The sequence below is a fragment of the Meishania litoralis genome (assembly GCF_042611095.1).
GTDB classification, from domain to species: Bacteria; Bacteroidota; Bacteroidia; order Flavobacteriales; family Flavobacteriaceae; genus Meishania; species Meishania litoralis.
In genome coordinates, this window is sequence record NZ_JBHFPV010000005.1 from 57,672 (window position 1) to 115,342 (window position 57,671).

The 57,671-nt window shown below is 43.3% G+C and carries 50 protein-coding genes (2 of these 50 cut by a window edge); 22 read left to right on the top strand and 28 right to left on the bottom strand.

Annotated features, from left to right (window positions below):
- The 3 genes from ACEZ3G_RS15450 to ACEZ3G_RS15460 all read right to left on the bottom strand — a co-directional run.
- Window positions 1–2,362, bottom strand: partial view of a penicillin acylase family protein gene (locus tag ACEZ3G_RS15450; protein WP_432426419.1) — the 5' portion only. 50 nt of this gene lie to the left of the window's left edge; only the first 2,362 of its 2,412 coding nucleotides appear in the window; it begins with the start codon at window positions 2,360–2,362; its stop codon lies beyond the left edge, outside the window.
- Window positions 2,363–2,463: 101 nt separating this feature from the next.
- On the bottom strand, window positions 2,464–3,843 hold the full coding sequence (locus ACEZ3G_RS15455) for a sulfatase family protein (protein ID WP_432426420.1): 1,380 nt from the start codon (window positions 3,841–3,843) through the stop codon (window positions 2,464–2,466).
- A gap of 124 nt (window positions 3,844–3,967) precedes the next feature.
- Complete coding sequence (locus ACEZ3G_RS15460) at window positions 3,968–6,421, bottom strand: M14 family zinc carboxypeptidase (RefSeq protein ID WP_432426421.1); 2,454 nt, start codon at window positions 6,419–6,421, stop codon at window positions 3,968–3,970.
- A 171-nt stretch (window positions 6,422–6,592) separates the two neighbouring features.
- Here ACEZ3G_RS15460 and bshC point away from each other — a divergent pair, with 171 nt between their 5' ends.
- Window positions 6,593–8,200 carry a bacillithiol biosynthesis cysteine-adding enzyme BshC gene (gene bshC / locus ACEZ3G_RS15465; RefSeq protein ID WP_432426422.1) on the top strand — a complete coding sequence of 536 codons (1,608 nt, stop codon included), beginning with the start codon at window positions 6,593–6,595 and terminating at the stop codon, window positions 8,198–8,200.
- 44 nt (window positions 8,201–8,244) lie between these two features.
- Here the strand turns inward: bshC and ACEZ3G_RS15470 are convergent, their stop codons facing one another.
- A complete protein-coding gene (locus ACEZ3G_RS15470; protein WP_432426423.1) occupies window positions 8,245–8,790 on the bottom strand; it encodes a pyridoxamine 5'-phosphate oxidase family protein in 546 nt (181 codons plus the stop codon).
- Between the two features lie 725 nt (window positions 8,791–9,515).
- Here ACEZ3G_RS15470 and guaA point away from each other — a divergent pair.
- Genes guaA through ACEZ3G_RS15490 form a run of 4 tightly spaced genes read left to right on the top strand, consistent with a single transcriptional unit; the run spans window position 9,516 to window position 14,157 of the window.
- Window positions 9,516–11,048, top strand: a complete 1,533-nt coding sequence (gene guaA, locus ACEZ3G_RS15475) for a glutamine-hydrolyzing GMP synthase (protein WP_432426424.1) — start codon at window positions 9,516–9,518, stop codon at window positions 11,046–11,048.
- A 2-nt stretch (window positions 11,049–11,050) separates the two neighbouring features.
- Window positions 11,051–13,222, top strand: a complete 2,172-nt coding sequence (locus tag ACEZ3G_RS15480; protein ID WP_432426425.1) for an amino acid ABC transporter substrate-binding protein — start codon at window positions 11,051–11,053, stop codon at window positions 13,220–13,222.
- 6 nt (window positions 13,223–13,228) lie between these two features.
- Window positions 13,229–13,633: an OsmC family protein gene (locus tag ACEZ3G_RS15485; RefSeq protein ID WP_432426426.1), complete on the top strand. Its 405-nt coding sequence runs from the start codon at window positions 13,229–13,231 to the stop codon at window positions 13,631–13,633.
- Entirely contained in the window at window positions 13,621–14,157 is a 537-nt protein-coding gene (locus tag ACEZ3G_RS15490; RefSeq protein WP_432426427.1) for a DUF922 domain-containing protein, read from the top strand. The genes ACEZ3G_RS15485 and ACEZ3G_RS15490 overlap by 13 nt, the downstream gene beginning before the upstream one ends.
- A 35-nt stretch (window positions 14,158–14,192) precedes the next feature.
- Here ACEZ3G_RS15490 and ACEZ3G_RS15495 read toward each other — a convergent pair whose 3' ends face one another.
- The gene (locus tag ACEZ3G_RS15495) at window positions 14,193–14,717 is read right to left on the bottom strand and encodes a hypothetical protein (RefSeq protein ID WP_432426428.1); all 525 of its coding nucleotides are present in this window, start codon (window positions 14,715–14,717) and stop codon (window positions 14,193–14,195) included.
- A gap of 135 nt (window positions 14,718–14,852) precedes the next feature.
- Complete coding sequence (locus ACEZ3G_RS15500) at window positions 14,853–15,722, bottom strand: hydroxypyruvate isomerase family protein (protein ID WP_432426429.1); 870 nt, start codon at window positions 15,720–15,722, stop codon at window positions 14,853–14,855.
- Window positions 15,723–15,770: 48 nt separating this feature from the next.
- Here ACEZ3G_RS15500 and ACEZ3G_RS15505 point away from each other — a divergent pair, with 48 nt between their 5' ends.
- The 6 genes from ACEZ3G_RS15505 (at window position 15,771) to ACEZ3G_RS15530 (ending at window position 26,909) form a co-directional block, all read left to right on the top strand.
- The gene (locus ACEZ3G_RS15505) at window positions 15,771–16,013 is read left to right on the top strand and encodes a DUF3820 family protein (protein ID WP_432426430.1); all 243 of its coding nucleotides are present in this window, start codon (window positions 15,771–15,773) and stop codon (window positions 16,011–16,013) included.
- Window positions 16,014–16,062: 49 nt separating this feature from the next.
- The gene (locus ACEZ3G_RS15510) at window positions 16,063–17,700 is read left to right on the top strand and encodes a CTP synthase (RefSeq protein WP_432426431.1); all 1,638 of its coding nucleotides are present in this window, start codon (window positions 16,063–16,065) and stop codon (window positions 17,698–17,700) included.
- A gap of 71 nt (window positions 17,701–17,771) precedes the next feature.
- On the top strand, window positions 17,772–19,625 hold the full coding sequence (gene yidC / locus ACEZ3G_RS15515; RefSeq protein WP_432426432.1) for a membrane protein insertase YidC: 1,854 nt from the start codon (window positions 17,772–17,774) through the stop codon (window positions 19,623–19,625).
- A 349-nt stretch (window positions 19,626–19,974) separates the two neighbouring features.
- A complete protein-coding gene (locus ACEZ3G_RS15520; RefSeq protein WP_432426433.1) occupies window positions 19,975–24,393 on the top strand; it encodes a T9SS type A sorting domain-containing protein in 4,419 nt (1,472 codons plus the stop codon).
- 301 nt (window positions 24,394–24,694) lie between these two features.
- The gene (gene mnmA, locus ACEZ3G_RS15525) at window positions 24,695–25,885 is read left to right on the top strand and encodes a tRNA 2-thiouridine(34) synthase MnmA (protein WP_432426434.1); all 1,191 of its coding nucleotides are present in this window, start codon (window positions 24,695–24,697) and stop codon (window positions 25,883–25,885) included.
- A gap of 82 nt (window positions 25,886–25,967) precedes the next feature.
- A complete protein-coding gene (locus ACEZ3G_RS15530; protein ID WP_432426435.1) occupies window positions 25,968–26,909 on the top strand; it encodes an NAD(P)H-dependent flavin oxidoreductase in 942 nt (313 codons plus the stop codon).
- Window positions 26,910–26,918: 9 nt separating this feature from the next.
- Here ACEZ3G_RS15530 and ACEZ3G_RS15535 read toward each other — a convergent pair whose 3' ends face one another.
- From ACEZ3G_RS15535 to ACEZ3G_RS15595, 13 genes are all read right to left on the bottom strand, one after another.
- Window positions 26,919–27,143: a putative signal transducing protein gene (locus tag ACEZ3G_RS15535; RefSeq protein ID WP_432426436.1), complete on the bottom strand. Its 225-nt coding sequence runs from the start codon at window positions 27,141–27,143 to the stop codon at window positions 26,919–26,921.
- A 9-nt stretch (window positions 27,144–27,152) separates the two neighbouring features.
- Entirely contained in the window at window positions 27,153–29,351 is a 2,199-nt protein-coding gene (locus tag ACEZ3G_RS15540) for a transferrin receptor-like dimerization domain-containing protein (RefSeq protein ID WP_432426437.1), read from the bottom strand.
- 76 nt (window positions 29,352–29,427) lie between these two features.
- Window positions 29,428–30,141, bottom strand: a complete 714-nt coding sequence (locus ACEZ3G_RS15545; protein WP_432426438.1) for a helix-turn-helix transcriptional regulator — start codon at window positions 30,139–30,141, stop codon at window positions 29,428–29,430.
- Window positions 30,142–30,198: 57 nt separating this feature from the next.
- Complete coding sequence (locus ACEZ3G_RS15550) at window positions 30,199–30,570, bottom strand: VOC family protein (protein ID WP_432426439.1); 372 nt, start codon at window positions 30,568–30,570, stop codon at window positions 30,199–30,201.
- A 78-nt stretch (window positions 30,571–30,648) separates the two neighbouring features.
- Entirely contained in the window at window positions 30,649–30,945 is a 297-nt protein-coding gene (locus tag ACEZ3G_RS15555) for a putative quinol monooxygenase (protein WP_432426440.1), read from the bottom strand.
- Window positions 30,946–31,974, bottom strand: coding sequence for a 3-keto-disaccharide hydrolase (locus tag ACEZ3G_RS15560; protein WP_432426441.1), 1,029 nt, complete (start codon window positions 31,972–31,974; stop codon window positions 30,946–30,948). It lies immediately after the preceding gene.
- 209 nt (window positions 31,975–32,183) lie between these two features.
- The gene (gene ggt / locus ACEZ3G_RS15565; RefSeq protein WP_432426442.1) at window positions 32,184–33,872 is read right to left on the bottom strand and encodes a gamma-glutamyltransferase; all 1,689 of its coding nucleotides are present in this window, start codon (window positions 33,870–33,872) and stop codon (window positions 32,184–32,186) included.
- A gap of 82 nt (window positions 33,873–33,954) precedes the next feature.
- Window positions 33,955–35,283, bottom strand: a complete 1,329-nt coding sequence (locus ACEZ3G_RS15570; RefSeq protein ID WP_432426476.1) for a DUF58 domain-containing protein — start codon at window positions 35,281–35,283, stop codon at window positions 33,955–33,957.
- 4 nt (window positions 35,284–35,287) lie between these two features.
- A complete protein-coding gene (locus ACEZ3G_RS15575) occupies window positions 35,288–36,286 on the bottom strand; it encodes an AAA family ATPase (RefSeq protein WP_432426443.1) in 999 nt (332 codons plus the stop codon).
- Window positions 36,276–37,493: a DUF4350 domain-containing protein gene (locus tag ACEZ3G_RS15580; RefSeq protein WP_432426444.1), complete on the bottom strand. Its 1,218-nt coding sequence runs from the start codon at window positions 37,491–37,493 to the stop codon at window positions 36,276–36,278. The genes ACEZ3G_RS15575 and ACEZ3G_RS15580 overlap by 11 nt, the downstream gene beginning before the upstream one ends.
- Window positions 37,486–38,226, bottom strand: a complete 741-nt coding sequence (locus ACEZ3G_RS15585; RefSeq protein WP_432426445.1) for a DUF4129 domain-containing protein — start codon at window positions 38,224–38,226, stop codon at window positions 37,486–37,488. The genes ACEZ3G_RS15580 and ACEZ3G_RS15585 overlap by 8 nt, the downstream gene beginning before the upstream one ends.
- A gap of 2 nt (window positions 38,227–38,228) precedes the next feature.
- Window positions 38,229–39,110 (bottom strand): hypothetical protein, encoded by an 882-nt coding sequence (locus ACEZ3G_RS15590; protein ID WP_432426446.1) that lies wholly within the window; start codon window positions 39,108–39,110, stop codon window positions 38,229–38,231.
- Complete coding sequence (locus ACEZ3G_RS15595) at window positions 39,107–40,066, bottom strand: stage II sporulation protein M (RefSeq protein ID WP_432426447.1); 960 nt, start codon at window positions 40,064–40,066, stop codon at window positions 39,107–39,109. Before ACEZ3G_RS15595 ends, ACEZ3G_RS15590 begins: the two co-directional genes overlap by 4 nt.
- Window positions 40,067–40,239: 173 nt before the next feature.
- Between ACEZ3G_RS15595 and ACEZ3G_RS15600 the strand changes: the two genes are divergently transcribed.
- Window positions 40,240–40,956 (top strand): RDD family protein, encoded by a 717-nt coding sequence (locus ACEZ3G_RS15600; RefSeq protein WP_432426448.1) that lies wholly within the window; start codon window positions 40,240–40,242, stop codon window positions 40,954–40,956.
- A 76-nt stretch (window positions 40,957–41,032) separates the two neighbouring features.
- Window positions 41,033–41,644, top strand: a complete 612-nt coding sequence (locus ACEZ3G_RS15605; RefSeq protein WP_432426449.1) for a trimeric intracellular cation channel family protein — start codon at window positions 41,033–41,035, stop codon at window positions 41,642–41,644.
- Between the two features lie 215 nt (window positions 41,645–41,859).
- Here ACEZ3G_RS15605 and ACEZ3G_RS15610 read toward each other — a convergent pair whose 3' ends face one another.
- Window positions 41,860–42,576 (bottom strand): peptidylprolyl isomerase, encoded by a 717-nt coding sequence (locus tag ACEZ3G_RS15610; RefSeq protein WP_432426450.1) that lies wholly within the window; start codon window positions 42,574–42,576, stop codon window positions 41,860–41,862.
- On the opposite strand from ACEZ3G_RS15610, the gene ACEZ3G_RS15615 reads away from it, so the two are divergent.
- Window positions 42,575–43,216 carry an NUDIX hydrolase gene (locus tag ACEZ3G_RS15615; RefSeq protein WP_432426451.1) on the top strand — a complete coding sequence of 214 codons (642 nt, stop codon included), beginning with the start codon at window positions 42,575–42,577 and terminating at the stop codon, window positions 43,214–43,216. The genes ACEZ3G_RS15610 and ACEZ3G_RS15615 overlap by 2 nt on opposite strands.
- Window positions 43,217–43,241: 25 nt before the next feature.
- Window positions 43,242–44,057, top strand: a complete 816-nt coding sequence (locus ACEZ3G_RS15620; protein WP_432426452.1) for a lysophospholipid acyltransferase family protein — start codon at window positions 43,242–43,244, stop codon at window positions 44,055–44,057.
- Here the strand turns inward: ACEZ3G_RS15620 and ACEZ3G_RS15625 are convergent.
- The 3 genes from ACEZ3G_RS15625 to ACEZ3G_RS15635 form a co-directional block, all read right to left on the bottom strand.
- On the bottom strand, window positions 44,054–44,707 hold the full coding sequence (locus tag ACEZ3G_RS15625) for a hypothetical protein (protein ID WP_432426453.1): 654 nt from the start codon (window positions 44,705–44,707) through the stop codon (window positions 44,054–44,056). The two genes, ACEZ3G_RS15620 and ACEZ3G_RS15625, sit on opposite strands and share 4 nt — an antisense overlap.
- A gap of 4 nt (window positions 44,708–44,711) precedes the next feature.
- Complete coding sequence (locus tag ACEZ3G_RS15630; protein ID WP_432426454.1) at window positions 44,712–45,206, bottom strand: RNA polymerase sigma factor; 495 nt, start codon at window positions 45,204–45,206, stop codon at window positions 44,712–44,714.
- A 161-nt stretch (window positions 45,207–45,367) separates the two neighbouring features.
- Window positions 45,368–46,795 carry an amidohydrolase gene (locus ACEZ3G_RS15635; RefSeq protein WP_432426455.1) on the bottom strand — a complete coding sequence of 476 codons (1,428 nt, stop codon included), beginning with the start codon at window positions 46,793–46,795 and terminating at the stop codon, window positions 45,368–45,370.
- Between the two features lie 100 nt (window positions 46,796–46,895).
- Between ACEZ3G_RS15635 and ACEZ3G_RS15640 the strand changes: the two genes are divergently transcribed.
- Window positions 46,896–48,191, top strand: coding sequence for an NAD(P)/FAD-dependent oxidoreductase (locus tag ACEZ3G_RS15640; protein WP_432426456.1), 1,296 nt, complete (start codon window positions 46,896–46,898; stop codon window positions 48,189–48,191).
- Window positions 48,192–48,208: 17 nt separating this feature from the next.
- Here ACEZ3G_RS15640 and xerD read toward each other — a convergent pair whose 3' ends face one another.
- Window positions 48,209–49,105 (bottom strand): site-specific tyrosine recombinase XerD, encoded by an 897-nt coding sequence (xerD, locus tag ACEZ3G_RS15645; RefSeq protein WP_432426457.1) that lies wholly within the window; start codon window positions 49,103–49,105, stop codon window positions 48,209–48,211.
- Between the two features lie 173 nt (window positions 49,106–49,278).
- Between xerD and ACEZ3G_RS15650 the strand changes: the two genes are divergently transcribed.
- The 5 genes from ACEZ3G_RS15650 to ACEZ3G_RS15670 all read left to right on the top strand — a co-directional run bounded on the left by ACEZ3G_RS15650 (window position 49,279) and on the right by ACEZ3G_RS15670 (window position 53,219).
- On the top strand, window positions 49,279–49,845 hold the full coding sequence (locus ACEZ3G_RS15650; protein ID WP_432426458.1) for a porin family protein: 567 nt from the start codon (window positions 49,279–49,281) through the stop codon (window positions 49,843–49,845).
- 176 nt (window positions 49,846–50,021) lie between these two features.
- Complete coding sequence (locus ACEZ3G_RS15655; RefSeq protein WP_432426459.1) at window positions 50,022–50,600, top strand: porin family protein; 579 nt, start codon at window positions 50,022–50,024, stop codon at window positions 50,598–50,600.
- A gap of 187 nt (window positions 50,601–50,787) precedes the next feature.
- On the top strand, window positions 50,788–51,303 hold the full coding sequence (locus ACEZ3G_RS15660) for a hypothetical protein (protein WP_432426460.1): 516 nt from the start codon (window positions 50,788–50,790) through the stop codon (window positions 51,301–51,303).
- 88 nt (window positions 51,304–51,391) lie between these two features.
- The gene (gene aroQ, locus ACEZ3G_RS15665; protein WP_432426477.1) at window positions 51,392–51,817 is read left to right on the top strand and encodes a type II 3-dehydroquinate dehydratase; all 426 of its coding nucleotides are present in this window, start codon (window positions 51,392–51,394) and stop codon (window positions 51,815–51,817) included.
- A gap of 211 nt (window positions 51,818–52,028) precedes the next feature.
- The gene (locus tag ACEZ3G_RS15670; RefSeq protein ID WP_432426461.1) at window positions 52,029–53,219 is read left to right on the top strand and encodes a tRNA modification GTPase; all 1,191 of its coding nucleotides are present in this window, start codon (window positions 52,029–52,031) and stop codon (window positions 53,217–53,219) included.
- 137 nt (window positions 53,220–53,356) lie between these two features.
- On the opposite strand, the gene ACEZ3G_RS15675 is transcribed toward ACEZ3G_RS15670, so the two are convergent.
- The 4 genes from ACEZ3G_RS15675 to ACEZ3G_RS15690 all read right to left on the bottom strand — a co-directional run bounded on the left by ACEZ3G_RS15675 (window position 53,357) and on the right by ACEZ3G_RS15690 (window position 56,514).
- Window positions 53,357–53,641: a DUF3817 domain-containing protein gene (locus ACEZ3G_RS15675; protein ID WP_432426462.1), complete on the bottom strand. Its 285-nt coding sequence runs from the start codon at window positions 53,639–53,641 to the stop codon at window positions 53,357–53,359.
- A 92-nt stretch (window positions 53,642–53,733) separates the two neighbouring features.
- Window positions 53,734–55,125: a dihydrolipoyl dehydrogenase gene (gene lpdA / locus ACEZ3G_RS15680; RefSeq protein WP_432426463.1), complete on the bottom strand. Its 1,392-nt coding sequence runs from the start codon at window positions 55,123–55,125 to the stop codon at window positions 53,734–53,736.
- A 153-nt stretch (window positions 55,126–55,278) separates the two neighbouring features.
- Window positions 55,279–55,779 (bottom strand): peptide-methionine (R)-S-oxide reductase MsrB, encoded by a 501-nt coding sequence (gene msrB, locus ACEZ3G_RS15685; RefSeq protein ID WP_432426478.1) that lies wholly within the window; start codon window positions 55,777–55,779, stop codon window positions 55,279–55,281.
- A 165-nt stretch (window positions 55,780–55,944) separates the two neighbouring features.
- Window positions 55,945–56,514, bottom strand: coding sequence for a collagen-like protein (locus ACEZ3G_RS15690; RefSeq protein WP_432426464.1), 570 nt, complete (start codon window positions 56,512–56,514; stop codon window positions 55,945–55,947).
- Window positions 56,515–56,704: 190 nt separating this feature from the next.
- On the opposite strand from ACEZ3G_RS15690, the gene ACEZ3G_RS15695 reads away from it, so the two are divergent.
- Window positions 56,705–57,671, top strand: the start of a protein-coding gene (locus tag ACEZ3G_RS15695; RefSeq protein WP_432426465.1) for an alpha-1,4-glucan--maltose-1-phosphate maltosyltransferase. The gene runs 971 nt beyond the window's last position; only the first 967 of its 1,938 coding nucleotides appear in the window; the start codon lies at window positions 56,705–56,707; the stop codon falls past the right edge of the window.

Here is a 57,671-nt window from a genome sequence, read left to right on the forward strand (position 1 = left end):
CCCTTGAGAAATAAACGGGAAAATATCCATCCTCGCTCCATTGATCGTACAAGTTTTTGTAAAATGGGTCTTCAGGATTCCCTGATTGCCCGGGAGGATTTGAACCAACTGTTTTGTCCCAATCATTGACATCGACTATGATCCGGAAGGTGGCACCGTATAGTTGACTGTTCGCAATTCCGGTTGAACCGGGGGTGTGTTGGTTGCCTCCCCTAGGTTTGAGTTCGGTGTTGAGCTTTGCCTCTAACTCGGCATTGACCACCTCGCCCAAAGGATGTTTTATCTGAACGTGCTTGTAATCGGGCTGCCCATAGACCCATTTTGAAATATCATCCCCAAATTTTTCGGTCATTCCTTGAACAGCGGATTGAAAAGTACCTATGAGGTATTCGTTTCTTTTTTGCAACGAACCCATTTTGATTTCAGGATTTTCTATCCACTCGAGAAGTTTGGCCATTTGCATATACTGCATAAGGATTTCAGCTTCCGGATCGGGAAAATAATCCAATAACCTGTCCATCAGTTCCTTCTCCCACGCGACGTAAATACCCGCTGCAATAGAGGTTTTATCCAATCGAAAATCCCAATTGGCTAATTTATCCCTGACACTCGCCATTAATGGGCCTTCGGTTTCGAAGTTTTTTATTAGAGGAACCAGAGTTCTAGCCGGGATCGAGAAATAATCGGTCTGTAGTTCTTGCATTCTTTCAAGGTTCAATTTGGTCTGTGAACCTAAAACTTCGTTGATGCGCTGTCCGCGATAGGGGTCTGACCAAGTGAATCCGATAGCATCCCATTTTGTGTACGAATCAGGGGTTACATTTTGGTTGGCCGTGGCGATAAATCCTTCGGAAGGATTATAAACGTGCGGTTTTTCAATAATGGGGAGGTATCCGTCCCATTCATAACGGCCATCACCGGGTACGGGCACGAGGCCACTATGGTTTTTCCGGATCGGGGCAATACCTACCGCCTGCCAACCGATATTTCCATCGGTGTCGGCCCAAATCATGTTTTCTCCGGGTATATGACTGTAGTTGCAGGCGTCTCGAAATTCTTCCCAACTTTTGGCTTGATCCATGCGTAGCGAGGCCAAATACGGCGAACCGCCCGGTTCGAGCCACGCGCAGCGAACGGCATACGCCTTATGGTTGATCGAGTCGATATAGGTGACGGGTCCATGACGGGTATATTGCAGGTCTACTTGTCGATCATCACCGTTCTTAACCTTTATGGTTTCGGAAATCGTCTCCATGTCTTCCCAATTTCCTTGATAACGATATTGATTATGATTTTCAGGGTTGATATCATACACATACAGATCTTCACCGTCGGTTTCATAGACGGTCAGGCCCCAGGCACCATATTCGTTATGCCCAATGGAAACCCCTGGAATTTCGGGTTCTCCGCCGCCGATGACGTTCCAACCGGGTGCCGACAGATGTACATAATACCGTAACGATGGAATGGCCAATCTTCGATGCGGGTCATTGGCCATGTATGCATGGCCGTTTTCTGAGAGGGCAGGGGAGGTCACCCAATTATTGCTTCCCAAAAAAACGTCATTGCTTTTCGGTTCGCCGATTGAAGATGGGTTTCCGGTATTTGAAACCGTACCTTCTTTGACCCGATATTCGGCAAGCAAATCCTCAGGTTCGAACTTGATAGGTTTGCGATAGGCATTGTACAGGTCTAAAATATCATCAGATAAAAGTGAACCATCGATCGCAGGATCTAATTCAATATCGGGGTCTTTGGGATGGAACCAAAGATATTCCTTTATTTTTTCCGAACCCACTTCTGCAGCGGCACGGCCAAAATCGAGCTCTTCGGTAATATTGCCCAAAAGTCCTTGGTGTCTTGAAATAATGACCTCGGGCGTCCATTTTTGAGGAAGGATATCCAACATCATAAAGGTAACCGGAAGCAGTTCCCGATTTTGCAAAACCTCTTCGATATACGCATTGACCCCATTGGTATAGGCGGTCAGAATCTCGACCCCGTCGGGGTGGTAATGCTCCATTTCGGTGGTCATATCGCCGCGAAACTTAAAAAGGCGCGTGCCGATATCGCGTTTCAATTCGCGTTCACCCAAAATTTCAGCTACTGTTCCAGTGGCCTGACGTCGCCATATCTCGAATTGAAACAGACGGTCTTTTGCCGCGCAATAACCTTGGGCGAAAAAAAGATCATGTTGGTTTTTGGCGTAGATATGGTTGATTCCCGCTTCATCACGAACGACCTCTACAGATGCTTTGAGTCCTTCAATTTTGGTTTCATTGATGTTAGGCTTCCATTTACATCCTTGGAAAATAAAGGATAGTAACGAAATACATAAAACAAGGACTCTTAATTTACGCATGGCTTAAATTTTTGGTCGATAACCGATTATCGAAAGATACTAAATTCAAGAATTTAACAGCGCAGTAATCGTAAATTCGGCAATTTGCCTCATGAAATGAGTTATTTAGACACCTTTTTTATCAAGGTATCGCACTTTTGCCTTAGCTCTTGCAGAACCTTGCGGTAATCTTTGGAATTGACGAGATTATGCATCTCGTTCGGGTCATTTTCTAGGTCATAAAGTTCTTCCCAATTTGGGTCGTCTCGGTATCGGAAATACTTATATTTATCGGTACGAACTCCTTCACTGGCAGGTATAGGTTCAAAATTCCAGAGGTGTTCGAACAGCAATTCTTTCCTTTTCTTCGGATGCCTGCCATTCGTTTTGGTGTATTCTTTTAAACTCTGTCCTTGATATGTTTTGGGAATATCGACTTTTGCAAAATCGAGGATGGTGGATGGAACATCGATGTTCAAAACCATATCATCGACGGTCATTCCTCCTTTTTCTTTCGGATTGTAGATTATCAAGGGAACGCGTAAAGAGGGTTCGTACATGAGCCATTTTCCGGCCAATTGGCGTTCGCCCATGAAGTAACCGTTATCGCCCATTAAAATGATTACCGTGTTCTTGTCGATTCCTTGGTTTTCGAGGGTCTTTCGAATCCTTCCGAGGGCGGCATCGATTCCGCTGATCATCCGATAATAACCTTTGACCATATTTTGATACTTTTCTGGCGTGTCGTAACGCCATCTCCATCGCGCACGGTTAAAACCTTCGCGGACGGCCTCCGGTAGTTTGTTGAAATCGCTTGTTCCATCCATTAAGGGGTCGGGTATCGCGATATCTTGGTAGAGCGAATCTAAAGCCACTGGCCAGAAATATTGGTATGGAGAGGAATCGACGGCATGGGGCGCATGAAAACTAAGGGAAAGCGCAAAAGGTCTGTCGTTTGGGGCATTTTTTATGAAACCTATGGCCTCATCGGCCATAACATCGGTAAGGTGCCTTTGTTGGGTGCCATTTTCATTCAACCTAAAATATCCGCCCTGTTGTTTGGGCCGGTAGACATCGAACAAGAGAGAGTCTTGTTGGTTTTCGAAATTGACCCCGAACTTGCCGAAGAAGCCATTATGATAACCGGCACTTTTTAATAATGTAAAATAGGTCTGGGCAATGAATCGCGTTTTTAATGGCGGCTGTCGAAACGTATAATCGTGCTTTCTTTCATATAGTCCGGTCATAATACTGGCCCTGCTGGCCGCACAGATCGGGGTGGTAACGAATGCATTCTTGAAATAAGTGCCATCGACCGCAAGACGATCCATATTAGGGGTCTTTATAATAGCATTGCCCGAATGACCCAGGGCATCCCAACGTTGGTCGTCGGTCAAAATAAAAATGATGTTGGGGCGATCGTTCTGTGCTTGAATTTGGCAGCAAAGTGCAAAGGGCAGAAGACTAAATCCAAATAGCAAAACTGAAATTAAGAAGCGCATGGTTCAATAGGTCTGGCATGATTCTTAAATGTACTAAATTTTTGAACCAACGTTTATTTTTGAAAAAAGCCATCCCTTAAGAGGCCCTTTTTTATACCAGCTCTATTGATAACCTTCTTCTCGGTTAATCCACCATAAAAATCGCGTTGGCAAAAAAGAGTTTGCCGTTCTCCCAAAATCCCCTGAACAGGGGGTTGTCTACCATATAAATGACCTGCCCGTTACCATGGTTTTCTGTGCCGAAAACCAAAGTTTTCGCAATTTTTTTCTGGGCCTCGCTACCCGCAAAGCCTGCCACGGGCTTCGTTTCGTTACCCATGTATACCACGGTGCCACCTTCAAGGTACTCATAGGCATCTTGCCCCAATTTTAGCGTGAAATACGTGTCTTCGTACCCATAGGCCAATGGATGGGTCTTATCTACTTTTGTCTTGAAAATAGCACCGGTAATGGCTTCTTTCATACCCTCGCGTTGACCGGCGTCATAAGACAGTACTTCGATGTCGGTCGTATCTTGTTCTTTTTTACGGGCCTTTATACCAAAACCTTTTTCGCCATCGATACCTTTAATGGCACCGCCCATGGCAATGAGCTTGCCACCGTTGCCTACCCATTCTTTCAAGGTCTCCAAATCACTGTCTTTGAAAAAACCCTGATAGCCCCATCCGCCTGGCAATATAAGTACATCGTATTCAGAGAGGTCGACTTGGGACCAATAATCGGAATCAAGAATGGTTACGGGGTAGTTCAACTGTTGCTCGAAGAAATGCCAAATTTCACCGAAGCGTAGGGTAGAAGTCGGTCCGCCCGAAAGCATTGCAATTTTTACATCATCGACCATTTGAACATAGCGTGAACCAAAATCCTTACCGCTCTCGACGAAACCGGTGGTCGTGGCTACTAGATTCTTATTGTGCTTGGTCGAAGCACTTTTCAAGATCGACGCATAGTCTTTGTTGTTCTTGTTGTCGGCTCTTGTTATGATCAAACTACCGCGCTTGAAATTGCCCTCTACCGTTTTGAAAGGCTTTTTGGCGAAACGTACGCGTATTTTTTGTTGTAGCAGATCGGCCAAAAAACGGGCATCGTCCATACTGTTCCAATCCGTAATGTAGGCATAGGCATTTTCGTCGATATTGTTATTGACCATCGGTGTAGCAGGTGTGCCTGTCGTACCGACCTCGACACTCGAGGCAATCGCCTTGAGACCATAGGCATAGGGCAACGACCAAGCGGTAATATCATAGGTCAATGAATCGCTCAGCTTGGCATTGGGTTCAAAAAGTACTTTTACCAAAGTGCCTTTGGGTTGGTTGGTGGAAATTACAAGGCTGTTCCCTTCAGACCTAAAACTTCCGTTCTTGCCGGTACTATAGTCAAAACCTTTGATCGTACCTATTTCGGCGGTTCCAAATTCGATTTTATGTTGGCGCAACAATTTCATCAGTGCATGCATATTGCCCTGATTTCCATCAAGCACATAACTCTTGTACTTGAAATTTTTTCTTTGGTAGAATTTTCTGAATTCGGCATTCAATTTTTCGGCATTGGTCGTGGCTACCTCTACGGTTGACAATCCGGTTGTATGGTGATGGGCTATTCTATCCTTTAGGGTCAAGGTATCACCGATGCTTGTAATAACCCCGATTCCTGCACGACCACTGCCACCTTGTTCAAAGGTCATTCCGATACCCCCGTTATACGTTGGGTAGGTATCGCCATAACTCGGATAGAAAAGGTCGAAAATTTCCTTGGTAAAATAGAACCATCCGTTGGCATCGAAATACTTGGCGTGATTTTTTCCTATGGTCTTTTGAAATTCCCTTTGAAAAGGAGTGATAACTTCATGAAAAGGTTCGGCAGCAGGTGCAAAGTAATAAGGACTGTTCACCCCCTGTTCATGAAAATCGACATGTACGTGCGGCAGCCACTCATTGAACATTTTAAGTCGTTGCTGGCTTTCTATCTGGGTCAACCAAGCCCAATCACGGTTCAGGTCGAACATATAATGGTTCGCCCGACCGTTCAACCAACCCTCATTGTGCTCTTTGCTATTAGGGTCTACATTGTTCGGGGTATTCTTATTTTGATTGTACCAGTTCACATAGCGATCTCGACCATCAGGGTTTATACATGGGTCGATAAGAACGACTGTATTCTCCAAATAACCGCTTTTGTTCGTCAATAAGTCGTATATGGTCTGCATAGAGGCTTCGGTGCTGACACTCTCATTGCCATGTACGTTATAGCTCATCCAGACGATGGCCTTCTCTGCATTACTTTCGCCTGTGGTGCTCTTCAAGTGTTCCAAGCGAATGTTTTCGAGGTTTGTCATATTGGTGGCTGAAGAAACGATTGCCAACAGCAGCGGTCGGCGTTCGTTCGTTTGGCCATATTCCTGTAATCTTACCCTGGCTGGATCTGCCTTGGCCAAGTATTCATAGTAATCCACTACCTGATGGTGCCGCGTGAATTGTGTGCCAAGCTCGTAGCCCAAGAATTCGGATGGCGATTTGAGGTCTTGCGAAACACAAACGAAAGAAAGTAACAATGCCAAGGGAAGTAAAAATAGCCTCATAGAAAGGATTTAAATTGTGCAAAATCAAATCTAGGGAATAATAGGGACAAATCATCCTGAATTTCTACCAGTGAATCGCTTTCTAGGATAATCTGTTAGTCTATATTAACGTATTTTTAGCAACTCAATCGACCGAGTATTTTATCTTTATGCCGCATTTTCAGCACTTCTATGGATATTGACTGTATTCCCTTTAAAAAAACCGGTTATTTTTCACAATTGATCTGCGACTACCTGGAAGAAAAGGAAACCTTGAAACCCTTTTATAATCGCTTTCCAAGACTTGAAAATTTTGAATCGCAGATCGAAGAGAAATCGCAGAATTTTCCCGAAGCAAACCGCAACGTACTTTACGATTCTTTGGTGAGGCAATATTCAAACTTCGAGTTGTCAAAAAAAACCAAGAATAACCTGGTCATGCTGAAAGAGCCTACGACCTTCACGATAGTGACCGGTCATCAGCTAAATCTGTTCACAGGTCCGTTGTATTTTTTGTACAAGATAATCTCAACCATCAATCTTACCGTTGCACTTAAGAAGCGTTATCCCAAATACAATTTTGTGCCCATTTATTGGATGGCCACCGAGGACCATGATTTCGACGAGATCAATTATTTTAATTTTAAAGGGAAAAAACTGCAATGGAATCCTGATGGTTTTCGAGATGGGGCAGTGGGCGACTTAAATACTGACGGTCTGCATGAGGTATTTGAAACTTTTGGCGAAGCCTTGGGGATCGGTCGCAATGCAGCTGCCATAAAAGACTTGTTTCGAAAGGCTTACCTTGAACATGACAACCTTGCCAAAGCTACACGCTATTTGGCCAACGAGCTTTTTGGTCACCATGGGCTCGTTATCGTAGACGGCAACGATTCGAGCCTTAAAAGGGTGTTCGTGCCCTACATCAAAAAGGATATTTTTGAGCAACTACCATTTCACGAGGTGTCAGAAACCATAGAACATTTGAAGCAATTGCCGGAAAATTATGGCATTCAGGTCAATCCTCGTGAGATCAATTATTTCTATCTTAAAGAGGGACTTCGAGAACGGATAATAAAAAAGGATGGTAATTTTTATGTCAACGATACGGAAATCAAATTTACCAAGGAAGAACTGAGGGCCGAAATCGAGACCCATCCGGAAGCATTTTCACCCAACGTTATAGCACGACCTTTGTACCAAGAAGCGATCTTGCCCAATTTGTGCTATATTGGGGGAGGGGGAGAATTGGCCTACTGGTTGCAGCTTAAATCTTATTTTGAGGCGATGCAAGTACCTTTTCCTATGCTTTTGCTTCGAAATTCGGCTTTGGTGGTGACAAAAAAGCAGTCTAAAAAGCTTTCGAAGTTGGGTATCTCGGTAGCAGAGGTGTTCTTGAGGCAAAACGACCTTATCAACAAGAAGATCAGGGAAGTCTCTAATATCGACATTGATTTCGCACCTCAGAAAATGCATCTCGAAAACCAGTTTAAGGCCTTATACGAAATTGCCGACCAAACCGACAAATCTTTTCTTGGAGCGGTAAAGGCTCAGGAAATAAAACAGAAAAAAGGACTAGAAAATCTTGAAAAAAGATTGCTAAAAGCTCAAAAAAGAAAACTCGAAGATCATGTCGTGCGCATGAGGGAGCTGCAGGATCAACTTTTTCCGGGAAAATCGTTACAGGAACGAAATCTTAATTTTTCAGAGCTTTATCTTGAGTTGGGGGAAACGTTGATACCAACCTTGTTCGAATCATTAAAACCCTTGGAGTTAGGTTTTAGAATCATAGAAGTATAGATCCTGGGCAAGCCCGTTGAATTTCCATTAATCCTTAAAAGATTCTAGGGTACCAAGAAATCGGATTCCCATGAAGTACCTTTTTTAGAATACCGCAGTCTGACATGATTCGGGCGTTTCAATCTTAGGTATTCTATCTTGAAAGGTTCTACGCTTATCAGGCAGAAATGGTTGGTGTCGTCAAGATATTCCAAGGTATCGGGATTGGTGAGGATACTTCCTGGGGCGGCCTTTGTTGTGTAATCTCTTTGACCAGCTTTGTGAACATTATGCCAATGCTTATTCAAAATGTTTTCATCATTTATAATGGTCGCAAGTCCTTCGATGCGAATTTGGAGCATTTTTTCAGGATGGTAAAACAACAAGCTTACCCTGTTATTTTCTTTGATGTGCAATACCTTTTTGGATCGCATATCGGTATAAAAATGCAGGTTGAGCAAACTATCGACTGAGCGGATTACGACGGTACGCTGCCTTGGCATTTTTTCCAGCCCCAAAGTAGCCAACACACCGTATCGAAAGGGGTGGCCCTTCGATGAAACTCCTTTTTGGAGTTCTTCCTTTAACTCGTTAAAAAAATCATCAGACATGAACCCATATTTTCTTTATTAAAGTTAAGTAAAAACTAGCATTGAAAATCATATACTTAATCAGATTACATACAAGAAAGTAAAAAAAATAAAAACGTAAGTAATTGTAAATAAATAAATTATGATTACGTGAAAAAAAATTGTCAAAAAAGGTGGATATAAGGTAGGGTTTTTAATCCCATGGGTGTTATATATAAAAATTGCTATGAATTAAGAAATACATACTTCATCCTGGTTTGCCCACAATAAATCGGGATGAAGTTTAGAAAAAAAAATTTGATTTGAGTTAGTTTAATCAAGTTCATGTGTTTAGGTTGGTTTTTTGATTTTGATTAAAAGCCGCGATGTAGGGTCGCGGCTTTTTTATTTCTATAAAACCTTCAAATCAATTGGTTATTGAATACTGTAAAGTTGTCCAGTGCCCGCCCCATTTAATTTTCCTCTAACTATATTATGTTCCTATTACTTTTTTTACCCATTGAATAGGTGGTTTAGATTAGTTGGTCTTTATAAGGTGGCACGCGATCATGTAGATCATTACCTCGAGCAGTTATAGAAGCGCGGTAATAAAAAAATAGACGAATGAATTAATTTGAATTTAAAACTTGTTCGGTGCGAGAGTACTATTATCAATTTTTATCTGTTGTTTCAAGACTTGTTGAAAAACATGGTACAAATATCGGCAAAGAAGCTTCGCCAAATTTTCGATTTTCCTATTTTTGCCCATGCAAAACAACGTCCTTATCCTTGACTTTGGCTCGCAGTATACCCAGCTTATAGCAAGAAGGGTTCGCGAACTGAATATTTTCTGCGAAATAAAACCTTACAATAAACTCCCAAAAGACCTTTCGAGCTATAAAGCGGTCATACTTTCAGGCTCGCCGTTTTCGGTACGTGCAGATGATGCGCCGCATCCCGATCTTTCCGAAATAAAGGGAAAGAAACCGTTGTTGGGCATTTGCTATGGAGCACAGTACTTGGCACATTTCAATGGTGGAAACGTAGAAAAATCGAATACGCGGGAATATGGTCGCGCCAATCTTTCGCATGTTGAGAACGCAAATCCTTTTTTCGCAAATATCAATGTCGGGAGCCAAGTTTGGATGAGCCATGCCGACACGATAAAACAGCTTCCCGAAAACACGCATCTTATTGCCAGTACGCATGATGTCGAGAATGCCGCTTTTAAGTTTGAAGGAGAGGAAACTTATGGCATTCAATTTCATCCTGAAGTCTATCATTCGACCGATGGCAAACAGCTTTTGGAGAACTTTTTGGTCAATATCGCCGGGGTGGCCCAAACATGGACGCCCGACGCCTTTGTCGAATCGACGGTAACCGAATTAAAAGCAAAGATCGGCGATGACAAAGTAATTCTTGGATTGTCAGGTGGGGTCGATTCAACGGTAGCCGCTGTATTGCTCCATAAGGCCATCGGAAAACACCTCCATTGTATTTTCGTAAATAACGGTCTGTTGCGCAAGAACGAATTTGAAGATGTACTTGAGCAATACAAGGGTATGGGACTCAATGTCAAAGGTGTTGATGCTTCGGCACGCTTTTTGGATGCTCTGGCAGGAGAGAGCGACCCCGAAACAAAACGTAAGATTATCGGAAGGGTGTTCATTGAGGTTTTTGACGACGAGGCGCATTTGGTCGAAGATGCGAAATGGCTGGCACAGGGTACGATTTATCCCGATGTTATCGAATCGGTTTCGGGTACCGGAGGTCCCTCCGCAACAATTAAAAGTCATCACAATGTGGGTGGATTACCAGATTTTATGAAATTGAAAGTCGTCGAACCCCTTAAGATGTTGTTCAAAGATGAGGTAAGAAGAGTGGGCAAGAGTATGGATGTAGGCGATGAGCGTTTGGGAAGGCACCCATTTCCCGGTCCGGGACTTGCCATTCGTATCCTGGGTGACATTACCCGTGAAAAAGTGGCCATTCTACAAGAAGTCGACCATATTTTCATCAAGGGACTGCGCGATTGGGGTCTTTACGATAGGGTCTGGCAGGCCGGGGCCATGCTTTTGCCCGTAAATAGTGTAGGCGTAATGGGTGATGAGCGCACGTATGAAAAATGCGTAGCTTTACGAGCGGTCGAAAGTACCGATGGTATGACCGCAGACTGGGTCAATTTACCCTATGAGTTTTTACAGAAAACGTCGAACGAGATAATTAATAAGGTGCCCGGAGTGAATAGAGTGGTATATGACATCAGCTCAAAACCCCCGGCGACCATAGAATGGGAATAGACATGAACCGATTTTTGAAAAATACCTTGATTTTGCTCATGTTCGTTTTCATGGGCTGTAAGGCCACCGCACAAAAGTTTACAAGTCATGCGGTAAAAAATGGTGAAACTTTAGAATCGATAGCAAAACGGTACGGGGTAAGCCAGACGACCTTGCTCACGTATAATAAAGAAATCAAGAAAGGACAAGATTTAAGGGCGAACACGATTTTGGTCATTCCTGTCACTTCCAATACGGTAAGGCCAAGCACAAACATTACGGGTAAAACGAGTGATACGATACCTGCTCATGAAGAACCTATCGGATTCACTTCTCATAAAGTGCGTAGAAAAGAGACCCTTTTCGGTATTGCAAAGCGATATAATATTACCGAAGACGATATCAAACGATACAATCGTGTGCTTTATGCCTCACAGTTGGAAAAGAAGATGGTTTTGCGCATACCTAAATTTCGTAGGGTAAAACCGGGAGAGGAAATCATTGAAGAAGATTTCGAGGTTTATACCGTTGCGCCTAAAGAAACCCGTTGGAGTGTGGCGCACAAATATGGCGTTACAATCGATAGTATGCTGGTCTTGAATCCCGATCTTTCGAAAACTTCTGATTATCTTAGGGAAGGGCAAGAACTTCGAATGCCAAGATTACCGGGAAGCACTATTCCTGATCAAGAAACCCAGCTATTTGTTTCTTATACCGTGCCCGCCAAAATGAATTTTTACCGGTTGGAACAAGAATTCGGCGTGAAATCGGAAGAGATAGTACGGTTGAATCCTGAAATAACCGAACAAGGAGGGTTAAAGGAGGGTATGGTGATACGCATTCCACAGGTGAAAAGGGATCCTGGTGAGATCAATACCGATAATTATAACTTTTATGAAGTCAAACCCAAACAAACCGTTTTTTCGCTGACCAGAAAATTGGGTGTGGATTATAAAGATCTTTTGGCGTTGAATCCAGATTTACAGGAGGGTTTGAAAGCGGGTATGGTGTTGAAATTGCCCAAGGACCAAACCGGTGATTTTGAAGTGCGAAATTCGTTGGTACTCGATAAGATAAATCTGTTGGATAGTATTGATGTCGCCAATAGGCCCAAATTGATGTTTCTTCTGCCCTTTCGTTTGGATCGTTTGAACCTTAGCGACCGCGAAGAAGTCGAGGAAGCCATTTTTAAAAGAACCGATGTGAAATTGAGTTTGGGGTTGTATTCGGGAGCATTGATCGCTTTGGATTCCATAGCGGAGCTTGGTATTTCGGTCGATGTGAAAACTTTTGACAACCAGCTTGATCTTGTCAAAACCAAAGAAATTCTGCTAAGGGAAAGTCTGACCGATGTAAATGCCGTTATCGGACCATTGGACTTGGCTTCGTTAAAAGAGGTGGCCGTTCGCGCCGCTCAATACCAAGTACCTGTTATAGCCCCCATACCTGCGAATAGCAACATTAGCCTGAACAATGTATTCTTTTCATATACTTCAGATGCTTTGCTTCGCAAAAAAATGATCGATTATGTGGCTGGCGAGAAGACCAATCAGAATATTATCATTATTGCAGATTCGGTCAATGCGGTGGTACGCGATTCACTGCTATCAAGATTTCCTGAGGCCAAGGTGGCCGAGGTAAAAGAGGAGGAAAAGAATATCGGTGTCAATATCGATAAATTAAAACTATTGTTGTCAAAGAAAACCGAGAACTGGGTATTTTTAGAGACCGACAATTTTAGGTTGGCCTCAAGTGTTAGCTCGATTTTGAATTCGTTCCAGAATGCCCTCTTGGATCCCCTTGACGAAGAGAAGATAAGTTTGCGCATGTTCACGACGAATAGAGGAAAAGCTTTCGAAAACGATGTGATTTCGAGCGCCCATCTCTCGAATCTTAATTTTACGTATCCATCGGTGTACAGAGAACCCCAGAAGAACTCCTTTACCGAAAGGTACACAAGGCGATTTGGTGAATTTCCTGATCGTTATGCCGTTCGTGGTTTTGATATGACCTTTGATCTTTTATTGAAATTGGCCTATAAAAACAATCTGATGGAGGTGTCAAAACTTATCGGGGAGACCGGTTATACGGGCAATAAATTTTCTTATGAAAAAGATTTTGCATCAGGATATTTCAACCAATCTTCATATATAATGAGCTATGATGAGATGCGATTGAAAGAGGTCGAAAACTAAAATGCCATGACATCAAAAGTAACTTATAAGGGGGGGCTTCGTACAAGTTGTGAACACTTGCGTTCCGGTGATACATTTATTACCGACGCCCCGATAGACAACAATGGAAAAGGTCAGGCTTTTTCGCCGACCGATACCGTTGCGACAGGACTTGCAAGTTGTATGCTGACCATGATGGGCATTAAGGCCAATGGCCTGAACGTAGATCTTGTGAATGCCACGGCAGAGGTTACCAAGCATATGGCGGCCGACCCGAGACGTATCGCAAAGATCGAGGTAAAATTGAGCCTGCCGAAGAATGTGTCGGAAAAGAACCGTAAGATTTTGGAACATACTGCGAATACTTGCCCGGTACTCTATAGTCTGCATCCCGATATTGAAAAAGTAATTTCCTATAATTGGGTATTTTAAAAAATATTTGCTGCCTGATTTTTTTGCTATCGTCGGGTTTTATACTCTCCCAAGAAGAGGAAACCATTCCTTGGAGTCCTGATAGAAAGTTAATGTGGGAAGATTTCAAGGGAAGACCATTTAAAACGGCATGGGCCGCTGCCGTCACTGCAAGCGGGATCTCTTATGAATTTTCTTCAACGGAAACGAACGGGGAGTTGAAACTTGATATCGAGATCAGTACGCATTTTTATCCTGATAAGTCCTGGTTTCAGCCCGACTTGGTCAACGGCGTCATTTTAAGTCATGAACAATTGCATTTTGATATTGCCGAACTTTTTGCCCGAAAGATGCGCAAGCAAGTGTCCCAGGCCAATTTGACAGGTAATGTCAAGGCCGAAATCAAAAAGATATACAGAGACATTTTGAAAGAACTCGGTGCCTTTCAAAAAAAATACGATTATGAGACCAATTTCTCGCGTAACATTCAGCAACAATTGCAATGGAACGCGAAAATCGCAGAACTCTTAAATGAAATGGAGTAGTGCATCGCTTATTTTCGTGGAAATACCCCGGTACACTAAAACCGTAAAGAAATACCGGTGGTCAAATAGGCTACACCGTAACCGGCTTCGGCAAATACGGCTATGTTCTCTGCAAAGTACCATCTGCCCCCAATAAAAGCGGTGGCCCCGGGTCTACTATTAAAATTACCATTGCCATCATAAGATAAGATGTTATATGAGGCCATTACGCCCCCATAAACATCTAGATTGTCAACATCCAAACCATTAAAGTGGTAAGCGCCCCTTACCCCGATGATGGTATAGTTCCACTTGTCATTTCCACCGACGTAATCATATTTATAGGTCTTTGTGCCAATATAGCCGCCAAGGCTTACCACACCCGGACCGGGCAATTCCCAGATCCCTCTTTCGTAACTAACGCTAAGACCGATACTTTGTGAAGAAGTCGCATAACTGCCAAAGGAACCTCCAAAACCGACGCCACCATTTATCACATTGGTTCCGACATTGAATTCTTGCGCATGTATAAGTGATACACCCAACATGGCACACGCAAAAAGTAAGATTGATTTTTTCATAAATGGAATATTATTGATTGATTTTTCACTGTTAATTTCGATTAATTTTTTAAAGAAATGACCAAGTTGCTATTCGGAAATTTGAAACCCTATATTAAAACACATTTAAACGGCCTTGGTAATTTGACCATCTAGCTAAACATCGCAGATTGAAACCCCTTCCTTTAGCGCCGCAATTTTATCGTCCCAGGTGGGAATAAACTCTTGGGCCACATAACCTTTGAACCCAGTGGCCAAGATAGCTTTCATTATGGCCGGATAAAATAACTCCTGGGTCTCATTGATTTCATTTCTACCGGGGTTGCCACCGGTATGGTAGTGCCCAAAATACTGATGATAATCTTGAATGTTGCGAATAATATCACCCTCCATGATCTGCATATGGTAGATATCATATAAGAGTTTAAAATTGTCCGAACCCAATCTCCGGCACAATTCAACACCCCAAAGCGTATTGTCGCACATGTAATCCTTGTGGTCGACCTTTGAATTCAAAAGTTCCATTTGTATTATGACACCATGCTTTTCGGCGGTCGGTATGATCTGCTTCAGTCCTGTAACACAGTTTTGCAACCCGACTAGGTCGTTCATGCCTTTTCCATTTCCGCTAAAGCAAATAAGGTTGGTGTAACCCGCTTCGGCCACCTTCGGAATCATTTCGATATAGTTTTTAACAAGTGTTTCATGGTGCTTGGGGTCGTTCCATCCTTCCGTAAGACCTATTTCCGCCCCATTGCACATTGATGAATGAACATTATATTTTTTCAACAAAGGCCAATCTTTAGGTCCCACAAGGTCCATTGCCTTGATGCCCAAATCGTTAAAAGATTTTAAAAGGTCTTCCAATTCAATTGAACTATAGCACCACCTACAGGCACTATGGTTTATATTTCCTTTTAGTTGGTTATTGGCAAGTTTACGTGAAGAGTTGGCATTGGCATTATTGTAGGCTAAAATACCCATAGAGGCAGCGGCCGAAGTCCCTATAAATTTTCTTCTTTTCATTTTATTCTTGGGTTTCTTTTTTTAAAGATATAAGTTTTACTTTTAAAAATGGAAGTATCTCCCGACAAAGAACATCTGATCGAGCTTGCCCATTATCGAATGCCGTTTGGAAAATATAAAGGCCGTTATCTTGTGGATCTTCCCGAGGCCTATTTCACATGGTTCAGGCAAAAAGGATTTCCGAAGGGCAAGCTTGGAGAATTGTTGAAGGCTATGCACGAAATAAAGATTAACGGTCTGGAATCCCTGATTTACAAGGTTCAAAAAGAATTTCCGAAAGATACCCTGTGAATTGTTCGGGCAATTTGTATCTTTATGCCCCGTAACACAGAACCCCATCATGTCGCAGACAAAGTACATCTTCGTTACGGGAGGCGTGACCTCTTCATTAGGAAAAGGAATCATTGCAGCATCTTTGGCCAAACTCCTACAGGCCAGGGGGTACAAGACCACCATTCAGAAATTAGACCCTTATATCAATGTTGATCCAGGTACTTTGAACCCGTATGAGCATGGGGAGTGTTATGTGACCGATGATGGTGCCGAAACCGATTTGGACCTTGGCCATTACGAACGCTTTTTGAACGTTCGGACTTCGCAGGCCAATAATGTCACGACCGGACGCATCTATCAAAGCGTTATCGAAAAGGAGCGTAGAGGTGAGTTTTTGGGCAAGACCGTTCAGGTAGTCCCCCATATCACGAATGAAATAAAAGAACGGGTCCAGTTGCTCGGAAACAGCGGTGAGTACGACATCGTGATAACCGAAATAGGCGGAACCGTTGGTGATATCGAATCATTGCCCTATATCGAGGCCGTGAGACAATTACTTTGGGAATTGGGCGATAATAATGCCATAGTGATCCATCTTACTTTGGTTCCCTTTCTTTCGGCAGCCGGAGAATTAAAGACAAAACCGACGCAGCACAGTGTCAAGACCCTCATGGAAAGCGGTATAAAGGCCGATATTTTGGTCTGTAGGACCGAACACGAAATATCCGATGAGATAAAGGAAAAATTGGCTCTTTTCTGCAATGTCAAGCGCGAGGCGGTGATTCAATCGATCGACGCTTCGACCATATATGACGTTCCGGTAATGATGCAGGAGGAAGGGTTGGATACGGTGGCCCTGCGTAAATTGGCATTGCCCGATGATAGGGAGACCGACCTGAATCAATGGAACGAGTTTTTAGAACGCCATAAAAATCCTAAAAACGAGGTTACCGTAGGTTTGGTCGGAAAATATGTCGAATTACAAGATTCGTACAAGTCCATTTTAGAATCCTTTATACATGCCGGAGCCGTCAACGAAGTTCGTGTAAAAGTACGTTCAGTACATTCCGAGCATCTTACTGAAAAGAACCTCGAAAAGAAGCTTGCCGGTTTGAACGGAATATTGGTCGCACCAGGATTTGGTGAAAGGGGCATCGAAGGAAAGATAAAGGCAGTGCGGTATGCCCGTGAAAATGGTATTCCATTTTTGGGAATATGTCTCGGTATGCAAATGGCAGTAATCGAGTATGCTAGAAATGTTCTTGGATTGTCGGGTGCCAACTCGACCGAGATGGATGAAAATACCCAGAACCCTGTTATCAGTTTGATGGAAGAACAGAAAACGGTTACCAATAAAGGGGGCACGATGCGTCTTGGTGCGTGGGACTGTAAACTGCTTGACGGTAGTCTGGTGCAAGAGGTCTATAACGGGGCGTCCGATATCTCTGAAAGACACCGTCATCGCTATGAATTCAACAACGAATATAAAGCGCAACTCGAAGCGGCCGGACTAAAACCTTCTGGGATAAATACAGCTACCGGGCTGGTCGAGATTGTAGAACTTCCCAAGCATCCCTGGTTTATAGGGGTACAATATCATCCAGAGTATAAGAGTACCGTCGCGAATCCGCACCCGTTGTTCGTCGGCTTTGTAAAGGCAGCCTTAAAGCGCAAAAAACAACAAACGAATGCCAGTTTGGCATAAACTCCTTAATTGGACATATATTTGCGTTCTGAAAACCGAATATTTTACTCGATATTAATTATTTCACCTAGATGGAAGAAAAGAAACTCGATATAAATTCGATAATAGGTTTTGTGCTTATTTTCGGAATTCTACTTTTTTGGATGTACCAAAACCAACCGACCCCCGAAGAGTTGGAAGCCCAAAAAGCCAAGCAAGAACACGTTGAGGCCGAGGCCGTAAAGAACGAGGCGCGGAGCGCTGAGGTCCGTGAGGCGGCTACTTTGGATTTTCAAGACTCAACAGCTGTCGCCAATTACAAAAGCACGATAGGTGCCTTTGGTTTTACGGCACCTTCTGAAGGCACCACCAAATTGGAGAACGATTTGATTTTTCTCGAGATAGGCAATAAAGGAGGTCAGATCGTTGAGGCCCGAATGAAGCAGTTCAAGGCCTACGATTCCGTTCCCATATATTTGGTAAAAGATGGTAATGCTTCCTTCAGCTTGAATTTTACGGCATCCGATAATAGGGTTCTGGATACCAAAGATCTTTATTTTGAGCCTTCTTTAAGTAAAAATGGGGAAAATCAGGTGTTGTCCATGAAGGCCAAAACCTCGCCGACCCAATTTCTCGAGTATCGCTATGAAATGAAACCGAACGATTATATGGTGGATTTTACCATAAGATCTCAAGGTCTGAATGGAGTTATCAATAGTTCCAAACCTGTGCAAATGCAATGGAATTTGAAGGGAATTCGGCATAATAAAAGTGTCACGTATGAAAATCGTTATACTAGACTGACCTACAATCATGATGACGGAAAAATAAGTAAACTCTCCGAGGGAAGCGATGATGAGGAAACCGAAACCGATATAAAATGGCTGTCCTACAGACAGCACTTTTTTAGCTCGATTCTAGCGACTAAGGAGAATTTCGAATCGGCAGAACTGTCTTCCAAGAATTTGGTCGAAGAAGAAAGTCCGTCGCAAGGCTATACCAAGGAATATACCTCGCTGGTACCTTTAAATATTCAGGGGGGTGAACTTTCCAAAAATATGCACTGGTACTATGGGCCAACCGATGCATTGGTATTGGACAAGTACGACGGATTCGACCTTGATGATAGTATTCCTTTTGGTTGGGGTATTTTTGGTTGGATCAACCGTTATATTTTCACCCCTTTCTATGCTTTCTTGAGTTCATTTTTACCCGCCGGCATTGCCATTATCGTAATGACCATATTGGTACGGTTGGCGATGTCCCCGGTTACTTATAAGTCCTACTTGTCACAGGCAAAGATGAAAGTACTTAAACCCGAGATTACCGAGTTGGGCGAAAAGTACAAGGATAACGCCATGAAAAAGCAACAGGAGACCATGAAGCTTTATAGCAAAGCGGGTGTGAGCCCGATGAGCGGTTGTGTGCCGGCACTATTGCAAATGCCGATATTTTATGCGCTTTTCATGTTTTTCCCGACTTCGTTTGCCTTGCGGCAGAAATCATTTTTGTGGGCTGACGACCTTTCTTCATATGATGCAATTGCACATTTACCTTTTAGTATTCCTTTTTATGGAGATCATGTAAGTCTATTCCCGATTTTGGCATCGGTGGCGATATTCTTCTATATGATGATGACCACGGGCCAGAACATGCCCCAACAGCCCGGTATGCCCAATATGAAGTTCATCATGTACTTGATGCCCTTTATGATGTTGTTCTTCTTTAACAACTATGCAAGCGGATTAAGTTTGTACTACTTTATTTCGAACCTGATTACCATAGGAATTATGTTGGTAATCAAGAATTTCATTTTGGATAATGATAAGATACATGCACAGATACAAGAGAACAAAAAGAAGCCCAAAAAAGAAAGTAAGTTTCAGCGTAAGATGCGCGAGATGATGGAGCAGGCCGAGGCGCAGAAAAAGGTGGGCAAACGATAATATCCTTATTGCATACAATACAAAAGCTCCTTTATCATCAAAGGAGTTTTTTCATTTTAAGGGATTTTTGTGCATTTCATCGATAATATTAATACAATGTTAACGTTATCAAAAAATATTAAGAACTTTAACATAACAAAACCATTGGCAATAGTCAAGATTCCGATATTCTCGATATATTGATTTGAACTTTTACTCTATAATTCTTCCCCCGACTAGTTTATAATTCTTCACGAGAAGCGTTTTTTGCTATTTCATGTTTTGTTGACTTGTAAGACCCCACGCTTATCAGTTCGACATTAGTCTTTTTTGTTATGGTAAAGTTATAACTAAATCAAAAAACTTTATCATGGGTAAATTTCTTTACTTCTTATTATTAAAGGTCTTAAAAAATTTCGTGCTGCTTGCATCCTTATTGGTTTGCGTAAATATTTCAGCACAAAAGATCGAAAAGCTTGAACAAGCGGCAAATGGTAGTTTGTCTAGTATTGATAATCCAGTGGATTGGGTAACTGGAAATGTCAATGCGGCTAAGGCACACTACATAGAATGTATGACAATTCCATACCATTTGGAAGTTGTCAATTTAGTGCCGGGAAGTTCTTACTCTGTTTCCATTGGATGGGATACTAAAAAGGGTGTCAATGAACACGCGATAGATTATTTGACATCTTATGACCATAATGGCAACCATAGTGCCTTCGGTCATTCTCCTGAGGTAATCGACCCTTTAGATAATACGGCATTGGATAATACATCACCAACGGAAAACCGGTATGCTATACCTTCTCCAAATGCTACCGACAGCGGTACTCCAAATCAACCAACTAACGCATTTAATTCTTTAGCACCTTCGGAGCGTGAAATGTCAATATTTAATGGTACAATATCTTCAATGAGTTATACAGCTCAGGATGACCTCGATTTGGCTGCTGCATCTTCCTATCTTAAGATAGATTTTGTTGCTTCGGCCAGTACGGTTGTTTTAGCGTGGGGCGGTCACATTGCTGCGAAAGAAATATGGGGAGTAGGGAATTCCGCTACAGCAATTTCGGGTAGTCCATATCATATGTTTGTTGATGACTGCGTTGGTTTAGATGGATGTGGTAACAAAGAAGTCCAGTTACAGGCTTCGGCTGTTCAATCACCTCCTACATGTGACATAACAGGACCCGATTCCACATGTGCTGTTGAAGGTAGTAATTTAATATTTGAGGCTCAAACTGATTTAGGGACAACTTTTGGTTGGGAACTTATAAATAATACGTCGGGGGCGTCCATTGTGGGGATAAACAATGATCAGTCTGTTACGGTTGATCCGGGAAACAATGATGGCTCATTTCAAGTACAGGTTACTATTGGTCTCCCTGTGACGGGGGGCACTGTTGAAACAATTTGTTCAAAAATAGTTGAAGTTTATGAAGCCCCTAAAGCAGGGGAAAACGGAACTATCGCGCTGTGCGAGGGCGACGCCGCCCCCACGGAAGCGGAACTGTTCGCCGCGCTGGGCGCGACGGCGGATGAGGGCGGTACCTGGAGCGGCCCCGACGCTGCCGGCGTGTACACCTATACGCACGCTGCCACGCAGACCTGCCCCGAGGACAGCGCCACGGTAACGGTGAGCTACGAAGAGCCCAAGGAAGCAGGGGAAAACGGAACTATCGCGCTGTGCGAGGGCGACGCCGCCCCCACGGAAGCGGAACTGTTCGCCGCGCTGGGCGCGACGGCGGATGAGGGCGGTACCTGGAGCGGCCCCGACGCTGCCGGCGTGTACACCTATACGCACGCTGCCACGCAGACCTGCCCCGAGGACAGCGCCACGGTAACGGTGAGCTACGAAGAGCCCAAGGAAGCAGGGGAAAACGGAACTATCGCGCTGTGCGAGGGCGACGCCGCCCCCACGGAAGCGGAACTGTTCGCCGCGCTGGGCGCGACGGCGGATGAGGGCGGTACCTGGAGCGGCCCCGACGCTGCCGGCGTGTACACCTATACGCACGCTGCCACGCAGACCTGCCCCGAGGACAGCGCCACCGTTACGATAAACATAGAGGACGCCCCAGAACCCAATATTACAGGGAACAATGTCTACTGTTATGACGGTAATGGAGTAACCTTAGACGCAGGAGCCGGCTATACCAGCTATCTTTGGTCTACTGGAGAAACCACGCAAATGATAACAGTAGATGCTGGCAGCTACACAGTACAGGTGAGCAATGATCAAGGGTGTGAGGCAACTTCAGAAGCTTTTACGGTTCGATCATACGAAATGTTGAGTTGCAGTATCGTACAAGATGAACTTGCAACGAATTTTCAAGCAGCCGATGGTGTGGCCACGGTCACGCCAATGGGCGGATCGGGAGACTATACCTATCTCTGGGACAATGGCGAGACCACCCAGACCGCGACCCAGTTGACCTATGGCATGCATTCGGTTACAGTTACCGATGCTGAATGTGGCGAAACAACCTGTGAAATTTTCATTAGTAAGAATTTGATTTGTGGTGTTAGTCTCGTATCTGCGGCAACGTGTGCCGGAGGCAATGATGGAGTGGCTACGGTCACGGCATTTGGAGGCTACGGTGATTACTCGTATTCGTGGGACGGTGGCCCATTTGTCGCCAGCCCGACCAATTCGGCCCTCAGTGCTGGAAACCATACTGTAATCGTTATGGACGAAACTGGGGCTACGACACAATGCTACATCGATGTACCAGGTGGTGGAGCGGTCGACTTGAGTTGTGGAATTGTACAAAACCAATTGGCAACAAATTTTCAAACAGCTGATGGTGTTGCTACAGTGACCCCTGTTGGAGGAAGCGGATCTTATTCCTTCCTTTGGGACAATGGCGAGACCACCCAAACGGCGAATCAGTTGACCTACGGCATGCATACGGTAAACGTTGTCGATTTAAATGGTTGTGGAGAGACTTCATGCGAGATTTTTATACAGAAAAATATAATATGCAGTGTGAGGCTCGATTCCCCCGTAAGTTATGCAGGAGGTAGTGATGGGCAGGCTACGGTAACCGTATTCGGTGGTTATCCAGGCTATACCTACTCTTGGGACGGCGCTGCCTTTTCAGACAATAGTACCGTTAGTAACCTAAATGTTGGATATCATACGGTGACAGTAATGGACACGGTAGGTAATACAACTGAATGTTCCGTAATGGTCACCGGTCCGAATGATTTGACCTGCAGTATTAGCCAGATAGAACTTGCTTCAAACTATTTGTCAAATGATGGATCAGCAACGGTATATGCTGAAGGTGGATCTGGGGCTTATACCTATCTATGGGACAACGGTGAGACTACACAAACGGCGATTGCCCTGACCTACGGTGTGCACTCGGTGCTGATAAAGGATTCAAATGGTCATGAAACCGAATGCGAGATCTATATCAATAAGGTCTTGATTTGTGGTATAACACTTGATTCACCGGCAGGATGTACCACTGGTGGTGGTGTGGCCTCGGTAAAAGCCTACGGAGGATATGCACCTTATACTTATTCATGGGACGGAGGAGCCTATACAAGCAATGATACCAATGATAACCTAAGTGTAGGTACTCACAGCGTAACAGTGATGGATTCTACCGGTGCAACATCGCAATGTTGGATAGAGGTGATAGGAACAGGTGAAATGAGTTGTAGTATTACGCAAGATGCCTTGGCAAGTAATTATTTGTCAGCAGATGGCGTGGCAACCGTCAATCCTATCGGTGGAAGTGGATCCTACACTTACCTCTGGGACAATGGTGAAACTACTCAGACCGCAACAATGCTAACATACGGACCACATACGGTGACCGTAACCGATAGTAATGGTTGTGGATGGACTAGTTGCGAGATAATGATCAACAAAAATCTTATCTGTAGCGCAGGTCAGGTTTCACCCGCTACGTGTGCAGGCAGTGAAGATGGCGTAGCGTCGGTCAATGCTTATGGAGGATATGCACCATATACCTATTCGTGGGATGGTAGCGGTTTTTCAAGCGATAATACTGCGGATAATCTGGGTGTAGGATATCATACGGTCGTAGTGATGGATGCCACTGGTGCGACCTCTGAGTGTTCCGTCATGATATCCGGTCCTAATGTATTGGGTTGTAGTATCAATGTAACTAATGATATTAGCGCATTTGGAGCTCATGATGGTTCTGCTACGGCCATTGCTGTGGGTGGTACGGCACCTTATGATTATGAATGGAGCAATGGTGAAACTACCGCGAGCGTTGAAGGATTGGGCGCAGGTACTTATACGGCTACCATAACCGATGCGAATGGTTGTACCGTTAGTCTTGAAGTTACCATTGCCGAAGGTGATACGGAAGGTGTTGTAGTTACCGAAGAGGAAACGGTAGAAGAAGTGTTTATAGTTGATACGGAAGTATCGGTTGATGAACCAGAAGAAGAACAAGAATCGGAAGAAGTCTTTATTGTAGAGGATAATACCACCAATACAGATTCAAGTACTCTTGGTGATCCTAATCCTGGTATCACCGTTTCCGAAACTGTTGTGAAGGCCTATCCGTTGACCTTTGTAAATGACTTGAACTTAAACATCAAGATCAATTATGATGCAAAGCTTAATATTAGGATGTACGATATGAATGGCAGAACAGTTCTTAGTGATGACAGTAGATTCGTTAAAAAGGGCTCTAACGAGCTTAGGTTCAATGTGAATCGATTGGCACCTGATGTTTATGTGCTCATAATACATACTGGTTCGGAAAGAATCGTAAAAAAGGTAATGTCAAGAAAATAGGCATTGAAAGCATTCCTGAAGTTAAAAACGCCCCATTGGGGCGTTTTTTTATTTTTAAACTGAAGGTAGATGAATACAAAAAGCCCCGACGAATAGTCGGGGCTTTTAGCATTAAGTAGGTTTAGTTTGGTAAGATTTGGGACTTCAAAGATGCATTGTATTACCTTCAGAAAAAATTAATAGTTGTCAAGTTTCGTTTTTTGTATGCTAACCATCATGATTTTGATGTTTGCCTTTTCAAATCTAACCCACCCCATTAGAGGTCATCATTTTTCGTATTTTTGTCCTTGTTATCAAGCCTATGAAAAAAGTTGTAATCGGACTTTCAGGAGGAGTGGATTCAAGTGTTGCCGCCTATCTATTGAAGAATCAAGGATACGAGGTCATCGGCCTTTTTATGAAGAATTGGCATGATGATACCGTCACAATTTCTGAAGAATGTCCATGGCTTGAGGATAGTAATGATGCGCTCATTGTAGCCGAGAGACTGGGAATTCCGTTTCAGACCATCGATCTGAGCAAGGAGTATAAAGAGCGCATCGTAGACTATATGTTCAGAGAGTATGAAATGGGCCGAACCCCGAACCCCGATGTTTTGTGTAATCGGGAAATCAAGTTCGATGTCTTTCTCAAGATAGCCTTGCAACTGGGAGCCGACTTCGTAGCAACCGGGCATTACTGTCGCAAAGGAGTTTTGAAAAATAATGATGGTTCGGAAACCTATCGACTGTTGGCGGGTAAAGATAGTAATAAGGACCAGTCGTATTTTTTATGCCAACTATCACAGGAACAATTGGCAAAAACATTGTTCCCTATCGGCGAGTTGACCAAACCGGAGGTGCGTCAGATTGCCTATGATAATAACTTGGTCACCGCCGATAAAAAAGATTCCCAAGGCTTATGCTTTATTGGTAAAGTGCGCTTGCCCGAGTTTCTTCAACAAAAATTGAAACCAAGGAAAGGCGTTATTGTAGAAGTTCCTTCCAACGTTGCACAGTATAGTAGGTCAAAACCTTACTTTGATACGAAACTAGATGAACTTGCTTTCTTTTCGGAAAAACCGGTTTACAATGTTAACGATGGTAGGGTAGTCGGAGAACATCAAGGAGCCCATTACTTCACGAAAGGTCAACGAAAGGGACTTGACGTGGGTGGAACCAAAGAACCACTATTCGTCATAGAGACCGATGTTGAAAAGAACATCATCTATACCGGTCAAGGTAAATCACACCCAGGATTGTATCGCAAGACGCTTTTTGTTAAAGAGGAAGAAATTCATTGGGTGCGCCCTGATTTAAGATTAAAAATGGACGAAACCCTAAAAGTAGAAGCTCGCATTCGATACCGCCAGCCATTGGAGAAAGCGACCCTCTATAAAATCGATAGCGGACTTTATGTCGATTTTGACAACGAGCAGTCCGCCATTACTGAAGGGCAATTTGTAGCTTGGTACATTGGGCATGAATTATTGGGCTCAGGGGTAATTTCTTGATTTTTTATTGTGCTCGTGAGTAGTCTCTAGGGCAAATGAAATTTTTAAAGCGTCCTAGATTACACTTGAATAGATATTTTTTATGCAAAACAGGATAACCACATTATTTGGAGTAGAATACCCTATAGTTCAAGCCGGAATGATCTGGGCAAGTGGTTGGCGCTTGACCTCGGCGGTATCCAACGCCGGGGGGCTGGGTTTGATCGGTGCGGGATCCATGTATCCCGAGGTGCTTCGCGACCATATTCGAAAATGTCAACAGGCGACCGACAGACCGTTTGGAGTTAACGTACCCATGCTCTATCCGGATATCAATGAAATCATGAATGTCATTGTTGAAATGGGAGTCAAAATCGTTTTCACTTCTGCGGGAAATCCAAAGACCTGGACCTCTTTTCTGCAAGAAAATGGAATTACCGTTGTACATGTGGTCAGTAGCGTTAAGTTTGCACTAAAAGCGCAGGAAGCTGGCGTCGACGCAATTGTGGCGGAAGGTTTTGAGGCCGGGGGACACAATGGTAGGGATGAGACAACGACCATGGTATTGATTCCGGCGGTAAAGGAAAAAATAGAAATACCCTTGATCGCGGCGGGAGGAATAGGAACAGGACGTGCCATGTTGGCGGCTATGGTCTTGGGCGCCGATGGGGTACAGGTCGGTAGTCGGTTCGTGGCTAGTCATGAGGCATCGTCTCACGAACTTTTCAAACAGAAAGTTATCGAAGCCAGTGAAGGAGATACCCAATTGACCCTTAAAGAATTGGCCCCGGTCCGTTTGATCAAGAACAAGTTTTATCACGATGTACAGAATGCATATGCCAATGGGGCTTCCATACAACAATTGAAAGAACTACTTGGTAGGGCACGTGCCAAAAAGGGCATGTTCGAGGGCGACCTTGAGGAAGGTGAACTTGAAATCGGACAGGTATCTGCCTTGATCCATGACATTAAGCCTGCCGCTCAAATCGTGGAGGATTTGATACACGAATTTACTTTGGCAAAAGAGGGGATTCCAAAATTTTAACCTTTGAATTTATTCATCCGATAGTTTTTCAACTATTGGCACTGCTTTTTCTACCTCATCTTTATGCACAAAAATGTCGACCAGACCTGCAGAGGTGGTAGCAAACCCTGCCAAACGCCCTGATTCCGCTTCATCTTTTACAATGGCTTCAATACCCATGCCGTGCAGATGGCTAACAATCTGATGTGCTGTAAATGAGTTTCCGGTGAATATTTTTGTATAATTTGATTCCATATTAATGTATCAACGCATGGTATTTATTTTATCGAGATGTTTTTTAAACTCCCCTAACGTACCTGCGACCTTTGAAATTTGTTCCTGCGCCTCTTGCCAATTCTTCTGTTCTATAGCTTCGCGCACGCCCGGCAAGGTCTTGACGCCATAACCTGTATAAAATCCAGGGGCATAGATTTGGTGTTTGTACCACGAGCGTCTCGGCAGTCCGGTCTCGGAAGTCAGTTTGTGTTCGGCCATCATCAATTTTTTATTGAGGTCGTTTCGTTTTTGAACGGATAATTTTGAGATATCCGTTTTAGAAAACTCCGAGATACTTGAATTCAGTTCGGCCATGATATTTTGCAGAGCACTGAAATCCAAGTAGGGGACGGCATCTTTTTTTTCTGGTTTTTTAAAGGGCTTCGTAGGATCTGCCGCCAGTTCGAAAAGGTTTTTATCGACCATCGAATTGTGCTTTTCAACATCTGACCGCATTGATTCGGTGTTTTTCATGATTTCGTCCAAGTAACCCGAAACGGTTGAATGCCACTGTTCGAACTCAAAGGGCAAGACATCGGCATTGGCCAAACGTAACGTTATTCTTCCGGCCGTATTTGCCAAGGCCACCCCGTAGGCAAATCCGGGGTCTTTAAATCTTTTATAATGTGGATACGTATCGTAGATCGTGTGGTATTCGCCCCCGCTATTTTCACCTCCAAACCCCAAATTTAGTGCGGCGATACCGGCATGTTGTATAAATGGGGTATAATCGGATCCTGAGCCGAGCGCATAGAGTTCGAATTTGTCGTTGCCCCCTCTTACTTGGTCTAGCGCCATTCTTCTTTCTCGAATAGAAACGCTACGTTGGGGATCCGCAACGGCGTTTGCCACCTCACCGACCATTTTTTGAAGGGAATGTGACCCTCCTGCACCTAAGAATCCTCGGCCGTTGCCATCGGTATTGATATAGGCCACCAACTTTTGTTGTAATTCCGCTTTATGGTCTTCTACCCATTCTGTAGAACCTATAAGTCCGGGTTCTTCGGCATCCCATGCTGCATAAACCAAAGTCCTTTTTGGTTTTTGTCCTTTCTTGGCCAATTCGCCTATGGCCCGTGCTTCTTCCATCAACGCGACCATTCCGCTTACAGGGTCGTTCGCGCCATGGACCCATGCATCATGATGGTTGCCACGCATGATCCATTGATCAGGATAGTCGGTTCCCTTCATTATTGCGATAACATTATGGGCGGGCTTCAATTGCCAGTCAAATTCAAGTTTCAAATGTACTTTAGCCGGTCCGGGACCCACATGATAGGTTATGGGCAGCCCTCCCTTCCAAGAATTGGGAGCTACGGGACCCTCCAAAGCGGCCAATAATGGTTGGGCATCTTCATAGGAAATGGGGAGCACAGGTATCTTGGTAATCGTGGGTGCATCTTTGCGATCCAAACGTTGTGCATCTTCGGTCGCCGCATAACCGGGAGTCAAAACGTCTCCGGGGTACGTAGGCATATCCATTACCGAACCTCTTTGTACCCCAGTCTTGTTCTTAAAGGCACCTTTGGGATAAACATCTCCGCGAACATACCCATCATCTTGCGGGTCGGAATAGATAATGCAGCCTATCGCCCCTTTTTCCGCTGCCAGTTTTGGCTTGATGCCCCGCCATGAACCTTGATATTTGGCGATGACGATTTTTCCCTTGACGTCGATACCCAATTTTTCCAACTCTTCATAATCCTTTGGAATGCCATAGTTGACAAAGACCAATTCGGCCTCGACATCGCCATCGGTAGAGAAGGCATTATAGCTGGGCAATAGTGCATCGCCCTGTGCCGTGAACTCATCTCCCTCTACGGGAACAGCGGTCAGTTTGGCTTTGTATTCCGTAGGGCCGGTCATTTCCAAAACCCTGATTTTGGGATACGGGAACAATACATGATAGGTTTCAATCTTTGTTTCATACCCCCATGACTTGAACTGTTTTTCAATCCATTTTGCATTCTTTTCTCCATATTCGGTGCCGACCCAATGAGGTTCGGCAGACATCAACTGCATCCATTGGTCCAAATTATCCGCCGACAACTTGGCCTCAAAGGCTTTTTCAAGAGTCAACTGTTTTTTTGCATTTTCGGTAACAAAACCCGTTATCGCTTCTTGAGCGACCGTGAAGGTCATACTTAGTGAAAAGGTAAAAAGCGTTATAAAGAAATAGCGTATCATTATTATATCTTTTATGACTTTGGGAAGATAATGATTTTTCGCAATTCGTAACCGCTAAACCATTTTCTTGGGCAATTTAGATACTACCATTGTTCTCGCGTAAAGCTTCTTCATGTTCACGCTTGATATAATCTTGAATCGAAAACTTACGGTCTTCAAAATGGTCCGGAAGGATTTTAAAGTGCTGGATACGGTCGATACGAAAAGCGCGATAGTCGTTTCTTAAATAGCACCACGCGATTAAGATCCATTTGTTTTCGGTAGAGAAGATAAAATAAGGCTCAATTTTTCGGAAGGATATATTCGGGTCATCGGCCTTGCGGTAGTTGATTTCAACATAGTTGAAATTGGTTATCGCCAATTGTATTTCTGATAGGGCATTGCTCGAGATATTTTGCTTGCGCGTATCAAAAACGTACATCTTGTTGTTGAGCAATTCGCTTTTCTCCAAAACGGAAGAACGAAATACCGATTTGATCTTGGTCAACGCTTCGCCGAAATCTTTTACGAAAGACGAATCGTTCGATTGATTGACCAAATGTTCGGCGGTTATCAAGGCATTGGCCTGCTTTTCGGTAAATTGAACGGGAGCTACCGTATAACCATCCATCAAAGTGTAGCCGCGGCCCTCAAGGGTAATTACCGGTACTCCCGCCTCGATAAGCTTTTGCATGTCGCGATATACGGTGCGTACACTCACATCGAATCTATTGGAAAGCTCCGTGGCCGTCAAAACCCTACGGGATTTCAACAGTGTCAAAATCGATATGAGTCTTGCAAGCTGTGACATAGGATTAAAGGTAGCGAACCTTGTGGGAATCCGCTACCTTATCTTGGGCAATGATTTTTAGTTCCAGGAATGAAGGGCAATTTTGTTGCCCTCTGTATCAATAAATTGGGCTATAAACCCATTTTCGCCGATATCGGTCTTAGGCATTACCACTTTGCCGCCAGCGGCCTCTACACGAGACAAAGGTTCGCTTAGGTCATTGCCCCCGTTCAGATAAATGGTGACACCATTGGCGGAAGGTTCATAACCTTCCATTTCGACAAGACCCCCGCCGACGCTATTATTGTCTTCATCATAGGGAAACATGCCATATTTACCTTCGGGCATGTGCGCGTCTTTAATTTCAATACCTAAAACGGAATTGTAAAAGCCTTTTGCCTTTTCGTAGTTTTTTGCCGGAATCTCGAACCAGTTGATTGCATTTGACATCTTTTTGTAGTTTTAAAGGTTAAACATGCCACAAAGTTATGGGTCGAAATGTCAGATGATGTCAGGGGTTATTTTTATTTAGCTTATAGGACTAAGTTGATGGATGGTTACTTCAAGAATCATATTTTCGGTAGCTTTTCTATGTGCGGCGATATGGGCACTCTCATTATGGTCAAGCCAATGCTGTCTTGTTTTCCAGTTTTCATAAAAGAAAAATCGATCAGGGTTTTCAATGTCTTGGTGAAGGTCGTAGTTCATACAGCCAGGTTCGGCCAAGGTCGGCGGAATCAGGTTTAACAATGATTGCTTTACGGGTTCCCTTTTTCCCGGCTTGGCGACAATACTTGCCGTAATGGTCAGTTGTCGATCGTTCATTTAATTCAGGATCGGGGTCAATATAATATTACGGTAAGCTACATTGCCATGATCGCCCTGAAGATAGATCGGTCCTGGCGCAAAAACATCCGAACTGATGGCTCCTCCCGTGGGGCCTTCGACCGGCTGGTTGTCTATAATTTTCTTTCCATTAAAAATGACCGAGATATGGCGCTTGCATAGGGTGATATCTAAAGACTGCCATTCGCCCGCCGGTTTTTCTGCCGCCTCGCTTGGTGTGATTCTGCTGTAAACAGCGCCCATATTGTGCGGATCCAGGTCTTTGCCATAGGAATCTACAACCTGTATTTCATATAGCCCACGAAGATAAACGCCACTATTGTTTCCCTCGGGTACGTTTACTTCCAGTTTTAAGTTGAAATCTTCAAATTCTTGTTCGGTCCGTAAATTACCGTAACTCACATGATGGCCATCTTCTGGTTGTACAGGGTCATTGATCAATTGACCATCTTTAACTTTAAAACCATTTTTCTTTTCAGGGTTTATGATGCGCCATCCCGTCAAATCTTTTCCATTGAATAGTTGGATTTCCTTGCCATATTTAACCTCATTGAGATTTGGTGCGCTGCCGACCGGGGCCAAACGTTTGCCCATGATACTTTGCTTGTTCTCACCATTGCCATCCCAATTGGGAGCTACCATCGTACCCGTGATTTCATCACCCATACGGGTAATTCGGAGGGTATAGGTAATGGTATGCACACGATTATCGCCATTATCATTTTTCTTTTTCGTTACGTCTTGTGTTCGTGTGACGACAATGTTGTTCTCGTCCACCTCATAAATATGTGAAACGGGGAGTACGCTACCACCGATCCACAAAAGTTCGGCATCCAAAAAACCTTCTTCATTATGCACTTTGAGCCAACCGATGCCCCCTCCTTCAACATCAAATGTCCAGGTGCCCAAAAATCCGTTCTCCACTTCGAGCGGCTCTAGACAATCCGCTGATAAAGTGGTGCATATAGTGAATAAAATTGCCGAAAAGACAATGGATAGCTTTTTCATCTGTTCTTATTTTAATTGTTTTTTAATGGTCAGATGTAATGCCCTAAAAACATATCGGTTGTGTTGATAAATCCGTTAAAGGGCATTTCATGATTATAAATTAATTGGACCCGTTAGAAAATAGGTGTTAAAGACTGTAACAATTTAAGATTTTATTTCAAGAATATGAGGATGTCTTATAAGATAATGTTGCCCGTCATTTTATTTTTCTAGTAGCCTACTGCCCCACTATCGGGCTGTGATGAATCAGAGGCACCGGTAAGCAGTCTTTTTTCAGGATCAAAGGTAATACCCATGAGCGCACCCATATTGTTACGCGTGCCCAAGGTATGGCCCATGTTTTCAAGTATGCGCCTAGTATCTGGAGACATTAGGTCTTTCTCATAAATAATTTGATCCGGTAACCATTGGTGATGAATTTTCAAGGCTTCGATGGCCTTATCTATCCGCATATTAAATTCGAGTACATTCAAGACCGTTTGAAAAACCGTATTGATAATGGTACGTCCACCGGGACTTCCAATGACCAAAAAAGGTTTGCCGTTCTTGCCGACAATGGTGGGTGTCATACTCGATAGCATTCGCTTTTCAGGAGCAATTAGATTGGGCATTGTGCCAATCTGTCCGTTATTTTTGGTAATTCCCGGTTGTGGATTGAAGTCTCCCATCTCATTATTGAAAATAAATCCGAGTTGAGGGGAGCCCATTTGCGAGCCATAGCTGTATTCGAGCGTATAGGTGAGCGAAACGGCATTGCCGAATGCATCCATCGTCGATAAATGTGTGGTGCTTTCACCATCATAGATCTGCCCGAATTTTGTTGAATCGCTTACCGATGCGCGATGCATGTCAATTTCGTTAAAACGTTTTTGAGCAAAGCTTTTTGAAGTCAACTTTTTGATCGGGATATCCGGATTAAAATCGGGGTCGCCCAAATGTTCGGCCCGATCGGCAAAGGCCCGCCGCATGGCCTCGGCCACAAGATGCAAATGGGCGGCAGAATTGAATTCGATAGTCTTGAAATCGGCCAATTCCATCAGGTTCATCATTTCGACCAGCGCAACGCCCCCGGAACTTGGAGGTGGCATCGAATAAATGTCATAACCCTTATAACTTCCCTTTATCGGGCTGCGCTCGATGGCCTCGTATTTTCTCAGATCTTTTTTGGTAATGAGGCCCCCGTTCTCTTTCATCCATGAAGCAATATTTTTGGCCGTTTCCCCTTTGTAGAATCCGTCATGGCCATTATCCCGGATCAGACTTAAAGTTTTTGCCAAAGCAGGTTGTTTCCACCATTCTCCGGGTTCGGGTATTTTCTCGTTCTCGTTCAGAAAATAACCCTTCATAAATGGATTTCTGTTCTCTTCGGAAGTAAAATATTCCGCCGCCCCATAAAGTGACCAATTGAAAGGAAATCCGTTTTTTGCCTGTTCGACGGCCGGTTGTACCACTTCGGCCCAGGGAAGTTTGCCATATTTACGATGTGCCAAATAGAGGCCCGCAACGGTCCCGGGCACACCGATGGCCTTGGCCGACATGTGGTTACTATTATCAACGACATTTCCGGTTTCGTCCAAATACATATCGTTCGAGGCTTTCAAAGGTGCTTTTTCACGAAAATCGATGGTCGTGACCTTTCCGTTGTTGTCCATAAACACAATGAAACCGCCACCTCCGATATTTCCGGCCGCGGGGTGTGTGACCGCCAACGAAAAAGCCGTAGCTACCGCGGCGTCGATGGCATTGCCTCCTTTTTTTAAAATATCGACCCCGACCTGCGATGATGTTTTGTCGGAAGAGACCACCATACCGTTCTTGGCATAGGTTTGGCAATGGATTTGTAATGTTGCTGCAATGAACAGAAGAAGTGAAAGGAAAAGAAAATTTGATTTCTTCATTGTTGATGAGTGCTTGGCGTTTGACGGCCTTGAAGATAAGAATTAATATTAGACCGATTTTTGGGCCTAAACGCGAAATCGATTATAGCAAACCCCTTGCCTTGATTTCCAAATACTTGTTGATAGTATTGATGGTCAACTGCTCGGGTTTGGTCAAAATGGTCTGAATACCGTATTGTTGCAGCTCTCTTTGCATCAACTTTTTTTCCAGGGAAAATTTCTCGGCTATGGTCTTGTGGTATATCGTTTGCAGATTTTCGGCATCCGCGGAGATTAGCTCTTCCAACTCCGAATTTTCAAAGAAGATAACGACCAACACATGTTTTTTGGCAATGGCCAATAGAAATGGAAGCTGTCGCTTCAACGATGAGATATGCTCAAAATTCGTGTAGAGAAGCAGCAAGCTTCTATGGTTGATCTTACGTTTGATATGGGCATACAACAAGCCGAAATCGGAGTCGGTAAACTCCGTTGTTATATTATACAGTTTCTCTAGAATAGTATTCAAATGTGCCAATTTCTGTACCGCCGGCACGTGGGTCTCGATATTTTTTGAAAAACTGACCAGACCTGTTTTGTCATTGCGCTTCAGGGCGACGTTCGAGAAGGCCAGCGTAGAATTTATGGCGTAATCCAATAGTTTGAGTTCGTTGAAGGGCATTTTCATGACCCGCCCCGTATCGATGATCGAGTAGATGGGCTGGGCTTTCTCATCTTGAAATTGGTTGACCATCAATTGGTGCTGCTTGGCGGTCGCTTTCCAATTTACGGTTCGAATGTCATCGCCCTGTACATACTCCTTTATCTGTTCAAATTCTTGGGTGTGGCCGATGCGCCTGATTTTTTTGAGGCCGAAAAGGGTGAGTTTGTTGCTTATGGCCAAGAAGTCGTATTGTTGCATTTGTATGATACTCGGGTAAACGGGCACCATTTGATCTTTTTGAAAAACATAACGCCTTCGGACTATTTTTAATGGGGAGGATGCAAAAATGTTCAGGTTGCCAAAAACGTATTCGCCCCGGTCTACGGGGCGCACCGTATATTCAAAAAGTTTTTTTTCACCCTTTATCAGGTCGGTCTTGTATTCAAAATCCCTTTTTTGAAATTGCGCGGGCAGTTCGTCTATCAACGAAACATAAGCTTTGAAAGGATAGTTCGAAGTGAACTCGATCAAAATCGGATTGAGATCGCTGTTCGACAATTTCTGGGGAAGCTTTCGTCTTCCCGCGATACCCTTCATCGAATACATCAGATAGGTATCGAACAGGAAAAGACCGACCAAAAGCAGTGTCAAGACCCAAGCAATCGGATATAAAACCGGAAGCCAATACGAAATGATGAAACAGGCCGATAAGACCGCCAAGTACCGGAAAAAGGTATTATGTATGTAGAACGACCTGAGAAACTGCACTTGGTTATCTTGGTATTTCAACGGATTCGGTAATCATTTTGATCACGCTGTCGGTGGTCATACCCTCCATTTCGCGTTCGGGAGTCAGAATCACCCTGTGGTTGAGCACTGGGATCAATGCCCTTTTGACATCTTCAGGGATGACAAAGTCACGCCCATTGACGGCCGCGAAGGCCTTCGCCGAATTCAAGGTTGCAATAGAGGCACGGGGAGAACCGCCCAGATAGAGATGCGGATGGTTTCTGGTCTTGGTGATGATATCGGCGATATATTTGATCAGTTTTTCCTCGACGATAATATCTTGGATCTTTGTTCTGAAATCCGCCAATTGCGCAGGGTTCAGTACATCTTTGATAAGTGACTGCGGTTCAGAGCCTTTTCGCTCATGATGGGTCTGTATAATACGTATTTCTTCATCCGTGGTCGGATAATCGATCTTTATTTTGAAGATAAACCGATCTAATTGTGCTTCGGGCAATGCATAGGTGCCTTCTTGCTCGATGGGGTTTTGCGTGGCGAGCACCATAAAGGGCGTATCCATTTTATAGGTCGTGCCGTCCATGGTAACTTGCCGTTCTTCCATAGTCTCGAACATGGCCGCCTGCGTCTTGGCAGGGGCGCGATTGATCTCGTCGATCAAGATGATGTTCGAAAAGATTGGACCTTTTTTGAATTCGAATTCAGATGTTTTCACATTGAAAACCGAGGTGCCCAAAATATCGCTCGGCATCAGGTCGGGCGTGAACTGAATGCGGCTGAAATCCGTTTTCAGGGTTTTGGCGAAAAGTTTGGCGGTTATCGTCTTGGCAATGCCCGGTACGCCTTCGATCAACACATGGCCGTCGACCAAAAGCGAGACGATCAACAATTCGATGAAATTCTCTTGGCCAACGATGACTTTGGCAAGTTCGGCCTTGATGGCGGCAACGGCTTTTCTAAGCTCTTCCAACGGAATACGATTGTCAAAGTTCAGGTCGTCATTCGGTGTTTCATTATTTTCCATAAGCTTTTTGTTTAAAGTTTTCGATCAGTGTATTTAGTTTAAGCAGTTCGCTGTCAGCCAAAGAGTCACTTTTTTTAATACGCTCCATTAGCTTGAAGAGTGCCTTGACATCATCGACGGTCTGATTGCTACGCGAAGCCAGATTGCGATAAAATTCGTCATTGGGTTCTTCGGTGCCCATATATAAATGCGAACGTATATATTCCATAAAATAGGCGATCTTATGTTCAGAGATCGCTTGGGCCTCTCCCTTTTCAAAATACATATCGGCGATCGTTCGGGTAAAGGCCAGCGTTTGGTTTTTTAAGGGAAGCACTACAGGTATCGCCCTTTGTTTTCGTTTTCCCTCGAAAACCACGTAAAGCAAAGCTCCGATCAACGCGATGTAATAGGCCCATTTGAATTCTTTTGTGTTCAGAAAAATGTGCATTGGCGAGGTGTAGCGCGCTTTGCCCGATTTGTAGTAGTTGTCGATATAAATGGTCCGCGAGCCATCAAGATATGATAACAGGCCCGCGGTATAATCTTTATTGCTTTCTTGAAGGATAAAATAATTGGTAAACGCTTTTGGGAATGTCGAAAGATAAATTTCACCCTTTCCGAAAGGTTGCTTGACAACGTTAAAGTTCTTTTCCTGTGCCGAGCCATCCTCATTGAAAAAATCCACCGTACCGATAACAGTGGTTTTCAAAGTGTCTATTTTGTTCAAGAAGGTAGCATAACTATCTTTTTCGAACGAATATCCTTCTTCCGTTTTTAATTTGGGATGTACCAAACGATGAAATTGTTTTTGCCCTTCCCCGAAACCGGAATACAAATTTGATATCTCAAGGTTCAAAGTGTCCAAAAAAACTTCCTCGAACTGCCGGGAAGCTATGAACAGGGTATTTCCCTTGGAAGTCCAATCCAGCAGGGAATTCAATTCACTCTCACCGAAATCAATATTCTCATTGGCGAAAAAATAGGTTCCTTCGGTTTCTTGTCCTTCATTCAAAAATTCAAAAGGCGGCACCGTGACCTGTCGTATCTTCTCTCCGAACGTTTTGTTCACAATGTCGTTGAACACATAGGTGCCATAGGGTATCTTGTGTTGCGCCACGTATGACGGAAACCAATTGATTTCCTTATCGCTATTGTATTGCAGGAGCATCAAAAGGGCCAATGTGAATATGGCGATGACGATATATACCCTTCCTTTTTTAACCATTTTTCAAGGTTTTTTGAAGGGATTCGAAATCTTTTTCCGCAATTCTGTAGTTGGCCTCGTCAATATTGAAATTACCGTACCATATATAATCGTACCATCGGGTAATCACACCGAAAGGTTGTTTCAAGGTCTGATCGTCTATTTCGTTCAGATAATCAAAATTGGTTTTTTGAAGCTCCCAAGCAATGACTTCGTTGTCGGTCATCAGTTGTAGGATATAAAGGTAATAATATCGTATGGCCATGCGATAGTCCTTATCCAGCAACGCCTTTTGGATCAATTGTTGAATGTCTTCGTTCTTGATGATATGTTCTTCTTCCGACAATGCTACCAGCGCCTCGTTCTTTTTGGCCTGTTTTAGGGTGCTGGCATTGACGTTCAAGAAAAATTTTATCAGTATAAAAAGCAATAGCGCTAAAAGCACATAGGGCAGTATACGGAAGAAGACCTGTAAAAATCCCGCGGCCTTTTCCACCCCGAAAAGCCATTCAAAGAACCGGGATATCAGGTTGTAGAACCAGGTCTTGAAATCGTCCCACCACGTTCGATCTCTTTTGATGGTTTCATAATCAAAATCAGGATTGTTTCGATAGGCTTGCAGATCATCTTCCTGTATCTCTCTAACCGTTAATCGGCCGTTATCATATTTGACCGTAACCGTAGAATCTTGTTGGGCGACCGTAACGCTAACCAACAAGACCAAAGAAAGAAAAAGAAGAAAATGTTTGCGCATGCCTAGTAGTCCCTATTTTCCCCCAAACTTTCGATACGTTCGTAGGTGCCCGTAAAATTCTTTCTTTCGTTCAAATTGAAATAAATAAAGACCCCGGCCACGATCGAAATGATGTTGAGCAAGAATTGTGCAACGGTACCGACGATGTTCAATAAAATATAAATGGGATCTTTGAAGACATCCATAATACCCTCGGCATCGACCTCGCCCGAAAACATGCCCATCTTTAACCAATTATAGATCATTGTGGGCAGCGCAAATGCATAGCTTGCGATCATTACGATTATGGCGGTTACCAATAGTGTGGCAAAAGTGATCCACCAGTGGTCTTTGACCAACGTAAAACTATAACTAAAGGCATCGGTGACCGAAAGTCTGTTATAGACCATTATGGCAAAGGCCAACGATAACGGCACCCAGAGGTATATGCCTGGGATAAAGCAGAACATCAGACCTGCCGCTACGCATACGACAACCAAAAATCCCATTCCGATAAACTTCCAAAAAGTGGCGTACACATCAGACTTGATCGTATTAAAGTCTATTTTTCCCTTGCCGCTGGCATACGATTTAATATAGTGCAATACGGTCGACTGGGCCATTGTGTAGACTGCAATTATGGAAATCACATAGAGTCCGCCGATCAACAATATCAAAAGTACGTTGGGTACGGCATCGTTATTGAACATCAAAAGACTGAAGCTATTGCCGATATAGTACATATACATGGCCAGTGCGATGACCATAATCATGATATAAGGCCCGACTATCTTAAAGAATGTGGCCATGAATGGTTTGAACTCGGTGCGGAGAAAAGCGAAGGTGTCAGAAAGCACTTCCCCGAGTTCACGCTGCTTTTTGAATTCGATGTATTGATCGGTCATAAGTTCGGTTTTTTATTCAGTTTTATGGGATAAAGTATGTAGTAATATACTATGGCTGCCAGCGAAACGGCTATTATCAAAATGGCCAACCCGTCGGGCATTTCGGTATGGCGGGTCACGAAACCTTCCAAAAATCCGGCAATGATGAAAAAGGGAACGGTACTGATCATTATTTTCAAACCGTTCTTGACACCTCTCTTGAATGATTCCAGACGCGAATAGGTGCCGGGAAACAATAAGCCGTTTGCCAGAACCAATCCGGCGCAGCCCGCTATGATGATTACCGAAATCTCTATGGTACCATGGATCCAAATGGTTCGCACCGATTCCCACAGCAATCCTTTTTCATAGAAGAAATATTGAAAGCTACCGAGCATGATGCCATTTTGCAACATGATCATCAACGTGCCGATTCCTAGAAAAATACCGTAGGCAAAGGCCATCAATGCCACACGTATATTGTTAATGGTGATGCCCAAGAACATATTGAATTCGCCCATTTGCTTATAAACGGCCATGGGGTCGCCCTTTTCAATGTTTTCCAGGGTCATGTTAACATACCCGTCGCCAAGTATCGCGCGGACAAAATCGGCATCGTCGGCCGCGGAAAAAGCGCCTACGATAGTAAAAAAAACGAAGACCAAAAAGGCGATGAGCAATTCGCGATGATGGTGATAGAAAAGTGTCGGGAATTCGGTTTTCCAAAACTCGAGGATCCGGTTCTTCGGCTCACGCTTGGTCTTATAAATTTTCTGGTGGGCCTGAGCGGCCAGACCGTTTAGGTAAAACTCGGTATTGCTACCTTGGTAAAAGGTTTTGGCGTAGCTGAGGTGATCGGTGATTTCTATATAGAGGTCGGACAATACATCGGGCGATAACTTCGTTTTGTTTGACAGTGCGCTTTCAAAAGTGGCCCATTTGTCCTTATTTTGTTTTACAAAGGCAGCTTCGCGCATGAATTGTTATGGTTAGAGAAATTGACCGGATTTAAAAAACGACTTCGAGTATAAAATGGGATTGGCCCGATTTTGTTCCAAATAGCTATCGAAATTAACGAAACTAAGTGCGAAAAAGTATACAATACATACGTTCAAAGCCGGAATAATACCTTCTTCAAAGGAAGTAAAATATGGAACAATTTCAAATAGAGACTGCCCAAAACATTACGATCCACCAGAACACGGCACACCTTGGCGACCGAATGTTGGCCTATATCATCGATAGTTTCATCATTTTGGTCTACACCATTTTGATGATATGGTTATTGCTTGCGCTTGACATCGATTTTTCAGACATGTGGGCACTTTATCTTGTTTTAGGCCTTCCGGCTTTTTTGTACTATTTGCTGCTCGAGACCTTTATGGATGGCAAAACTGTTGGTAAGAGCCTCATGCACATTCGGGTGGTGAAAATCGATGGATCCAAACCTAATTTTTCAAATTATTTCGTGCGATGGATACTGCGGATAATCGATGTTTCGCTGACTTCAGGTGGGGTAGCGGTCTTGACCATATTGATCCGAGGAAAAGGGCAAAGGGTGGGCGATATCGCCGCGAGCACTACCGTGATCAGTGAAAAGAAGAGGGTTACCTTGAAAGATACCCTCTTGAGGGAATTACCCGAAGATTATACGCCAAGGTTTCCTCAGGTGACGGTTTTCAAGGATCGTGAAATGCAGACGATCAAAGAACTTTTCGATTCGGCCAGGCGAAATGGCAATCATAACGTCATACTTTCGCTAAGCGATAGGATAAAAAAAGTGGCCGATATATCTTCCGATCTAAAACCGTTGGAGTTCGTAGACATCATAATTAAGGATTATAACTACTATACCCAACGACTCTGAAAAGTGTTACGAACCCAAAAGAATACTCCGAAAAAAAGTATATTTTTCAACATTCAACGCCTAATTCCCGATCTTTATGTTCTATTTGACCGTTGACATACTCGGAACCATTTCCTTCGCCATTTCAGGGGTCTTGGTCGCCATGGATAAAAAACTTGACGTGTTCGGAGTATTCATTATTGCTTTTGTCACGGCGGTTGGCGGGGGCACCTTGCGCGATATCCTTATCGGAAATACCCCTGTGGGTTGGATGCAAGACCCCATCTACGTTTTTGTAATCTTTGGTGCCGTTATCTTTGGGATTTTGTTTCGCAAAAGGCTCAAATATTTCAGAAAATCCTTATTTCTGTTCGATACTATCGGCATCGGACTTTATACCATGGTCGGTGTTGAAAAAGGACTCTCGGCGGGATTACTTCCAATAATGTGCATTGCCCTAGGGACGATGACGGCGAGCTTTGGAGGTGTTATCAGGGACATATTGTGCAACGAAATACCTGTTATCTTCCGAAAAGAAATCTATGCGACCGCCTGTATCTTGGGTGGAGCCAGCTATTTTTTACTTAGAAAGCTTCCGATTGAAGACATTTATGCCTATATCGGGGCCATTCTGATCGTAATAGGCATTCGGCTGTTCGCCGTAGTTTTTAAGGTATCCTTACCGAATATCTATAAAGTGGAGCAGTAGCTTTGGTCATAAAACTAATCAACACGAATTCGATATAACTTCCCAATAGTATATATTGATTTTAAGTTGTTTACAGACCCATGACCGGTCGAGCGCAGTCGAGACCTCATTCAAAATTTCGGGTTTTATCTACCTCTCTACTGCGCTCGAGGGCACATAAGTCGGTTTATGGGGCTTTGACCATTAAAAATGCTCGATATTAAATCGAACTTATGTTAATCAAGTACCTCGGCCTTTTTTATGTAGACATTTTGAAAAGGCCAATCGCCTTTTCCGACACGTACATTGTTGATTTTGTCCACGATGTCCATACCCTCTACAACTTTTCCGAAAGGCGTGTAATCACCATCCAGATGATAGGATCCCGGTTTGGTAACGACGATAAAAAATTCATAGGGCGAGGCCAACATATGTGGGTTATTGATTTCACTGCTGGGCATCGATAGCGTACCGCGATGGTGTTTATAGCCTTTTCTGGTATCGGGCGGTAACAGGTAGCGACCGATTTCACGACGTTTGTCGGCAATGAACCTATCATCTGAATTTCCGCCTTGAATGATAAAATTCTTGACGACCCGATGAAATTGCGAATCGTCGAAATAGCCCTTTTTGGCCAAGTAGATGAAATTTGCCTTGTGGTAGGGTACATTGTCGTATAGTTGAACGGTAAAATTTCCCAAACTGGTCGTCAACCTTACCCTTACGTTGTTCGGGAGGTCTTTTTGATAATCGAAGAAAAAATCAATGGCATTTTCTTCATCAAGTCTAAAAGCCTCCTTGGGATCCTCTCTAGGTTTTTTTTTCTCGATAATCGAATCTGTTTTTTGGGTTGTAGGTACTTTTGCATTCGATTTTTTATGGGCCTCTTCTTTACAGGCGGCCAAAATAAATAGTGGTAATATTGTAAGTATAGTGATTCTTTTGAAGTACATGGATTTCGATTTATTTTCCCAAAGAATACCAAAAATAAAAGATCTACCCTTACCGGGTGAAATGGCCCATTTCAAAATGGCACCGGAAATACGGGTGAAATTGATGCAAGAAAGCCAGGTGAAGGGTAAAAATCCGAAAAAGGCAGGTGTTATGGCCCTATTTTATCCGGATTTTAAGAACGGAACGAAATTGTTGCTCATTCTAAGGAAAACCTATAAAGGCGTTCATTCGAATCAAATCGCCTTTCCCGGCGGCAAAGTAGAAGATGGCGATATCGATTTGGCACAAACCGCGCTTCGTGAGACTCATGAAGAAGTGGGAGTGCCACCTGAAAAAATCATGATTTTAAAATCATTGAGCACAGTATACATTCCCCCTTCCAATTATGAGGTTCAACCTTTTCTCGGTATATTGGACCGACCCTTGTCTTTTGTACCCCAAGAGTCTGAAGTGGAGTCATTGATCGAGGTTTCTTTGATGGATTTTTTGGACGATGGATTGATCTTCAACCAAAAACTGAGCACTTCTTACGCAACGAATATTGAGGTACCTACCTTTAAACTAAACGGTTACACCGTTTGGGGGGCCACGGCGATGATGCTCAGTGAGATCAAGGAACTTTTGAAACAAGTATTATGATCGGTAATTTGTACTTTAGCACCCTATGGCATTGTTTAAGGAAAATCCGTTCGGACATATTTTATTCCTCAAGAAATGGCTCATCCGTATCATGGGGCTGATTACCCATCAACGGTATAATGGCTTTAACTCTTTAGAAATCGAGGGATCTGATATTTTAAGGAACATACCCGATAGAAACGTACTATTTGTGAGCAACCACCAGACTTATTTTGCCGATGTGGTGGCAATGTTCCATGTGTTCAATGCAAGCCTTAGCGGTCGCGATGACTCGATCAAGAACGTTGGCTACCTGTGGAAACCAAAATTGAACGTTTACTATGTGGCCGCTGCCGAGACGATGAAGAAAAATTTTCTAACCAAGGTTTTCGCCTATGCGGGGGCGATCTCGGTCGAACGAACATGGCGGGCCGACGGAAAAGAGGTCAATCGTCAAGTAAAGATGAGCGATATTTCGAATATCGGGCGGGCCTTGAACGATGGGTGGGTCATTACTTTTCCGCAGGGCACGACCACACCTTGGAAGCCTTTAAGAAAAGGTACGGCCCATATAATAAAAAAATACAAACCTGTCGTGGTACCGGTGGTAATTGACGGTTTTCGACGTTCGTTCGACAAAAAGGGACTGCGTATCAAGAAAAAAGGTATTCTTCAGTCGATGGTAATAAAAGAACCCTTGAACATCGATTATGAAAACGAGTCGAACGAATCGATTATCGAAAAACTTGAATACGCCATTGAACAGCATCCTTCATTTCTTAAGGTAATTTCAGAAGAAGAACTTTTGGCGTATGAGCAAGAGAACGAACTCAGAAGATATCGCAATCGAAAGAAGGTCTAGACTTCTATTTGCTCGAGTTCGTTATAATTTTTCTTAAGTTTTCGCAAAAGTCTACCATAAAGCAAAAAGTAAATTCCGCCGATGAAGGCCGTGAAACAAAACCCTAGTATCAAAACGCTCCAGATAAATGATCTTTTCAACCTTTCTGGGGAGACATTTTGAGGAACTTCGGTATGCATAGAATCGAACAAAACACTAAGGTCTTCACTAATATATATGGCAAATGCAGCCGATACAAAGGCAAAAAACAGTAACGATAGGGAGAAAATTATATAATATTTGACCGAAGCCCTGGTCTTTATAATCTTCCGCATCAACTTTTTGGCATCTTCCAATACGGATATTTCCTTATATCTCTTATAAAACTGGGCGATAAAATAGAAAACGATAACATATTGAACAACCGTCAACCCGATAATATAGTTGCTCATTCCAAGACTTTCATAGATGGCCCAACTCGTTTTTGCCGAAGGCAGCAAATAGAGAAGGTGGGGGAGTAGAAATTCTAATATGCTAATGATCAATATCCATTTAACGATAGAGGAAGATTTCTTCCAGATCATTTTATGAATTTCCGCGTGCGACAACTTTGGAAGATATGCTTCCTTTTTCTGCCAATCTTTTTTCAGTAACTCCAGTTCGTCCATCATAACCCTACGGATTCAATATGGTTCTTAATTTATTTTTGATACGGTTCATCTTGACCCTTGCATTGACTTCGGTAATACCCAAGGTTTCCGATATTTCAGAATAGTCCTTATCCTCCAAATAAAGAAAAACAAGAGCTTTGTCGATATCGCCCAATTGCTTTATGGCATTGTACATCAGTTTTAGCTGTTGTTCTTCGGCTTCATCATATTCGTCGGCCTTGATTTTGAATATCACCGATTCATAGTCTTGCGTCTGAACCCTTTTCTTTGATTTTCGATACATGGTAATGGCCGTATTCAAGGCCACACGGTACATCCAGGTGCTAAACTTCGAATCGCCCCGAAACTTGGGGTACGCCTTCCACAGTTGTATCGTAATCTCTTGAAACAGATCGTTGTGCGAGTCACGGTCGTTCGTATAGAGCGTACAGACCTTATGAACAATATTCTGATTGTTCTCAAGCTCGGTAACAAATCTGTTTTCGAGTTCTTTGTTCAAATTGTGATCGGTAGGTTGTTGTTACAGGTTAGTAGCGTTTTCTTTCTATTTGTTACGCAAAGAACCTATTTAAAAGAAAAGAGCCCGTGAACAACGGCAAAAAGTTCAAAACCTTCTAAGAACGAATTTGAATTTCATGCCTGTGTTCAAGGGCTCCTGATTTATTTCCTATAATCCAGAGCGGGTGCCCTGTCGCCCAATAACGGAATGTACTCAAAATCGGCTCCCCTGGCCTCTATAAACTCGGCTTTTGCCTTACTTACGAGTTCTGGATTTTTGAAAAGGTCTATGGCGGTCAGGGTGAGGGTCTTTGCAGCGACCATCATTCCTTTTTTACCGATCGATGTGCCACCCGCGGCGACCGCCTGCCAACTATGAGCCGGCGTACCGGGCACCCAAGTGGCCGTACCCATACCTACGGTCGGAACGGTAAAGCTAACATCGCCGACATCGGTAGACCCATAGGCCCTAGCTTCCGTTTTATACGGTTGAACGTTCTTTGCAGTTTCAAGATCGACCCCTTTCTGACCGAGGCTTTTTGCGATTTTATCGGCAAATTCTTTTTCTTCGGGCGAATATTCAATACCGCCTATTTTGGAAAGGTTATCGTGCATCAATTTTTGCAAGGTCAGGTTGGGCAACAATTCATGTGTGCCGCCTATCATTTCGAAGTCCATGGTTGTTCCCGTACCCAAAGCCGCACCTTCAGCAGCTTTGATGATCCGGTCAAAAATATCGATGACAACATCTCGTTTTCCATGACGGGCATAGTAGTAGACCTCGGCAAAATCAGGAACAACGTTAGGGGCCTTTCCGCCATCTGTAATAACGTAGTGGATTCTTGCTTCTTGAGGAATGTGTTCGCGCATCATATTGACCATAACATTCATCGCTTCAACACCGTCCAGTGCGGAACGCCCCCTTTCCGGAGCACCGGCGGCATGTGCCGAAACACCATGAAAGCGAAATTTGGCCGATTTATTGGCCAAAGCGGCCCCGGCACTTGCCGTGTTCTGCGAACCTGGATGCCAGTGCAACGCAATATCGACATCGTCGAAAAGCCCCTCACGTACCATATAGACTTTGCCCGAACCACCTTCTTCGGCCGGTGTGCCATAAAAACGGATCGTACCCTTGGACTTATTGGCGACCATCCAATCTTTGGTGGCGATTGCGGCAGCGGTAGAGGCCGTGCCGAACAAATGATGGCCACAGGCATGGCCGGCGGCCTTTCCGGCCGATTTCTTTTCCGCAACGGCCTCTTGAGAAAGTCCCGGAAGAGCATCGTACTCGCCCATAATGCCGATTACAGGGGAACCAGAGCCGAATTCGGCGATAAAGGCGGTCGGTATTCCTGCTACTCCATTTTTAATGGAAAACCCTTCATCTGATAAGGTTTTTTGCAATAATGCACTACTTTTTTCCTCTTGATAACCCATTTCGGCCAAATTCCAAATCTCCTGTGCTATATCGCCATAAGTTTCAGATTTATGGTCGAGGTTTTTTATAATATCATCTGCTTTTTTTTGTGCAAGGGCATATTGTACTACGCTAAATAATATGCTAAACGCCAGTAGTTTAATTTTCATTTTATCATGGTTTTAATAATCAATCCCTAAATATAATCAAACGGTTATTCTTTCCTCTAGATTACAAAGGTTTGTTTAGTTTTGCATGAGAATCTTAACTATGAACATTCCAAAGTCAAACTACCCTCGAATCGTGATAATCGGTGGTGGGTTCGCAGGTATTTCCCTCGCCAAAAAGTTAAGTGGAAAAGAAGTTCAAGTCGTACTTCTCGATAAGCATAACTACCATAATTTTCAGCCCCTACTGTATCAGGTTTCCACTGGCGGACTTGAGCCTGATTCCATTGCCTATCCGATTAGAAAGGTGCTAAAAGATTTTCCGAATTTTTACTTTAGGTTGGCCAATGTGACCCAGATAGTTTCAGATAAGAAAATGCTGGTGACCGACATTGGCGATCTGAACTATGATTACTTAGTTTTGGCCACGGGATCGGAAACCAATTTTTTCGGAAATGCCGATATGGAGAAAAATAGTATGGCCATGAAGACCATACCACAATCGTTGGACTTGCGCAGTCTTATCCTTGAGAATTTTGAGCAGGCCCTTTTAACCGATGAGATGCACGAACGTGATGCCTTGATGAATTTCGTAATCGTTGGGGGAGGACCGACCGGTGTCGAATTGGCCGGTGCCCTGGCCGAGATAAAAAAAGGTATTCTGCCAAAGGATTACCCCGATCTTGATACCCGAAGGGTACAGATCAACCTTGTTCAGGCTAGTGACCGCGTCTTGAAGGAAATGAGTGAACAAGCTTCGCGAAAATCGGAAGATTTTTTGGAAAAACTGGGCGTGCAAATTTGGAAGGATACCCGGGTGACCGGCTACGATGGCAAGACAGTGACTACAATGACCGACGGACTGACCTTTGAAACGGCGACACTTATTTGGGCGGCCGGGGTCAAGGGCGCTTTGATCAATGGGCTAGATGCGAAGGATATTGTTGTACGTGGCAATAGGCTAAAAGTCAACCAGTTCAATCAGGTTGAAGGGCACCCTGAGATTTTTGCCGTGGGCGATGTGGCAAGCATCGTTACCGAAGAAAATCCTTGCGGTCATCCCATGATGGCACAACCTGCCATTCAACAGGGCAGAAACCTTGGAGACAATTTGGTACGCCTCATTAACGGAAAACCTTTGAAGCCCTTTGTCTACAAAGATAAGGGCAGTATGGCGACCATTGGCCGTAACAAGGCCGTGGTCGATTTGCCCAATTTTAGGTTTCAAGGTGTTTTTGCATGGTTTGTATGGATGTTCGTCCATCTTTTTTTTCTGATCGGGTTTAGAAACAGAATGGTGGTCTTTATCAACTGGGTCTACAATTATGTACGCTTTGACCGTGAGGCGCGTTTGATCATTCGCCCCTATAAAAAAGATTATTCGGCCTTTAAGGATTAGGCAAAGGCTATTCTAAATCAATTCCTCGGATGATATTTATGCATTACTTCGGTCAAATGCTTGCGGTCGACATGCATATAGATTTCTGTAGTAGTAATGCTTTCGTGGCCCAACATTTGTTGAATGGCCCGAAGGTCTGCGCCGTTCTCCAGTAAATGCGTTGCAAACGAGTGTCGAAAGGTATGTGGACTAATGGTTTTCTTCAATCCGATCGTCTTGCTTAGTTCTTTGATAATGGTAAAAATCATGGCCCTGGTCAGTTTTTTGCCCCTTCGGTTCAAGAAAAGAATATCCTCAAAACCTTTCTGTACTTTTATATGGATCCTGATTTCTTTTCGATAGATATCGATATATTTTTTGTTGATCGAGCTAATAGGTACGAACCGCTGTTTGTCGCCCTTGCCGGTTACCTTTATGAAATCTTCGTCAAAGTAAAGATCGGATATTCGCAGACCTGTCAATTCAGAAACCCGTAGCCCACAGCCATAAAGGGTTTCCAAGATAGCACGGTTGCGCTCGCCTTCGGGTTTTGAAAGGTCGATGGCACCGATTAGTTCATTGATCTCGGTTTCCGATAAGGTATCAGGTAGTTTGCGCCCGATTTTTGGCGAATCGATAAGGTCCATGGGGTTGTCATCTCTATAATCCTCAAAAACAAGGTAGTTGAAAAAGCTTTTGAGACCCGAAATTATGCGTGCCTGGGACCTGGGATTCAAAGTCTTGGCCACCTCATAGATGAATTGCTGAATAACCACTTTTGAGATGTTGAAAGGGTTGTCGACGATTTTATTATCCTCTAAAAAAAGAACAAGTTTTTCGATATCCAGCACATAGTTCGCAATTGAATTCTGTGACAGGCCGCGTTCTATTCTCAGGTAGTGCCGATAATCTTCTATGGCCTTGGTCCAATTCATGATGTAAATATAGTGTTCGCCGGTTCACTAAAAAAGAACCGATAAAGGGCAATAGCCTTTTGACCAACCACTTTTCATATCTTCCAAGCCCATAAATTCTAATTCATTTAGGCTTTAGTTCAGATTATTATGTATTTTAGTTTGTAATCGGAACAAACCTAAACACTACTAAAATGAAAAATAGACGTTACTACTTTCTAATTTTTGTACTTTCTTTTACCACAATTGGCGTTGCCCAAGATTTTGTTCGTTTTGGGGCGAAGGCCGGTTTTAATGCGGCCAAGTTGGGAGGCGATGCCATATATAGCTATGACATAAAACCGGGGTTCCATTTGGGTGCCGCCCTTGAAATACCAGTTTCCAAAGCACTTTATGTGCAGCCCGAAGCTTTGATTTCATTACAGGGCAGCGGTGGTTATTTTCAAGACGACCTGAACCTATGGTATTTGAACTTACCGGTAATGGTCAAGTTGAACGTTTTCGATGAGATTTATATCGAGGCCGGTCCACAACTGGGCTTTATGTTATCTGATAACCTAGAAGGCAACAGCTTTGCCGGCACCCCTGGAATAGATCAAGAATCGAATGGAATGGATATTGGCCTTGGTGTTGGAGCAGGTTATCGTCTTGATGATAATTTCTATTTTCAGCTCAGGTTCAACGCGGGTATTGTGAACGCAGTAAAAGATATAAGTTCAAAGAACCGGGTCTTTCAGATATCGGCCATATATTTTCTCTAAAAGTCTGGATATGCAGGTATATAGTGGAGCGGAAGATAGTCTTCCGCTCTTTTATTTTCGAGTGTCGCGACCAGTTTCCTTTGAACGATTAATTGCAAATTATTGACTGTTGAGCAGCTGGTCTTTGTATCTTTGTATATGAAGAAATTTTCGCACTTAATCTAAATCTTGAACTGATGAACAGAGCATTTTTTTCCTTCGTTTTTTTCTTGGTCTTGACGATTTCAACCCTGAGTGCGCAGACCGTGATCAAAGGCACATCTTTGGTAGGTAATGGATCGGGAGACATTTTGTTCGGAGCCAAGGCAGGCCTGGTGGTTTCTGATCTTCGTGGCGATGGTATCGTAGATAATACTCCGCATATCGGTTTTCAAGTGGGTGGTATTGCCGAGATTCCGATTGCCGAAGATATTTATCTAGATCCAGAACTTTTGCTTACGCTACAGGGAACAAGGGGTATCGGCGATAACTTGAATCTGTTTTATGTCAATATTCCGGTGATGGGCAAGTATCACATCACTGATGAGATTGCGGTTGAACTAGGCCCGCAACTAGGGGTCTTGTTGGGCGGTAATTACGATGATTTTAATATAGATGCGAAAACGATCGACGTCGGATTGGGAATCGGTGGCGGATATCGCTTAGATAGCAATATTTACCTTCAACTTCGATTCAATACTGGGTTTATCAAGGTATTCGAAAATTTGGATACGTATAATATTGCGGCCCAGATCGGAGCTTCTTATTTTTTCTGAACTTTTGAAAATTACAGGCCCACTTAAATGAGTCGTGAACCATTTTTAGGGTTTACGATGAAATATTTGAGATTCAAAAAGCACATATTCGGGTTTCCACAACTTATTTTGGCCTTTTTGCAACAAAAATGATGAATTTTTTGACGAAGGATTTAGTTTCGTTGGCATCAAACCAAAACCGACCCTAATGCGTCAAAAAATAGTAATTCTAATTTTCGCTTTCATTGTCACCGGAATTTCCGCACAAGAAGGCTTCAAGATCGGTGCTCATGGTGGAATTCCAATAGGGGAATTTAATGACAGGGTAGGCCTTGTAATAGGTGCCGATGTAGGCTATATGTGGGCTCCCAACAAGATATTCGACCTCGGTATCAAGGCCGGAATTGTACATGGCTTCGGTGAACAGTTCAAAGATGAGATTATATCAACGAAATCACCCAGTATACAATTTGCTCCGGTAGCGGCCTCGGTACGTATCTGGCCCATGCGTTCATTTTCGTTCGGAGGCGATATTGGCCAGGCATTTGGCCTCAGCTCTGGTAATGACGGTGGATTGTACCTTCGACCCCAAATCGGTTTTCAGACAGGGGCGCAATCTGAAATTAACTTTTCATACAGTGTAATACAGCTTGACAATGAAACCTGGTCAACTGTAACCATGGGTTTTGTATATACCTTTTTATCCGCAAGGCACTTTAGATAGTTTTTGATTTTCAAATACCTTTTCAAGCAAAACCATTGTTTGATACATGTTCGTTGTTCAATGGACAACTATTCGCTACATTTATGCCATGAAACTGATGATTATCAATGGGCCCAACCTCAACTTACTAGGAAAACGGGAGCCCGATGTTTACGGCAACCAAACATTTGAAGACTATTTCTCAAAATTAAAGCTAAGATTTGCCGATGTTCATTTGGAATATTACCAATCGAACATTGAAGGTGAGATCATCGATAAGATCCAAGAAGTGGGGTTTTCATATGATGGTATCGTTCTCAACGCAGCTTCGTATACCCACACCTCTATCGGCATAGGCGATGCGGTAAAGGCCGTTGAGACCCCAGTGGTCGAGGTACACATCTCGAATACGCACAAACGCGAAGACTTTCGCCATGTCTCTTATATTTCTTCAGGCGCCAAAGGCGTTATTCTCGGTTTCGGACTCCAGAGTTATGACTTGGCCATTATTAGTTTCTTGAAAAATAACGGATGATAAAATGCGATAGGTTGATGCCGATTCTATTTTGAAACACAAATTATTTCCTCCCTAATTAATGATGTTCGGGAAAAAGAAGGTATTCATATGGCTTGGTGAGCTGTTTATTGTAATGATACGGCCATGGAATAGTACTACAAATAATATCAAACAATAAATCGCTAAAATTCTTGTTCTAAATTGAACGATTTAAATCGGTGCTTGACTTATGAAAGGATTTTTACTCTTCACTTTTCTCTTTATTTTCGGTGTATTTGGCCATTCACAGATTTCTTATGAGAAAGGATATTTTATAGATAACTTAGATAGAAAGACAGAATGTCTGATACGAAATTTGGGATGGAAGAATAACCCTAAAGTCTTTGAGTACAAATTAACGGAAGACGGCGAAGTTCTTGAAAAAACCCTTCATTATGTAAAAGAATTGGGTATTTACAACAAGGTAAAATACAATCGGTTTGTTGTAGACATAGATCGGTCAGGTTCTCTTTTGAGCAATATGGATACTGAACGAAGAGCGAAGTATACCGAAGAAGAACTTTTTTTAAGGGTATTGGTCGAAGGTGAAGCAAGTTTATACATGTTCGATGATGGAAATTTACGCCGATTTTTCTATACAGTAGGCCAATCAGAGATCGAGCAGTTAGTATATAAATCTTACAAATCTACCGATTATAAGATCAAAGAAAATAACAAATATAAAAACCAGCTTTGGGAAGACTTAAAATGTTCGGCCATTCAAATGAGCGACATAAAATTGCTCAATTACAGCAAGAACGAGTTGGTGAGAACTTTTGTAAAATTCAATGAGTGCAAGAAAGCGGTATTCACGAACTATAATGAAAAACAATCAAATAACAATTTTCACCTGACTATAAGACCTGGCATTAAGACCGCTGCACTCACTCTTGATAATGGTGTCAATAATAATAGGGATGCCCAATTCGATGCTAAAACGGGAATGAGAATTGGCTTAGAGGCCGAGTATGTCATGCCTTTCAACGGTGGCAAATGGGCAATAATACTTGAGCCAACCTACCAATACTATGAAGCGGAGAAACAATTGGAAAGATATTATGTTAAGGCCAATTATAAATCCATGGAATTGCCAATTGGAATAAGGCACTACATGTTTTTGAGCAAAGGATCCAAACTATTTTTAAACGGTTCTTTTGTTCTGGATTTTCCATCAAAAAACTCTTTTTTTGATTATGATACGGTATCTGATGTAGACATGAGGTACAGTCCAAATTTGGCCTTAGGTCTTGGTTACAAATCAAATGATAAGATCAGTATTGAGATTAGATTCTATTCGAATCGAGATGTAACTAAACATTGGCAAACCTCGAAATCGACCTATAAGGCATTCTCCATTATTGCAGGATATTCATTTTTTTGATGGATATTCTTAGGGGTAGGTCTTCAGGTTTCCTTCCTTTATATTATACAATCATCAAAGTACGAGGTAGGTATTTTGATTTGTGTTGTATACGCTAATCAACAAATTCAAAATATACAGGGATACGATTCTGGCATTTATGATTTGAGTGGTTCAAGATATCTTCTGTCCACGTAGAAAGTGCCAAAGGGTAACAACGACGCAATAATCAAAACGGCCAGTCTTTTGATATTCCATTTTTTTTCCATCCAAAACACAATAGCCAAAATGATATAGGCAATGAACAGAAATCCGTGTGCGTAGCCTATATATTTGTTAGGTTCGGGAATTTCGGCAAGATACTTCAAGGGCATGCTCACCGCGAAAAGAGCGAGATAAGAAATTCCTTCAAGCACTGCTGTAATTCTGAAAGATGTTAGCATATTTTTATCTCTTGTGCGTGTGTTGTAAGGCTGAGTGCCAATTATCTCACTTGCGGCGCCTAACTACCGGCAAAGGCAGGGTCGACCTGATTTTATAGATGAATGACTTCATCGTACGCGGCAGCCACCGCTTCCATGACCGCTTCGCTCATAGTAGGGTGGGGGTGTACGGCCTTTAGAACCTCATGCCCCGTTGTTTCCAATTTGCGAGCTACGACCGCTTCGGCGATCATATCCGTAACTCCAGCGCCGATCATATGGCAACCTAACCACTCGCCGTATTTGGCATCGAAGATTACTTTTACGAAACCGTCTGAATTGCCCGATGCCTTTGCCTTGCCACTTGCCGAAAACGGAAACTTGCCAACTTTGATGTCAAAACCTTTTTCCTTGGCCTGTTTTTCGGTTAGCCCCACCGATGCAATTTCAGGCATACAATAGGTGCATCCAGGAATATTGCCGTAATCAAGTGCCTCTACGTGCATTCCGGCAATTTTTTCAACACAAAGAATACCCTCGGCAGAGGCTACATGAGCCAAGGCCTGGCCGGGAGTTACATCGCCAATGGCGTAATAGCCGGGTATATTGGTCTGATAGAAATCATTGACCAAAATCTTATCCCTATCGGTGGTAATGCCAACATTCTCAAGTCCTATGTTCTCGATATTCGATTTAATACCGACGGCAGAAAGAAGGATATCGGCTTCCAATACTTCTTCGCCCTTGGAGGTTTTGACCGTGGCTTTGACGCCTTCACCAGAGGTGTCTACTTTTGTAACCTCTGAAGAGGTCATAATTTTTACACCTGCTTTTTTAAAGCTGCGCTCCAATTGTTTTGAAACATCTTCATCTTCAACAGGCACAATATTCGGAAGATATTCGACCACCGTTACCTCGGTACCCATCGAATTGTAGAAATAGGCAAATTCGATACCGATCGCACCACTGCCCACAACTACCATTTTCTTGGGTTGTTCATCCAATGTCATAGCTTCGCGGTATCCGATTATCTTTTTGCCATCTTGGGGCAAACTTGGCAATTCACGGCTTCGCGCACCAGTTGCAATGATTATGTGGTCGGCACTATATTCGGTTTCTTTTCCATCTTTATCTTTGACCGATAGTTTCTTTCCTGGTTTTAGGGTTCCAAATCCATTTATAACTTCGATCTTGTTCTTTTTCATGAGAAATTGAACGCCTTTGCTCATACCATCGGCCACGCCTCTACTTCTTTTGATTACGGCCCCGAAATCTTTGTCAACGCCCTCAGCTTTTAGGCCGTAGTCGCCTGCATGTTGAAGGTATTCGAATACCTGTGCCGATTTGAGCAATGCTTTTGTAGGTATACACCCCCAATTCAAACAGACCCCGCCAAGGTTTTCTTTCTCTACGATCGCGGTCTTAAATCCCAATTGCGAGGCCCTGATGGCAGTAACATACCCCCCTGGGCCACTGCCCAAAACAATTACATCAAATTTGCTCATAACGCTAGTTTTTCAATTTTACTCCCGATAGATATCTGAAGCGGTGCAAAAGTACAAAAGCAAAATAATATCCCGGTGGCCGACAGTACCAAAAAAACAAATTCCAACCCCGTTTTCACGGAATTGGAATCAATAGTTAATTACTTAAACCGTTTACATCGCTGGAACAAATTTCAGCGCGGCACCATTGATACAATGTCTTTTGCCGGTTGTTTGCCGCGGACCGTCATCAAAGACATGGCCAAGGTGGCCGCCACAAACGGCGCAATGCTCTTCTGTACGTTTATATCCGATCTTGTAATCTACATCATAGGCAACATTGCCAGAGATCTCTCGGTCAAAACTGGGCCACCCGGTACCTGAATCGAACTTGTGCTCACTTTTGAAAAGTTCGGTGCCGCAACCTGCACAAACATATACACCTTTGGCCTTATTGCCAAGGAGTTCACTACTTCCCGGATTTTCGGTGCCAGCCTTTCTTAGAATGTAAAACTGCATATCGGTCAACTCTTGCTTCCATTCGGCTTCGGTCTTGCTTACCTTAAAAGTTTCGTTTTCTGAAGCTTCGGAGGCTACGGTCGATTTTTTCTCTTGTGAAAGGCCGTTGCAACTTGTCAAGACCAAGGCTAAGGTTATCCACAGAATTTTATTCATATCCATTTTTATTGTTTTATCCGATTCGTCGTGAACAGTTGTTGTTCCTTTCAAATTTATGATGTAATGATTAAATTTTAAAACGCATTAGTAATTATCCTTTGAAATAAGAAAGCCCCCTCGAATAAGTGATTTGAGGGGGCTTTTGCCTAATATTTGGAAAGTTTAGTTCAAGCTGAATTTTTGAACATCATTTTCCTTGATGTTCAACATGCCCATAATACCTTCGATGTTCGACTTGTCGATTTTCGAACTAGATAGGGTTTCGGCCGGTATCACGGCAATGCGAAAAATTTGATTATCTGTATCGCCCGCCTGCAAAGTGCCCAGATCAAAGTCTGATTCCAGAAAAATACTAACATCGAAAAAAGTATGGTCGTAGTTGTATTGCAACAGACCTTGATCCAATATTCGGGTCTGGGGCAATAACCTCCAGATATCTACGGGATCGCCATTGCCGTCTTCGGTCTGGTCCCATAAGATATAGACCAATACAATGTCGGTCTCGAATACCTCAATGTTTTGTGGAAACTCAAAGAAAATCGAGTAATCGTTGTCTAAGGTAAAGTCACCTTCGATGTCCATGACTTTGCTCAATTCGGCATCAAGGCCATCAAGGCCGTCCCTTCCATCAAGACCGTCAAGCCCATCAAACCCCGGAGGCCCCTGAGGGCCCTCACATGCCATAAAAAATAAGGCCATAAATGCTGCGAATACTACTGTGATTTTTTTCATAATTCTAAAGTTTAAGTAAATGAAATAATGGTGATGTCAGTGTCTTGGTTTTGGTTCATTCAAAAAGCGTTCCAAAAAACAAACGAACGGCGCAAACGTTGTAGTTTATCGATATTCGAATTATCATAGGACCTTTGAATTTGTTTGATATTATTTCCCTATTTTTAACAAAACCATCAAACCGTAAACCATGCTAAGACAACAACGCGTTGTTATTGAAAATATTAGGCCCCAAATCGAATGTGGTACTTTTTTTATCAAACGTACGGTAGGTGAAAAAGTTACGGTGAACGCCGATGTATTGGGTGATGGTCATGATATCATACAATGTGAGGTGCTTTTCAGGCATGAAGATGAAAAGGTATTTGAAAGTGTTCGAATGTTGCACGAGGGCAACGATGCCCATACCGCGTCTTTTCATGTCACAAAACAAGGGTTTTATCATTATAGAATACAAGGTTGGGTCGACAATGCCCTGAATTGGCAGCACGGCATAAAAGCCAAGCTAAAAGATGGCCAACATGTCAAGAGCGAGTTGTTGGATGGCGTTCAGTACCTAAATTTTTTGACCAAGAAAGTGCCGGCCAAAACCAAGGAGCGAATCAAAGAATGGCCGGCTATTTTTCAGGATGATTCAAAATATGAAGAGGCGATTGCGATGGCAACTTCCGATGATCTACATCACCTGTTTACTGAATATCCGCAAAGGTTTTTGGCGAACGTCAGTAAGACCCTTGAGGTGTATGTAGACCGAAAAAAAGCGAATTTTAGTACATGGTACGAATTTTTTCCGCGTTCATCATCCCCTGAACCTAATAAACATGGAACTTTCAAGGATTGTGAACGCCTATTGCCAAGAATTGCACGAATGGGGTTTGATACCCTATATTTTCCGCCCATCCATCCAATCGGAGAGAAAAACAGAAAGGGCAAGAACAATACGACCCATGCCGAAGAAGGTGATTCGGGCGTGCCATGGGCGATAGGTTCCAAACTAGGCGGACATAAGTCTATCCATCCTGAACTAGGTACGGAAAAAGACTTTAAACAATTGGTGAAGAAAGCAAAAGCCGAAGGAATCGAGGTCGCAATGGATCTAGCTTTTCAAGCTGCACCAGATCACCCGTATATTACGGAACATCCCGAATGGTTTCGGA

Coding starts and splice junctions, on each gene's coding strand:
- ACEZ3G_RS15615 (WP_432426451.1), top strand. CDS start 42,575: ATGGATTTCGATTTATTTTCCCAAAGAATACCAAAAATAAAAGATCTA.
- ACEZ3G_RS15670 (WP_432426461.1), top strand. CDS start 52,029: ATGAAAGGATTTTTACTCTTCACTTTTCTCTTTATTTTCGGTGTATTT.
- guaA (WP_432426424.1), top strand. CDS start 9,516: ATGCAAAACAACGTCCTTATCCTTGACTTTGGCTCGCAGTATACCCAG.
- ACEZ3G_RS15480 (WP_432426425.1), top strand. CDS start 11,051: ATGAACCGATTTTTGAAAAATACCTTGATTTTGCTCATGTTCGTTTTC.
- ACEZ3G_RS15610 (WP_432426450.1), bottom strand. CDS start 42,576: ATGTACTTCAAAAGAATCACTATACTTACAATATTACCACTATTTATT.
- ACEZ3G_RS15530 (WP_432426435.1), top strand. CDS start 25,968: ATGCAAAACAGGATAACCACATTATTTGGAGTAGAATACCCTATAGTT.
- msrB (WP_432426478.1), bottom strand. CDS start 55,779: ATGAATAAAATTCTGTGGATAACCTTAGCCTTGGTCTTGACAAGTTGC.
- ACEZ3G_RS15545 (WP_432426438.1), bottom strand. CDS start 30,141: ATGTCACAGCTTGCAAGACTCATATCGATTTTGACACTGTTGAAATCC.
- ACEZ3G_RS15675 (WP_432426462.1), bottom strand. CDS start 53,641: ATGCTAACATCTTTCAGAATTACAGCAGTGCTTGAAGGAATTTCTTAT.
- ACEZ3G_RS15495 (WP_432426428.1), bottom strand. CDS start 14,717: ATGAAAAAATCAATCTTACTTTTTGCGTGTGCCATGTTGGGTGTATCA.
- ACEZ3G_RS15580 (WP_432426444.1), bottom strand. CDS start 37,493: ATGGTTAAAAAAGGAAGGGTATATATCGTCATCGCCATATTCACATTG.
- ACEZ3G_RS15460 (WP_432426421.1), bottom strand. CDS start 6,421: ATGAGGCTATTTTTACTTCCCTTGGCATTGTTACTTTCTTTCGTTTGT.
- xerD (WP_432426457.1), bottom strand. CDS start 49,105: ATGAATTGGACCAAGGCCATAGAAGATTATCGGCACTACCTGAGAATA.
- ACEZ3G_RS15635 (WP_432426455.1), bottom strand. CDS start 46,795: ATGAAAATTAAACTACTGGCGTTTAGCATATTATTTAGCGTAGTACAA.
- ACEZ3G_RS15620 (WP_432426452.1), top strand. CDS start 43,242: ATGGCATTGTTTAAGGAAAATCCGTTCGGACATATTTTATTCCTCAAG.
- ACEZ3G_RS15485 (WP_432426426.1), top strand. CDS start 13,229: ATGACATCAAAAGTAACTTATAAGGGGGGGCTTCGTACAAGTTGTGAA.
- ACEZ3G_RS15595 (WP_432426447.1), bottom strand. CDS start 40,066: ATGCGCGAAGCTGCCTTTGTAAAACAAAATAAGGACAAATGGGCCACT.
- mnmA (WP_432426434.1), top strand. CDS start 24,695: ATGAAAAAAGTTGTAATCGGACTTTCAGGAGGAGTGGATTCAAGTGTT.
- ACEZ3G_RS15600 (WP_432426448.1), top strand. CDS start 40,240: ATGGAACAATTTCAAATAGAGACTGCCCAAAACATTACGATCCACCAG.
- ACEZ3G_RS15500 (WP_432426429.1), bottom strand. CDS start 15,722: ATGAAAAGAAGAAAATTTATAGGGACTTCGGCCGCTGCCTCTATGGGT.
- ACEZ3G_RS15655 (WP_432426459.1), top strand. CDS start 50,022: ATGAACAGAGCATTTTTTTCCTTCGTTTTTTTCTTGGTCTTGACGATT.
- ACEZ3G_RS15470 (WP_432426423.1), bottom strand. CDS start 8,790: ATGTCTGATGATTTTTTTAACGAGTTAAAGGAAGAACTCCAAAAAGGA.
- ACEZ3G_RS15605 (WP_432426449.1), top strand. CDS start 41,033: ATGTTCTATTTGACCGTTGACATACTCGGAACCATTTCCTTCGCCATT.
- ACEZ3G_RS15550 (WP_432426439.1), bottom strand. CDS start 30,570: ATGTCAAATGCAATCAACTGGTTCGAGATTCCGGCAAAAAACTACGAA.
- ACEZ3G_RS15505 (WP_432426430.1), top strand. CDS start 15,771: ATGGAAGTATCTCCCGACAAAGAACATCTGATCGAGCTTGCCCATTAT.
- ACEZ3G_RS15560 (WP_432426441.1), bottom strand. CDS start 31,974: ATGAAAAAGCTATCCATTGTCTTTTCGGCAATTTTATTCACTATATGC.
- ACEZ3G_RS15660 (WP_432426460.1), top strand. CDS start 50,788: ATGCGTCAAAAAATAGTAATTCTAATTTTCGCTTTCATTGTCACCGGA.
- ACEZ3G_RS15625 (WP_432426453.1), bottom strand. CDS start 44,707: ATGATGGACGAACTGGAGTTACTGAAAAAAGATTGGCAGAAAAAGGAA.
- aroQ (WP_432426477.1), top strand. CDS start 51,392: ATGAAACTGATGATTATCAATGGGCCCAACCTCAACTTACTAGGAAAA.
- ACEZ3G_RS15575 (WP_432426443.1), bottom strand. CDS start 36,286: ATGGAAAATAATGAAACACCGAATGACGACCTGAACTTTGACAATCGT.
- ACEZ3G_RS15640 (WP_432426456.1), top strand. CDS start 46,896: ATGAACATTCCAAAGTCAAACTACCCTCGAATCGTGATAATCGGTGGT.
- ACEZ3G_RS15590 (WP_432426446.1), bottom strand. CDS start 39,110: ATGACCGATCAATACATCGAATTCAAAAAGCAGCGTGAACTCGGGGAA.
- ACEZ3G_RS15520 (WP_432426433.1), top strand. CDS start 19,975: ATGGGTAAATTTCTTTACTTCTTATTATTAAAGGTCTTAAAAAATTTC.
- yidC (WP_432426432.1), top strand. CDS start 17,772: ATGGAAGAAAAGAAACTCGATATAAATTCGATAATAGGTTTTGTGCTT.
- ggt (WP_432426442.1), bottom strand. CDS start 33,872: ATGAAGAAATCAAATTTTCTTTTCCTTTCACTTCTTCTGTTCATTGCA.
- ACEZ3G_RS15555 (WP_432426440.1), bottom strand. CDS start 30,945: ATGAACGATCGACAACTGACCATTACGGCAAGTATTGTCGCCAAGCCG.
- bshC (WP_432426422.1), top strand. CDS start 6,593: ATGGATATTGACTGTATTCCCTTTAAAAAAACCGGTTATTTTTCACAA.
- lpdA (WP_432426463.1), bottom strand. CDS start 55,125: ATGAGCAAATTTGATGTAATTGTTTTGGGCAGTGGCCCAGGGGGGTAT.
- ACEZ3G_RS15650 (WP_432426458.1), top strand. CDS start 49,279: ATGAAAAATAGACGTTACTACTTTCTAATTTTTGTACTTTCTTTTACC.
- ACEZ3G_RS15690 (WP_432426464.1), bottom strand. CDS start 56,514: ATGAAAAAAATCACAGTAGTATTCGCAGCATTTATGGCCTTATTTTTT.
- ACEZ3G_RS15510 (WP_432426431.1), top strand. CDS start 16,063: ATGTCGCAGACAAAGTACATCTTCGTTACGGGAGGCGTGACCTCTTCA.
- ACEZ3G_RS15455 (WP_432426420.1), bottom strand. CDS start 3,843: ATGCGCTTCTTAATTTCAGTTTTGCTATTTGGATTTAGTCTTCTGCCC.
- ACEZ3G_RS15535 (WP_432426436.1), bottom strand. CDS start 27,143: ATGGAATCAAATTATACAAAAATATTCACCGGAAACTCATTTACAGCA.
- ACEZ3G_RS15540 (WP_432426437.1), bottom strand. CDS start 29,351: ATGATACGCTATTTCTTTATAACGCTTTTTACCTTTTCACTAAGTATG.
- ACEZ3G_RS15585 (WP_432426445.1), bottom strand. CDS start 38,226: ATGCGCAAACATTTTCTTCTTTTTCTTTCTTTGGTCTTGTTGGTTAGC.